This is a genomic window from Streptomyces sp. bgisy130, assembly GCF_057708345.1.
In genome coordinates this window covers 1-57,671 of record NZ_JBYISA010000025.1, presented here as the reverse complement: position 1 = coordinate 57,671, position 57,671 = coordinate 1, and the positions used below count along the sequence as shown (strand labels likewise).

Genomic DNA, 57,671 nt, shown 5'->3' with positions numbered 1-57,671 from the left:
GCCAGACCCGCGCCGCCGATCCACAGCTCGCCGGTGACTCCGGGGCCGGCCTCCCGCCCGCCCTCGTCGACGACGTGCAGCCGGGTGTTGGACAGGGCCGTGCCGACCGTGACCCGGTCGGCCACGGCGTCGATGCGGGCGGCGGTGGCCCACACCGTCGCCTCGGTCGGCCCGTACAGGTTCCACAGGGTGCCGCCGGTGGCGAGCAGGTCGCGGGCCAGCTGCGGATCGAGCGGCTCACCGCCCGACAGCAGTACCCGGCCGTGCCCGTCCGTCCAGCCGGACGCCAGCAGCATCCGCCAGGTGGTGGGGGTCGCCTGGACGACGCTCACCCCCGCCTCGGCGAGAGTGGCGGCCAGCAGCTCGGGGTCGGTGTTGGCGGCGCGCGGGGCCATCACCACCGTCGCTCCCCGGGTCAGCGGCAGGAACAGCTCCAGTATCGAGATGTCGAACGACAGCGGGGTCAGCGCGAGGACCCGGTCGTCCGCCCCGAGGCCGGGGCGTTCGGCCACACTCCGCAGGAACGAGGCGAGCGCCGCGTGGTCGACGGCCACGCCCTTGGGCAGGCCGGTCGAACCGGAGGTGTAGATGACGTAAGCCAGGTGGTGCGGGCGTACCACCGGGGCCACCGGTGCGGCAGGTTCCGCGGGGAGGTCCTCGACCAGCAGGACCTCGGCCACGCCGGACGCCAGGGCCTGCGCGCGGTGGTCCGCGTCGCACACCCACAGCCCGGCCCCCGAGCCGGTGGTCATGTGCCGCAGCCGGTCGGCCGGGTAGCTCGGGTCGAGGGGCAGGTACGCGGCGCCCGACTTCAGGATGCCGAGCAGGGCCACGACCATCTCGACCGAGCGGCCGAGACAGACGCCGACCAGTCTCTCCGGTCCGATGCCGCGCGCCTGTAGCTCGGCGGCGAGTGCCGTGGCTCGGCGGTCCACCTCGGCGTAGGTGACGCGGTGTGCTCCCGCGACGACGGCGACCGCGTCGGGTGTCGCGGCCGCCTGCTGCTCCCACAGTGCGACGAGGGTGGTCGGCGCCATGAACGATCCTTTCTCAGCCCCGTGCGGGCAAGGTGCGCGTGATCGTCTCTGCCAGCTGTCGTTCCGCGCCGCGCACATACAGGTGGGGGGCGTCCGGAAACAGGTGCAGTGCGAAGTCGGCCGAGGTGTGCTTGCGCCAGCCGGCCAGCTCCGTCCCGTCGACGCTGTCGTCGTCCGAGCCGGCAAGAACGGTCAGGGGACAGGGCAGGGGCGCCTCGGCCCGATGCGTGTACGTCTCGCACAGCGTCAGGTCCGCGCGCAGCAGCGGCAGCAGCAGTTCCTGCAACTCGGCCTCCATGCCGTCGAATTCGGCGGTGGCGAGCAGCTTGTCGTCCGGCAGCGTGTGCCGCGGTTCGCGGTCCGGCAGGTCGGGGGCGCGCATGCCCGACAGGAACAGCCGGCCCGGCAGGGGCGCGCCGAGTGCCCGGAGCCGCCGGGCCGTCTCGAAGGCGATCAGGGAGCCCATGCTGTGCCCGAAGAAGGCGTACGGCAGGTCCGTGTGGTCCGCGAGGATCGGCGCGAGCGCGACCACGGCCTCGTCCAGGGACGTCAGGGCCGGTTCGGCGAACCGGGTCTCCCGGCCGGGCAACTGGACCGTACAGACTTCGACGGTGTCCGGCAGGTACTCCGCCAGCCGGTAGGCGGAGGCACCGGCTCCGGCGTGCGGGAAGACGAACAGCCGCCGCTGAGCGGTGCGTTCACGGCTGCCGAGCCCGCGCAGCCAGACCGCTGCCAGGTCAGCGGCCGTCGTCGTGCCGCCTCGCACGGAGCGCGGGGTCAGGTCGGTCCACACCTGCTCGATGTGGTCCAGGCACTCCTGGCGGGTGCCCTGCGCGCCGGTGGCAGTCCAGCCGGCGGGCAGGGCACGATCAGCGAACCAGACCGAGTACTGCTCCTCGTGGTTCACCACGACGACGTACCGGTCCCCGGTGGAGCGCGGGGTGGGTGAGGCGCTCATGCGTCAGCCCCCCACCCCGGTGAAGAAGTCGCTCTCGCGGCGGCCCCGGCCCGCGGCGACGACCCGGTCGTGCACCCACTTGCCGACGGCGAGGTCGAGCACGCCGAGTCCGAACGGCGAGAAGACCGCCGGGCGTCCGTGGTCCCGGCGCAGCCGCTCGCGCAGCAGGTCGCCGAGGGTGCCGTCGACGAAGTCCCGGTTGCCGGTGCGCTGTTCGGTCAGGTGCAGCGAGGTGCGCTCGCGTACGGCGTGGTCGATGTCGTCGGTGAAGTTCTGGGCGGCGAGGATCATTTCGGGAGCGAGGTCGCGCAGGGACAGGTGCAGGACCACCGGGTTGTGGGCCAGCAGCCGGGGGTCGTGCAGGTGCGGTTCGCCGGCCACAGTGGTCAGCACCACCAGGTCGCAGTCGGTGAACGCGTCCTCCACCGTGCCGGCGACCACGATCCCGGCGTCGGTGTCCTCGGCCATGACGGCGCCGAAGCGGCCCGCCGCCGCCGGGTCGAGGTCGAAGAGCCGGAAGCCGTCGATCTCCCAGTCGAGATCACGCAGGAACCGCCATACGTGCTGGGCGATCAGCCCCGTGCCCACGATGCCGACCCGGCGGGCACGGCGCGCGCCGAGCAGCGTCTGCGCGCCGAGCACCGCGGAGGCCGCGGTCCGCGTCGCCGAGAGGATCGAGGACTCCATGCAGGCGAACGGATAGCCGGTGACGCAGTCGTTGAGGATCAGCGTGGCCGAGGCGCGCGGGATTCCGTGCCGCGTGTTGTCCGGAAAACTGGCGATCCACTTGTTGCCGGCGACCTCGAACTCGCCTCCCAGATAGGCGGGCAGGGAGATGATGCGCGACCGGTCCTGGTGCGGGAAGCGCAGGAACGAGCTGTGCGGGTTCGAGCTCTGTCCGGCGTCGTGTGCGAGGTAGGCGGCACGGACGACCTCGACGAGCTCCGGACGGTGACGGTCCGTCTCGGCGGCGATGTCGCCCGCGCCGATCACGGTCATCGGCGGTGGGGCCAGGGTGGACACGGGGTGGTTCTCCTTCAGTTGACGGCCAGGGCTTCGACGCCGGCGGGCGCTACCGCTTCCGCGCGCAGCTGCTGGACCCACGTGGGGTCGTAGACGGTCCGGGCGTAGGCATGGCCGCGGTCGGCGGCGAGGAAGGCGACCCGGGGACGGTGTGCGCCGGGACGGTGACGGGCGAAGTAGTCCTGGACGGCGGCATAGGTGCTGCCGGTCGAACCTCCCGCGTACAAGCCGTACTTGGCGACCAGGGCGGCGCAGGCCTCGGCGGCGCGCACCTCGGAGACGATCTCGACCTGGTCGATCAGCGCCTGACCGCACAGCGGCGGCACGATGCTGGAGCCGATGCCGGGTATCCGCCGCTTCTTCGGCGGGCCTCCGAAGATCACCGAGCCTTCGGTGTCGACCGCGACGACCACGCAGCCCGGGTATGTTTCCTTGATCCGGTGGGAGAGCCCGGCGATCGTGCCGCCCGTGCCCACGCCGACGAAGAGGTAGTCGAGCGGGCCGGCCTGCTCGATCAACTCGCCCGCGGTGAAGCGGTAATGCGCGTCGCGGGCATCCGGATTGGCGTACTGGTTGGGCCAATAGGCCGAGTCGAGTTCGACCAGCAGTTCCTGCACGCGGGACAGCCGGGTCTTCAGGTAGCTCCCCGCCGCATCACGGAGGGAGACCTTCTCCACCCGCTTGCACAGCATGCGGAGTTGGGCCTCGGTGGCCTCGTTGCAGTTCGGATCGATGACCGGGACGAACGAGATGCCGAGCATACGGCAGTAAAAAGCCAGGGCCAGCGCGAAATTGCCGGACGACGACTCGACCACCGTGGTGTCGTGCGCTATCTCCCCGCGACGGATCGCCTGTTCCAGAATCCACAGCGCCGAACGGTCCTTGGTACTTCCGGCGGGATTGCAGAATTCCAGCTTGGCGACGATGTCGTATTGCTCGTCCGCCAGGGGAATCAGCGGGGTTCCCGTGAGGCCCCTGCGGATTTGCTTTGTCCGTTCGATCAGAAATTGATCAGCACGCCTGTGGAGCATGGGCCGAGTGTGGCACGGGGCCGATCGAGACGGCTCAACCGCGACTCAAGTGCGGTGCGACAAAAGGCTGTCGGGGGTAAGGGGCTGTCCGCCGGTGAGGTCGCGCTTCCGTGGGGAAAGGGCGCGATCCTGCTCCCCGCGCGCTCCCCAGCGCCGCCCAGACTCCCCAGATTCTCCCCAGATAGGCCACGTGCAGCGGGATGAGAGCGCCGTCGGCAGCGAGATCATATGCGGTGCTGTGAGCTACGTTGCGTAACTGCCGTAGGCACCTCCGCCTGCGCGGAGAGGACACCCGTGGGGAGTGGTGTGGGGTGGGGAGTGGGGTGGTCCGGTTCACCTCCGCCTGTGCGGGAAGCAGAGTGATACGCCGAGGAGCCGCTCTTCCTCCGCGGGACCATCCCAGCGCCCGCGGGGATGGTCCCGATGCTGCCCACGCCGTGGCCCGACCTGACTCAACTCGCAGTGCGGGAGCCGCGAAGCAAAGGTCGGGTTGTCTGGCGGGGGATGCCCGCCAGACAACCGGTGGGTGTCAGAACTCAGCGGCACGGGCACGACGTCGCCGCCCTCGATGTGACCCTCACTCCCAGGGAAGCCGCCAAGGCTGCGCCAAGGTGCTGCTGTGGGGCGCCGAGCAGAGGCCGGATGGCTCCTTGTGACCGCTCTCTTGCCGCCGCTGGGGATCAGAACCGGCCACTGTCCCACGTCGAACGGACCGGTCACGGTATTGGGAGCAGCCAGTTGGTTAAGCTACGAAGGGGAGCGTAACCAGCTGATGGGGAGGGGAAGATGGCGGTGGAGTCGGCTGAGCCGATTGCGTTCCGCGATTCAGCGGAAGAGGCGATAAAGAGAGAGAAGGGCCACCTCACCGGCGAGGCGAGCGTTGGGACCGGTGGCTACGGAATCCCTAATCCTGGTAGTCCTGGGTCTGCCGAGATGGTCATCACCGCCGTGGGTACGGCGGCAGTACTCCCCTTCATGCAGGCACTCGCGACCCAAGCCGGCAACCGCGCCTTCGAGGCCGCCCGACGGCTGGTGGCTCGCTGGGTTCGGGATCCCGGATCGGGTACGCCGCCGGTGGTGGACGAGGGAGAGTCCCTAACGGTCATCGACGAGGGTGACGGGCGACTGACATTTGAGGTCCCTTCGGCGCTTCCTGACGCGGCATTGGAAGCGCTGACCCGTGTCGATCTGGAGGCCCTGGCCGCACCTTCCCGCGGCGGTGGGAAGGTACTGATCCGGTGGGATGCTGAAGGTTGTGAGTGGCGGAGGGCCGTCATCTAGTAGGGCTTTGTTACATGCTCTTGTCACGGTGGGTGCGTGGTAGTTCGCTGGCTGTATGAGGGCTGGGGAACTTTTCGCGTTTCGGGGCCGGTTGGAGGAGTTTGCTGGGGAGGTGTTCGCGCCGCTTGTGCGGCGGGATCAGCGTGAGAAGGGCGCCTTGTATCTGCGGGGGCTGTTGCTGGACGGCCGACGCAAGTCGATGCAGCCGATGGCTGGCCGTCTGGGGGTGGACCACCAGCAGTTTCAGCAGTTCATCACCTCCTCCACCTGGCCCCGGTCAGCGGCAGCGCGCCGAGCACTCCGCAGATGGCGTTGCCCACGCCCTGGGCCATCAGTTCCTTGTCGAAGTCGGTTCGCGGTCCGTTGTGCATACGGTCGACGGCGGCGGCGCTGAAGAGGCTCTCGGCCGAGGCGATGAGGGCGAAGGCGAGGACCGTACCGAGGGCGGCGAGGCTGCCCAGCGAGGCGAAGTCGGACATCCCCGGCGGCTGTATCGCCGAGAGGAGCCCTTGGACCTCGACGCGGGGTACGGACCAGCCGGCCACCAGGGTTGCCGTGGTGGCCAGGGCGACCGCGGCAAGCGGTGCGGGGAGCAGCTGGGCCTGGGCCGGGAGCTTCTTCCACAGCACGAGGACGGCGATGGTGCCCGCCCCGATGGCGAACGCGGTCAGGGCCTGGCCGGAGGTGGCGATCTCGGTGACCAGGTTTGGCACTCCCAGGATCTTGTCGATCCCGGAGCGGGGCTGTTTGACCCCGGCCATGGTGTAGAGCTGGCCGAAGATCAGAACGAGTCCGATGCCGGCCAGCATGCCCTGGACGACCGCGACCGTGATCGCGCGGAAGAATCGCCCGAACCGCAGTGCACCCAGGGCGAGTTGGATCAGTCCGGAGAGCAGGACGATGGCCCCGAGCACGCCGAGGCCGAATTCCTGGACGGCCTCGAAGACCAGGACGGTCAGGCCGGCGGCCGGGCCGCTGACCTGGAGGCTGCTGCCGGGAAGGAAGCCGACGACCAGGCCGCCGACTATGCCGGTGATCAGGCCGAGTTCTGCCGGCACACCGGAGGCTACGGCTACCCCCACGCAAAGGGGCAGGGCGACCAGGAAGACGACGAGGGAGGCTAGGACATCACGCCGCAGATGGGCGGGTTGTTTGAGAGGGGAGAGCATCAGTGGACTTCCTCGCACAGCGGAAGCGGAAGGGTGGAAGTACTGGGTGGCCCGTGGGGCGGGCGGATGCGGGTCACAGCGACAGGAAGGCCTTCTCGTCCGGCCCGTATGCCTTGACTGTTCCGGTGTGCACCTCGTAGTACCAGGCGTGCACGTTCAACGTGCCTTCCTTGACGCGTTCGGCGATGCAGGGGTGAGTGTGCAGTCGCTCCAACTGGGCGACCGCGTGGAGCTGGACCGCCTCTGCGACGTCGGGGGAGAGGGGTGTGGTCGTCTCGGGCTGGACGGCCGCGTGCTCCAGCCAGCCCTGTACGGCGGGCAGGCTGGAGAGATCACCCCCGCTGACCAGCGCGTTGACCGCGCCGCAGTGGGAGTGGCCGCATACGATGATGTCGCGGACGCCGAGTACCCGCACCGCGTACTCGATGGTGGCTGTCTCCGCGGCGGGGTGGTCGCTGCTGTACTCGGGCACGATGTTGCCCGCCGTCCGCAGCTCGAACAGTTCACCTGGGCGTGCACCGGTGATCAGTGACGGCACCACCCGCGAGTCGGAGCAGGTGATGAACAGCACCTCGGGGCTCTGGCCGGCCTCGAGGGCGCTGAACTCCGCAGCACGCTCTGCCACATGCGTCGTGAAGGATCGCGCGTTGTCAACCAGGGACTTCATGGTGGCCTTTCTCCTGCGCTCACGAGCGTGCTCGCGAACGCGGTGTGTTCAGGTCATCAGTGGAAGGAACATGTTCCGGTCCGCCTAAAGGCGGCAGCCGGTGATTCCGCGTCATCGTCGACGCGAAACGAAGAGGTGATCCGAGACGGGACGGCGCCCACGCCTAAAGGGCGGAGCGCCTCGCCACCGTATGGCGGCGGGAGCGGGGACGTCTGCGGTCCGGGAGCAACCATGCCGACCAGCGGTCGCACACGCAGGGGGTCCGCCGCCACTCCATCAGCGCATCTCCCCCAAAGGTCACGGCCATTGGCCAAAGCACACACGCGCCACTGCGTCAGCACGCCAGGTGGTCCGCTTGGCCATCACGTGAACACTTCTTTGCGTGGATATTACCTCATGGTCGGGGGGCAAGTCACGCTCAAATCACGGTAACGCGCCGTCTCCCACGGCCAATTGGTGCATTTCCTATTGCGATGCGCAAAGGTGTACGCCCCTGGGTGGAGCGAGAGCCGGAGAGCGCTCCCACCATCGCCACGACTGATCGTGGCTCCTCAGTGCTCCAGACCGGTGCGGGAGTCGATGAGGAACGGCCGCTTGTCGACCAGGGGTTCGTTGATCGGGGGGCGATGTAGCCCGGGGCGATGGTGGTCACGATGATGCTGTTCTTCCACAGCCCTCCACGAAGCGACTGAAGGTATCTCGTGAGCCCCGCCTTGGAGGCGCTGTAGAGCGACCCGCCCGGCACGCCGAAGGCCGCCGCAACGGGGGCGATGCCCACCACCTGCCCGCCGCGCTGACGGCGGGAGTGGGTGACGGCAGCATCTATAGTCGCCGTCGCGCCCAGCAGATAGACGTCGACCGCCGCGCGGTGCGCCTCGAAGCGGCCCTCACTGGTGTCGCCCCGGTGTCGGCCCCGGCGTTGGCTATACCGGTCCCAGCCTGCCGAATCGCGAGGTCGCCTCGTCGACCGCGCGAGCCACTGCCTCGTGGTCGGTGACGCCGAGGGCTGCCACGGACACCGAACGCCGGGGGTATGCACTGTCACCGGGACGGGCAGCGCCGAGATGGGGCATGCCCCGGAGCTGTCGGCCGTGGTCCTCGTGTGGTGCTCGGCGTCAGAGGTTGCCGCGTCGCTCCTGCTCGCGCTCAATCGACTCGAACAGGGCCTTGAAGTTGCCGTTGCCGAAGCCGAAGGAGCCGTGCCGCTCGATCAGTTCGAAGAAGACCGTCGGCCGGTCGCCGAGGGGCCTGGTGAAGATCTGTAGCAGGTAGCCGTCCTCGTCGTGGTCTACGAGAATGCCCCGCTTCTGCAGCTCCTCGATCGGCACGCGCACCTTGCCGATCCGCTCCCGCAGCTCCGGGTCCTCGTAATAGGCGTCCGGGGGCGACAGGAACTCCATGCCCTCCTTGCGGAGCTCGTCGACCGTCCGCAGGATGTCGTTGGTCGCCAGGGCGAGGTGTTGGGCGCCCGGTCCGCGGTGGCGCTCCAGGTACGCGTCACTCTGCGCTGTGCGCTTGGCGATGGCCGGATCGTTGCGCGGGAACTTCACGCGGTGATTGCCGTTGGCGATGACCTTCGACATCAGGGCCACGTAGTCGGTCGACATAACATCACTGATGAACGCAGCCATGTTCACGAAGCCCATGACACGGTGGTATGGGCCGACCCACTCGTCCATCTTGCCGAGTTCGACGTTGCTGACGATGTGGTCCAGAGCATGGAACAGCCGCTTGGGAGCACCGTCGCGTTTGACATAGCTGCTCGTGGCCGGCTTATAGCCCGGCAGGTACGGGCCGGCGTAGCGGGCCCCGTTCACCAACCGCTGGACGAGCGTGTGGCGCGTCTCTCCGTACGTGGCGATGGTGGCGACGCGCACCACCCCGTGCTCGTCGCTCAAGTCGTACGGACCCTCAAGAACCGAGGTGCCGGTGCGGCGGGCCCGGGCGATGTACTTGTCCACGTCCGGGACTTCGAGGGAAATGTCGATCACGCTGTCGCCGTGGGCGGCGTGATGGTCGGCCAGAAGACTGTCCGGGCCGACGGCGCCCTTGAGGACGAAGCGGATCGAGCCCGACTGCAGGACGAACGCCTTGTGGTCCCAGTTGCCGTTCTCCGGGCCGGAAGAGGCCACCAGCTCCATGCCCCACGTGGACTGGTAGTAGTGAGCCGCCTGGGTGGCGTTGCCGACGACGAACACGATCGCGTCCCACCCGTTCACGGGGATCAGGTCGGTGCTCTCGTCGTACTCGACCAGGTCCACCAGCTGTTGGAACTGGTCGAGGTCGAGACCGGCTGGCTGCTCCTGGTCGGTCAGGGGGTCCCTGCTCATGCTGTTGACTACTCCGTTTCGAGAGGGGGTTGCGGACGTGCGGTGGGCGGGAGGCGACAGCGGTTCGGCGAGCCACGGGGCGGGCCACACGACGCTGTCGCAGCGGGCTCATGTCACCCGGGCGACTGTCGATGCAGTCGATGGTCAGGAGGTGTAACCTTCGCTCCTTACCCTGCTGGCTTCCCGACAACTCGGTCATGGGAGGTACTCACCTTCTTGGTGGCTCGTGGGGCGCCGCCGGGCGCTTACGCAGAGGTTCGGCGCTCCGGGGGCGGCTCAGTTGAGGGCAATTTGCTTGGTCTCCGGCATCCGCCAGACAGCGAACGAGCTGATCAGTAGGAGGGCGGTGACGTATCCGAGGAAGAGTGCCGCATGACCGGAACGGTTGAGCCGGGTCTGTAGATACGGGGTGGTGCCGCCGAAGAGCGCTGCGCCGACGGCGGCCGCGAATCCGGCCCCCTGCGGTGTGTACGCCGGGGGAAGATCTCCGCGTACGCGACGGGGGAGACTGCCGCCCCCGGTGCGTTGAAGACCATCGCCCCGATCAGGGCAACGGCTAGCGTGTGTCGGTTTCGGGCTGGTGGTCACCGGCCCCCTACCGGCACATCCAGCTCATGGAGTGGGCCCGACCGGCTTCGGCACCTGTCTGGTGCTCCATGTCAGCCCGCGGCTTCACCACGGACGCCAGCATGTGTGGTCCGCGATCGTCACGCGCCGCCTGTACCGCGTGCCGCGCCGGATGTGCACCACCAAGAGTGCTCTACGCTCTGAGATCCGGGAAGCGTATGACTACTCGCTTCTGTACGCTTCTTGCGCCAGACCGTGGATCGGCGTTCTCCAGCGCTTGAGGGACCTGGGCCGTGGCCCAGGTGGGCTGTCTTCGGGTGGAGACGCCGAGTCTGGCCAGGGTGCGGTGGCCGTGTCCTTCGGCAGTGCACGAGGAGATCGCCAGCTTGACGGCGATCTCCATGTCGGTCAGGCCGCGGGCGAGCAGAGCGGCGATTTGGACGCCCTCGCGCACAGCAGCGGTGCGCAGGCGTGGACCTCCAGTGCTTGATCGAGCAGGACACGGGACTCGGTCGGGCATCGATTGTGAGCCAAGCTCCGCAGCGTCGCCGCACACATGTGCCTCACTCAGTGGCCGCGCCTCGCGAGAGCAACGGGCCGCTTCCAGCAGCAGATCCGCGTCATGGGCACGCAGCCCCTGGCGCCGGTGGTGCCAGAGGAGAGGTGGTACCCGAGCAGGACGACACCCCCGCTGCGTTCCGTCGCCTCATGGACGGCCACGAAAGTAGCCTCTGCCCCGTCATTGCGATTGAGCTCGATGCAGCAGTTGGCCAGGGCGAGTGCCGCTCGATCCGCTGGGCCGGGTGGCTTGTTCCGGCGCGAACCGAGATGCCTGCCGCGCCAGTTCCAGGTCCTTGGTATCGGGAGATTTCAGGAACCGCCTGGCCGGCAGGGGGCGTCGCCGACGCCGTACGCCTGGGCTGCGCGCCGGGGGATCACCGCGACAGATCCGACCTCCGGCAGCTCACCCCGGTCGAACGGCACACCGGGCTGAACGCAGTGAACCGGAGCGCCTCGGTCATGGGCACATCAGCGCTCTTGGCTGCAGCTTGCGCTTCCGTGAGTGTCAGGTCGAATCGGTCGCGCGCAGGCGATCTGAACGATGATCCAGCGCAGCGGGCTCGCCAACTCCGGATCCGGGCTCCTCCGGCTGGGCCAAGCGCCCGGATGAGAGATGCCCGATCGCTCGGGACAGCTGCAAGGTGGGGGCAGCGCCGATCGTCGGGGCAGAGAAGCTCCAGCGCTTTGTCAAGCAGGCGTAGGGCCACCGTCGCTGCTCGCGCGGCGAGCTGTGGAGCGAAGTCCGTGCAGCGGCCTCTGTGCTGTCGCACCGCACGGTGCTGCCTCGAGCTCTTCCACGCATGGCGTGTGAATGGTCGAGATCCATTTCCGTGCGGGGGGGAGAGAGAGGTGGCAATCAGGTAATTCTACGATTGTGCGCGGAGCGCTGCAGCGCTACGTTCTCAGTCATCTGACCAGCGGGCATGTCGATTTCCGGAGACTTTGGAAAGACCTTACAGCCACCGGCGCAGCGGTGCCTCCGCAGCGCCTAGGGCGGAAACGTCTCAGTCGACTTCCGCATCAGCTCATTCTTCCACCTCACGAGACAGGGGAAGGAACATGTCCGCACTCAGCCAACACAGTCTTCCGGCGAGGGTGGCCACCAAAGTACTGGCCGCACTTATCGCCGCTTTGGGGATCGTCATCGCCCCGCTCCCTACCGCCATCGCTCACGCAGACAGTGGAAGTAGTGACATCTACGTTTCCATCAGTCCAAGGAATGACAGCGGACTGAGCTTTAAGCACATCCCGCCAATGGTGTGCAAAGATCCTGAACATGTGGCCCCATGGGAAGACGGTGGGATTCCAGATGGAAATGCATTTCCGCCGTGTCGCCAAGTTGGGCCGAATTCCCTCCAGCTTGCACCTGCCGCAACGGAACAGTTGGGGCCGTCGAACACGAAGTCGAATCAACAGTTCACCATTGTCCCGGCCTCCGACGGATGGTTCAATCTGCAGCTCACCGATCAAGGGTCTGTCGTCTGTCTCGCGGAACCGTCCAGTGGGCTTTTCAACGAGCAGCCATGTCCGACGTCCGGAACTTGGACTCTGCAGCCGGCGAGCGACGCAACGAACTACTTTCTGATCCGCCATGTCGGAGACAACATGTGCATCGCTCCCAGCGGAGACGTGAGTAGCGGGACCCTGGTGGGAGTGAGTGCCTGCGACGGTGGCAACACGAAGCAGCAATGGTCCATCACCACTTCTGACAACTCCACGCCGCCCGCGCCCAGCAATGGTGCTGCGATCAGCTTGGGCGAAAACAAGATCGAGGTGTGCAACTGGGGAGGCTACGCCGCCAGGGCGGTCATCGACTACAAGGTCAAGGCGGATGCGTCGAGCGACACAGAGACTTCGGGCCATTACGCGATCGAATCGTTCCCAGTCGATCAGTGCCGGACTGCAACGCTGCCAGCGGGGAAGGTCTCGGCAACGATAACCCTCCGCCGATACACGGGCTACAAGCTGGGTGATTACGCGTTCGCCGATGGCGCCGCTGGTTCATTTGCCGGCGCCGGTGAGAACGACAAGATCACGGCAGTCTGGACCCTTGGCGGGCCACACGCGAACGCCACGTATCACATGTACGGCGCGACGTGTGATTCGTCTTCGGGTTTCGAGCAGAAGAGCGACAGTCAGGTGTTTTCAAAGCAGGAGAGCGGCCAGCAGGGCTGCACATCAAACATCTCTGCCGCCGATGTGGGCGCAATTGTCAACACTGCTTGGGGAGTCCTGGCATCGCTCATGAAATTCTTCTAGGCGGAATGTTTACGCCCAGTACGTCCACGACGCGATCCCTGATATTCGGTAGCCTTCGACAGGGGATACTTGGAGGCCAGGAATTCCCTCGTGCGCCCGAACGCTAGCCTGATCAAGCTAGGAGCATTGGCCCGGCAGGACTCCCTGCCGGGCTCTTCCTGCAAGGTCCGACATCCGTGGATGCTGCCGTGGAGCAGCCAGCCAGCCCGGCGGATGCTGCGTGAAGCGACTGACCAGCCAGGTGACGAAGCACGGGACGAGTGCCCCCGCCCCCGCCCCCGCCTTCGCCGACGCTACGCGGCTGTCTCGCGCTGCTCGCCCCGGCCGTCGTCGCGATCTTGATAGCGGTCCCCACCGCCATCTTCAACCTGGTCATCCACCGCCAGCTGGGCCGCCGGATCACCGTCGGGAGCCTGTCAACTTGCGGCGCGGACCGTTCCGTGGGCTACCGACGCTCAACACTCCGGCAGCGCCTGGCCCGGTTCGTCCCCTCTCAGAAGCAGACCCGATGCGGCGCGGATGATCATTCCCTTGGCCCGGCCGACGATGTGGTAGTAGCCGTCGGCATCCCTGCGGGTGGGGGCGCCAGTACAGATCCAGCCGTTGTTGATCGCCTCGGCGGAGACCTCGGGGCGGTTGTACCGAGTGTCCCTTGATCGCGATCTCGCCGACCGTATCGGGGCCGTCGGGGAGTGCGCTCCAGTCACGGTTGATGAGCTTCATGTCCACGCCCCACATCGGCTTGCCGATGGAGCCAGGCCGGTTCTCGTCCGTGCCTGGGGTGAAGCGCAATGCGGGGGAGGTCTCCGAGAGCCCGCATCCCTCACCTCAGGTCCCCGCGAAGCGATGATGCTACGGGTCGGAAACTTCACCCTGACCCACCTCTTCAGGCCCAAGGTCAGACCTGAGGATGACGGCCGGGATGCGGGTGCCACTAGCGGCTGGTCCGGCTATACGTCTATCGGGCGAAGACCGGCCCGATCCGGCGCTTTAAGAATGAGTCATGTCTTCCGTCTCGTTCCCCAGGAGTCTCAATGATGAAGTCAAGCCTCCTGCGTGACCGGCGGGGCGGAGGTGAACGTCCTGCTGTCGCGCACAAGCGCCCACAGAACGTCGGCCCGCCGCCGGGCCGGGGAGAGAACGGACTGGACGTGCTTGCATCCCTCGCCGCGCTTCTTGAGGTAGAAGTCCCGGTTCGGTCCCTCGCGGATGACACCGGTCTGGGCGGACATGGAGAACACCCTGCGCAGGCAGCGACAGTAGCGCTTGGGCCGGTGGAGGTTGCCGGTCCGTCGTCCGGAGTCGCGCGGGACGGGCACCAGGCCGGCCGCCGAGGCCAGGTGGCCGGCGTCCATGTAGGAGGACAGATCTCCAGCAGCGACGACGAACTCGGCTCCCCGTATCGGACCCATGACAGGCCGGGACTCGATGAGCTCCGCCTGCGGATCGCCTCGAAAAGCGTCGCGGATCTGCCGGTCGATCCGCCTCAAGCGGTCGTCCAGGGCCAGGACCTGTGCCGTCAGGTCAGCGACGACCTGGGCGGCAACGTCCTCGCCGGACAGCGCGGTATGCTGCGTCTGAGCCGCCTCCAGGGCGGTGGCCGCGACCGCGTCGGCGCCGCGGACGCTGCGGTTGGCCAGCCACGCCGTGAGCCGGACCCGGGCTGCGGCGCCGGATGGCGGCCGGGGTCTAGTAGCCGGTCAGCGGGACGAGCGCACCCTTGTGGCTGCTGTCGTCGAAGGCCCAGCCCAGTGGTGCCCCTTACTTGCGTCGATCACGGCCCAGACCTGGGCCTGGGGCTTGCTCACTCGCCCCTCCTCGTTCCGCACAGCATGCCGTCGGCCCGAGGAACACCCCACCGTCATCACCGTAGACAGCGGCCGTACAAAGCGCGCAGATTTCAATCAGCAGTGAGGGCGCCCCGGAGTACCGGACAGCCACTCCTTGGGAGCCGCTGAAGGCACGCACCCATAAGCCACGTCCGGCCCTCCCGGGCCACCCAACAAACTACGGAGTGCCATGTCACACGCGGCTGCCGCCCCGGAGCGGCCCGGCTCGCCCGCGGGCCGACCCAGCGCGTCCGACAGCCGCACCCGCCAGGACAACCGCACCTCCACCCACGCGTTCAGGGAGGACACCGTCTATCGCCGCGCATGCGTCGTCGGCCGACGGACAGCGGTCCGGTTCTCGTTGACAGTCCCCAGCGGAATCGTGGCTCCGACACCCACCGCAATAGGGGAAGTAAGGAAAGCCCTCCGCAGGCTCGCTGGTCCCCGTACGTCGGGACTCGGGTGGGACTTACGCGGTGCACTCCTGTCCGACGGCGGTGGTCCAGCGTGGAACTCGTCGTAAGTCCGATTGCCGCAACGAGTTCATTGAGGAAGACGGGGCGAGTCCCATGGCAGGTTCAAGACGGGATGCTGGATGGATACCAGCGGAAGTCAACACCTTCGTCGGGCGACAGCGCGAGATGTCGCAGGCACGGACGTTGCTCACTCGAAGCAGGCTGTTGACGTTGACGGGTGCTGGCGGAATCGGCAAGACCCGTCTGGCGCTACGGGTAGCTCGCGATGTTCGACGCTCGTTTCCCGACGGAGCGTGGGTGGTGGACCTGGGGCCGGTGGAGGACGGCGCGCTGCTCGCACAGACGGTGCTGGCCGCGCTGGGCCTTGACCACAAATCGGCGTTGCCGGCAGTCACGGTGCTGGTCGATCACCTCGCGGACAAGCAGCTGCTGCTGGTGCTGGACAATTGTGAGCATGTGCTCGAAGCCAGCGCGGTCCTCGTTCGCACGCTGCTTGCCGCAGCGCCCGGTTTGAAGGTGCTGGTGACCAGCCGACAGTCACTCGGAATTGACGCCGAGTCCCTGCTGACCGTACCGCCGCTGGCGACACCGAATCCTGACCGGCCGCCGCCGCCGAGGGCCATGATGCGGTATGCGGCGGTGCAGCTGTTCGTGGAGCAGGCCTCGGCCGTACTCGGCGAATTCACACTCAGTGAGGAGGATCGTCTGGCCGTCGCGGGTATCTGCCACCGGTTGGACGGCCTCCCGCTCGCCATCGAACTGGCGGCGGCCCGGCTGCGGGTGCTGTGTCCGCAACAGCTCCTGGGCGCTCTGGATGACCGCTTGGCCTTGCTGAACGAGGGGAGCCGCGCCGCGCCGGCGCGGCAGCAAACGCTGCGCGCGGCGATCGACTGCAGCTTCGTCCTGTGCACCCCTCAGGAGCAGTGGGGGTGGGCACGCCTTTCCGTCTTCTGCGGTGGCTTCGACCTGGAAGCGGCCGAAGCGGTCTGCGCAGGGGAAGGGCTAGCCCGCGAGCAAGTCCTTGGTGTCATCTTGGAGTTGGTGGACAAATCCGTGCTGACGATGGAGAGCCGGCGCGGGCTGGGGCGCTACCGCATGCTGGAGACGATCCGCCAATACGGCCGCGACCTGCTGCGCCTTGGAGGGGAGGAGACGGCCGTACGGCGCCGGCACCGTGACCACTACCGGGAGCTGGCCGCCCGTGCGGAAGCCGATTGGTTCAGCGCACGCCAGGAGGCCTGGTCCACCCGTCTGTATCTGGAGCGCACCAACATCCGCGCGGCCCTGGAGTTCTGCCTGAACACGCCGCACGAAGTGGACGCCGGGCTCGTCTTGGCCACCTCCTTGTGGGGCAACGCGCTGGGTGCGGGCAGTCTGGATGAGCAACGCCGTTGGTTCGGCCAGGCCCTTGCACGGGATGCCGAGCCGACCCCGGCCAGAGCCAGAGCACTGTGGGTCGACGGCTGGCTGGCCCTCCTGCTCGGCGATATCTCTACCGCGCAGGCCCGGCTGGATGCATGCCAGGACCTTGCGAAACGGCTGGGTGATGCGGAATCCCTGGCCCACGCTGTGCAGTTCGCCGGACTGACCGCACTCTTTCGAGAAGACTTTCCCGCAGCGGTGTGCCTGTTGGAGGAGGCCTTCGACCGCCACCGCGCCACCGCGGACCTGTGGGCTGAGTGGACGGCCCTGTTCCTCCTCGCTGTTGCTTACTGTCTGACCGGCGACCCGCGCGCCTCCGCGATGGCGGAACAGTGTCTGGCCCTGTGCGACGCCCACGATGCGCGATGGTCCCGCTCCTACGCGCTGTGGCTCCTCGGGCTCCAGCACTGGCTCTGTGGGGACACCCGGCGCGCGATCCCCTTGCTCCAGGACGGGCTGCGCATCGTCCGATCCGGCCGCAACCTCCTCGGCGCGGCCCAGTGCCTTGAGGTCCTGGCCTGGGCGACAGCGCAGGACGGACGCAGCGAACAGGCCGCCACCCTCCTAGGTGCCGCCCAAACGGCCTGGCTGTCGGTCGGCATCGCACTGCCCGGCCTCGGCCGCCTCCTCCATTACCACAGCGAATGTGAGGCCCGGCTGCGTGGCTTCCTCGGAGATTCCGCCTATGCCGCCGCCGCGAAGAGGGGAACCAAGCTCACACTGGACCAGGCAACCGACTACGCACTCGGCGAGCCGCCCACCACACCCACCACACCCACCACACCCACAGCCCCCATCCCTGAAGCCCCCCCAACGCCCCTGACTCGACGACAACGGCAGGTGATCGAGCTGCTTGCCCAAGGTCTGACCGACAAGCAGATCGCCGCCAAGCTGGTGTTGTCCCCACGCACGGTGGAAGGACACGTATATCGCCTGCTCGCCGTACTCGGCTTCGACTCACGCACCCAGATCGCCACCTGGGCGGTGGAGAACTTCGCGCCGTGCCAGGGGGAGCCTGATGAATCAGGCTCTGTCCGACCCGGCGCAGCATGGTGAAGGCGTTTGCCACGGTCAGACAGATCAGGCGCAGCAGCATGATCGGTCATCGTACTGCTGCGACGTCGACCGCCGTGGCACCCAACGCCATCTGTCTCCTGACTTGCGTGGAAGGACTTCTCGGCACCACAGCGTCCGCTTCGAGGAGAGACCCTCGTGCTTGTCGTGCCGCAGCTTCGCGGCGAAAGTGTCTGCTGGAATCTTCGTCTCGAAGCTCTGCCGGCGTTCGGAGCTCCTCCGTAAGGTCCAGGTGTGGTCAGTTGGTTGGTTGCCGCCGTGCGGCTTCATGATGCGGGGCGCCTGGCCGGAGCGGAGGCATGTGGCGGTGGCGATCACGAGCGCTGCGGCTCCGTAGGCGCATGCCTGGAGGGGGAATCCGGGGAAGAGCCGGCCGGCCTGGTAGAGGGTGGTGCCGGCGAGGGTGACGGTCAGCCACTCCCAGCGGCCGTTCCATGGCTACGAGGGCGACCACGAGCAGGGAGTACCAGGGGTGGTTCGGGGAGAGCAGGAGCAGGGTCGCGCCGGTGGGCAACAGGGCGCCGCGCCAGGAGCGTGTGGGGTCACCGCGCCGCCACACGTACAGCCCGGTCAGCGTGAGCAGTACTGCCGCGGGCGCACTGGCGGCGGCGTCCGCCAGCGCCAGTCGCAGCAGGGCGAAGCGGTGTACGTGCCCGGGTTGGTAGCCCTCCTCGTGGAGATACCGGGGCAGGTAGCCCAGGGCGCCCGCGCCGGAGGCGAGGACGTGGGGCAGGCAGGCGAACGCGACTGCGGTTATGGCGCCCGCGACGACGCGCGCTGGTCCGCGTTCCGGACAACAGGGCAGGGCCAGGCAGGACTTTGACGGCGATCGCGGCGCCGAGCAGCCCACCGCGGAGGATTCCTGCGATGGCGGTGTCGAGCGTGAGCACGACGAACAGGAGACCGAGAGTGTCCTGTGGGCCTGTTGACCGCTTCAAGGGCTACCGGCGGGCACCAGGCCCACAGCGCGGCCGGCCGTCGTCCGGCCGCAGGTCACCACGACGACGCGGGACGCGGAGCGGCGCGAGGGTCGTGCCGAAAGCTAGGACGGCGCCGTCGACATGGAGGGGCTCGTGGAGGCTGTTCGGCAGGGACAGCGCGTGAACGGCGAGGTACCAGGTGGGAACGGTGGGCCGGTTGCTGCGGAGGAAGAGGCCGTCGCTGGTGCGAGCGAATCCCCAGCCACTGCAAGTCTTGTTGGGGAAGAGCCAGTCGTCGCGCAGGCGGGTCAGCTATGGCTCGGCGGGCGGGTACGCGTAGGGGGAGATTCCGGCGGCTGGACGCGGCCGTCCCAGGCGTAGCCGTACATGTCGGTGCTGGTGCGCGGCTGCGCGGTGAGTTCGGCTAGGGCGACCGCGGCCGATCCTGTCAGTACGAGGACGGACGTGGCGCGGGCCGGGGGATTGCCCACGGTTCACACGGCAGCGGCGAACAGAGCCAGGCTACGGCGTATCCCGCCAGAAGCCGGCCGGGCGCGCTGTGGCCGTGGCCGATCCCCCCGCAGGGCGTCGGCCACGGCCTCCCCGTCGCGGACGTGGGCGTGCCGGCAGTCCACCCCGTCGGGGATGGGCGGTGCAGTGCGGTGGGCGGCGGGCAGCAACGAGTCGATGACGCGCACCTCGTGCCCCGTGGTGAGGGGGCGGTGACGATGGTGCGAGCCGATGAAGCCCGCACCTCCAGTGACCAGGATCAACATGCCACCAAACGTAGGGAGACGCACGCCGGTGGCGGGGCACTCGGTGCGAGGTCGGGTTCGTAGGGCCATCGTGCTCCCGCGCGTCCTCGCCGGGTGCCGACGCCACCGGCAGCAGGGCGAGCGCCACCCGAAGCCGGCGTCGTGAACACGCAGGCGGGCTGCCCGGGCGCTCCGGCGCCCGCTCGCAACGCATCCGGTGCCGGTAGGACGGCTCGTCCCACGGGAGAGAAGGCACGAAAAGAGTCACGCATTGGGCTGCCGATGAGCAGGCCCGAACCCCCTCACGGCCAGCCAAACCGCCGTCACCGCGGCCACGGCCACTATCGCGATCAGCCAATTGTGCGGATGATCCAGCGGCAGCACCGAGGCATTGGCCGTCTTCCCCGACCGCAGCAGCACCGGCAGTGTCACCGTCGTCAATACGCCCGCAATCAGCAGCGCCCCGCGGACCGGACTGCGCCCACCGCCGCGTACCAGCACCCATCCGACCAGCAGCACGAACGGGGCGATCACCACGTCGTGTAGGAGGACCGCTCCGCCGAGCCACATCAGAACATCTATCGGGTCGCGGACGTCCACCCCCGCGGCCATGTGCACCACACCGGCCGCACCCAGGACCACGCCCAATGCCTTCGGCCGATCCGGGGCGATGAACCGCGCTGGGTATCCGTGGTCGGGGTGCAGTTCCTCGCCGTTCGAGCCCAGGGCGAGCAGGGTAAGAGGATCGCGGGCGTGCTCAGGCCCGAGCTCCCGGTAGCCGCCTCTCGGCTCCAATGACTCCACCCGTACGCGCGCATGCGCCGACGCCCCCGCACGCGCCAGCAGCTCCACCTGGTGTTGCGGGAGGGCGCGCAGCTCGTCCAGGCTCAGGGCGTACGGCTGCACGCTGGTCACCACCACCAGGCAGTACTCCTCGGCAGCGTTCCCGCCTACCCCCGCCGCGGCGGGGGGCCGGTAGACCGGAAGCCCCTTCGGGCCCCGGTCCGGGTGGCGGGGCGCGAACAGGGCCACAGTCCTGGGCGACCGGCCAGTCCCATGTGCCTTGACCGCGTAGTGCACGGATGCGAACGAAAACGGCCACGCATACCACTGACCGTGTTCAACAGCCCGGTCGCCCATGCGAACTGGGCGTCGGCCATCAGCACCGCGACCGGCAGCCGTACCAGGGCGTGCTTGACCGACCGCAACGGCGGCCCCCCGAACAACCGCAGATACACCGCCTACAGCTTCGTCAGCAGCAAACGGGACCGCAGCGGTGCCAGAGACGACGTGAAGGCCCTGACTGAGCCGACAACCCCACGTCGGGCGGCTTGGGATGCTGTTGGGCAGCAAGCCCGGCGGATGCTGCATGAAGTGACTGACCAGCCCGGCGATGAAGCACAGGACAAGCACCACCCCTAGCCATCTGCCGATCGAGGGCGCCGTGCGGGCATCATGCAGTCTGCCCTTGAACACCGGCGAAAGGGCTTCCAGTTTCATCTTTCCATTCCAACTCGGCGCGTACCGGTCACGGAACAACTGAACTCTGAGGGAACAGGGGCATCCCGTCGGCACGACGTTCGCCGCCGCTCAGGACGTGTCCGGGCGATCATGCGGGGAGCCCGAGAATCAGAGTTGCGGCGGTGGCCGTTCCAAAGCTGTGTGATGTCCCACCCGACAAACAGGCCATGGCCTCGTCACCTGGAGTGGTGAAGCTGCTGCGTCCTCGCCCTCAGCCAGGTCTGAGCTCGCATCTGGAGGTCGTATACCCGGACACGACTGGCCAGCCGCGAGTTGCCCAAGCCTGCACGCGGACCGGCCCGCTGTCGCGGTGCCGGTCCTGACGCGCCCGGAGGGGCCGACGGGTGAGAGCGGTGCGATGCCGGCAGATCTACCCAGACCGGCAGAATGGCGCTGGTGAGTGGGCAGGCACGGACTTCCGTTGGGATGGTCAGGGGACTCGACTCCTCCTGATCGCCGAAACCCGTACCTGCCTCCGTCTCACCGCCGGGCAGTCAGCTGCGAAGCAGGCCAGACACCCGATCACCATCAATCGAGAGCGACGTAGCCCTGTGGGTCACGGCTGCTGAGCATTACCGCCAGGCAGGTCGGTGGACGGTGCCGGTGACGTGGTCGACGTGGAAGCGTCTTCCGTCGCGGGAATCTTGAGCTGATTCCACGATGTGGCACCGGGGATGCCGTCCGCATCTGGGCCCTGGTATCCCAGACTTTCCTGCCACTTCTGGTAGGTGCTCTGTAGCGCCTCGCCCCACTTGGAGCTCACTTGATCGGGCGCCAGGTATCCGATTTCGGCGAGGCGCTTGGCCAGGGCGAGGATGACCGGACTGTCCTTCCCTTCAACGAAGTACCCCTTACCCGGGAACGGCTCGAGAGCGTTGCCGTCAGGTGGTGTGGTCGGCGTGGAAGCGTCACCCGTTGCGGGAACCTTGAGCTCATTCCACGATGTGGCACCGGGGATGCCGTCCGCACCTGCACCCCGACCTCCCAGATTCTCCTGCCACTTCTGGTAGGTGCTCTGTAGCGCCTCGCCCCACTTGGAGCTCACTTGATCGGGCGCCAGGTATCCGATTTCGGCGAGGCGCTTGGCCAGAGCGAGGATGACCGGACTGTCCTTCCCTTCAACGAAGTACCCCTTACCCGGGAACGGCTCGAGAGCGTTGCCGTCAGGTGGTGTGGTCGGCGTGGAAGCGTCACCCGTTGCGGGAACCTTGAGCTCATTCCACGATGTGGCACCGGGGATGCCGTCCGCACCTGCACCCCGACCTCCCAGATTCTCCTGCCACTTCTGGTAGGCGCTCTGTAGCGCCTCGCCCCACTTGGAGCTCACTTGATCGGGCGCCAGGTATCCGATTTCGGCGAGGCGCTTGGCCAGAGCGAGGATGACCGGACTGTCCTTCCCCTCAACGAAGAATCCATCACCCGGATAGACCTCGTACGTGCCCTGGTCAGTGCTCTGGTCAGCGCCGCCCCCCGGCGTGGCCCGAGCCGGAGAGGCCTGGGTGGCTGCGCTCGATGCGGACGAACTCGTGAGCGTCTGACGGTGCGCCGACGTGCTGGAGTGCGGGAACTCGTCAGAGGTCGACAGGGGACTTTCGAGCCCGCCCGGCTTGCTGTCGGCCAAGGCGGCTGTCTCTGATGCAACCAACGCGGCGGTGAAGGCTCCGGCAACAGTTGCTGCGGATACCCATTTACGCGTTCGGCTGACACGTATTTTGCGATGCATGCCCATGCTTTAGATTCCCTGATCCTTATTCATTGTTTTTCGGTGAAGCGCTTTCCGGTGAAGTCGTCAGACTATTCCTGGAAACTGTCGTCGCGGGACGAGGTCGCCGAACGGCGAATGCGAACCACTTCCCCGCAATCGCAATATTTGTCGAGCAGGACGACGCTGATTGCTGCACCCAATAGGGTAGTGACGGTGCGATGGGCAGTTCCCAGAATTTGAACTGTGCGACTGACGATAGGGGACGTTATGTCGGGTCTCACCTCCTCGGCCGTCTAGACGGAAACGACGTGCAATCGCCATTCGTGCTATAGCATCCGAGCCGACGGAAGGGCTGTGCCACTCCGCTATCCCTTGGACGCTGCTACGGGTGAGTGCTCGAATCCGGAGGGACACCTTGCAGGACCCTAGAAGTCTCGGCCCCTTGAGGGCCGGGTAGTCATGGGTGACCTTGCGGATGGGTCGCCGCGCCGACGATCGAGCTCAGCACGTGCGACGAATTCAGCCGACTGGCCATCATCTTTCCTGTCCACCCCGGCGTCGGAAAGCGTAGAAGTACGCTCTTTGCTACTTGACCATGTCCAGCTAGTGAGGCGGAGGGTTTGGCTTGCCTGCTCGTGGCGGGCGATGCTGGAGTTGGCGATCGGGAAGTGTGCGCACATAGCGGCTGCTGACCTCGGTGCGGTGCCGGTAGATCTTCCCAGACCGGCAGAATGGCGATGGTGAGTGGGCAGGCACGACTTCCGTTGTGATGGTCAGGGGACTTCTCCTGGTCATCGAAACTCGTGCCTGCCTCCCGTCTCACCGCCAGGCAATCAGCTGCGAAGTAGGTCAGCCACCCGATCACCCATCAATAGAGCGACGTAGTCCTGTGGGCCAAGGCTGCCGAGCGTTACTTCAGGCTGGCCGGTGGACGGTGCCGGTGGCGTGGTCGACGTGGAAGCGTCATCCGTCGCGGGAATCTTGAGTTCAGCCCAAGATGCGGGATCGGGCATGCCGTTCGCATCTGCACCCTGGTATCCCAGATGCTCCTGCCATTTCTGATAGGCGCTCTGTAGCGTCCCGCCCCATGTGGAACTCACCTGATCGGGCGCCAGGTAGCCAATATCGGCGAGACGCTTGGCCAGAGCGAGGATGACCGGACCGGTCTTCCCCTCAACGAAGTATCCAACAGGCCCCGGATAGTCCTCGTACGGGCCGTCGCCAGCGTACTTGCCAGATGTGTCGGAAGAGGCCGACAGGGGACTCTCGATCGCGTCCGGCTTACTGTCGGCCAAGGCGGCCGTCTCTGATGCAGCAAATGCGGCAGTGAAAGCTCCGGCAACAGCTGCTGCAGAGACCCATTTACGCGTTCGGCTGACACGTATTTTGCGATGCATGCCCATGCTTTAGATTCCCTGATCCTTTTTGTTGTTTTTCGGTGAAACGCTTTCCGGTGAAGTCGTTAGGCTATTCCTGGAACTGTCGCCGCAGATCGACGTTGCTGAACGGCGAATGCGAGCCAATTTTCCGAAATCGCGATATTCGTCGAGCAAGGCGACGCTAATTGCTGCACCTGAGAGGGTATGACGGCGCGATGGGCAGTTCCCGGAATTTGAACTGTGCGGCCGGCGATAAGGGACTTCATGACGGGCCTCCCCCCTCGACCGTCCAGATGGAAACGATGTGCAATCGCCATTCGTGCTATGACACGTCTGAGTCGACGGAAAGGCTGTGCCACTCCACTATCCCTTGGACACTGCTACGGGTGAGTGCGCGAATCCGGAGGGACGCCTTGCAGGACACTCAGAAGTCCCGGCCCTTTGAGGGCCGGGCTATCATGGGCGCCCTTGCGAATAGGTCGCCGTGCTGACGTTCGAGCTCAGCCCATGCGACGAACTCCGCCGACTGGCCACCATCTTGTCTGTCTGTCCGGGCGTCGGAAAGCGTAGAAATACGCGCCTTGCTACTTGATCAGTGCAGATATTGAGACCGAAGGGTTGGGTTGCCTGCTCTCGGCGCGATCGCCGGCATCTGCACCCGCACTCTGGGGGCGGCCTGGCGATCCTCATCTAGGGGGGAGCGCGCCGCCGGGCGTACCTCCAGGGTCTGACCCGGAAGTCGCCCTGCGGGCCGATGCTCCGTTGACTGGCGTCGGGAAGTATTCCTTGCTGTCTGCTGAGAACCGCGCCAAGGACAAGGAACCGACTGTGCGAAGCAAATGGATAGGTGCCTTTCTGGGCGGGACCGCGATCGTTGTGGCAGCAGCGAGCGTGTCTCCTGCGAGTGCTTCTGCTGCATCCCCCCTGGGCCAATATGCCCGGCAGAAGCCAGCGTGGCAGCGATGCGATCCCCGCGCGCCGGCGGACTTGGTGTGCGCGAAGATCAAGGTGCCGCTCGACTACGGGCGTCCTGGCGAGGAGACCATCGAGCTGGCGGTCTCCCGAATGAAGGCACGGGAGTCAGGAAAACGGCACGGTGTGCTGCTGATGAACCCTGGTGGGCCCGGCGACTCGGGCAGATTCATGCCCTTCACTTTGAAGCTGCCCGATTCGGTACGTGACCGGTTCGACCTGATCGGGTTCGATCCCCGCGGCATGTGGAGCAGCGCACCCGTGCGCTGCGGGCTGACCGAGGCGGAGGACGAACGAAGACACCCTTATGATCCTCGGACGTTCGCCCAGAATGTCGCATGGGCGCGCACGGTGGCGGAGGAGTGCCGGACCAAACACGGCGCCAGGCTTCCTCACATCACCACCCGCAACACTGCCCGCGACATGGATGTGATCCGCTCCGTGCTCGGAGAGAAGAAGATCTCCTACTTGGGTGTCTCCTACGGAACCTATCTCGGTGCCGTTTACACGCAGATGTTCCCGGACCGCACCGACCGGTTCATCCTCGACAGCGCGATCGACCCGAACCGTGTCTGGCGGGAATACATTCGCGGCGAAGCGCACCACGCTGAACGCGCGTTCCGGCGATGGAGTGAATGGACCGCACAGCGTAATGCGGCCTATCGCCTCGGTGACACCCCGGCCAAGGTCCGCAAGGCCTTCTGGGACCTGGTGGCCCAGGCCGACCGCACACCCATCAAGGACGACGGGGAAACCTATACAGGCGCCGACATCCGCAATTTCGCCGGGTTCTCCATGGTCCGTGAGGCGGCCGAGAACATTGTCCGGTGGAAGAAGGCCGCCAGCACACCCCTGCCCGCCACGGACAGCCCGGCACTGGTCGACGACTTGGTGGCCGGCTATTGGTCCATCGTGTGCGGCGATGCGGACACGTGGCCTCGTGACCCTGCGCAGTACCGCCGTGATGCGGCGCGGGACAAAGCCCGGTATCCGCTCGTGGGTGATCTGACCGCCGGTATCACGCCCTGCGCTTTTTGGACCAAGGGCAGTGAACCGCGCACCGTGGTCGACAACGACACACCTGCGCTCATCCTCCAGTACGAGTGGGACGACTCCACCCCGCTGCCCGGTGCCATGGGCCTGCGCAAGGCCATGAAAGGCGCGCGGATGGTGACAGTCGCCGGAGGCGAGGGGCACGGCGTCTACGCCAACCCGCACCCGCCGTGCGTGGACCAGGCAGTCACCACCTACCTCACCACCGGCCGACTCCCCACCGGCGACGTGACATGCCAGGCATCGGACACCCCGCCACAACCCACGGCTGACCACGCCGACCAGCATGCCGCCGGCGGTGCCGGTCGGCCGGCGGTCACGCCGACCGCTTCGCGGACCGAGACCGGCAAGAACGCCGAGAACCACAGCACCGGCGGTAATCTCGCGACGACCGGCGACAACGGCAGCATCCCGTACGCCGCAGCCGGCGCCGCCGCACTCACACTCGGCATCATGGCCATGACAGCAACCGGTCGACGGAAGGCCCGAGCAAAGGCGGCCACGGAAAGCTCCCCATAGCTGGTCTTGGGAGGGGATACGTGGGGCGTTAGCTTGAAGGCAAGGGCAGTCACAGCGATGCCATGGGCTCCGGCCGGACCAGCCCCCATGGCGTCACGGCTGTCGCCGGTACAAAGGGGCAAGGTCATGGAACACGGCGCCCGCGGTCTTCTCGGTCGTGAGGACGAGACGGCGGAATTGCGAAGGTTGGCGGTCTCCGCGGCGGCAGGTGAGGGGCAGACGGCATTCGTCATCGGGGAGACGGGGCTGGGCAAGACGTCCGTAATGGAGGCGGCTGTCGCGACCGCCCAGCGGCTCGGGCTGCGAACCTTGACCACGGCAGCACAGGAGATGGCGCAAAAGCGCCCCTTTGCCACGATTGCGGCCTGTCTGGGGGTGGACAGCCCATCCGGCGACGTCCTTCGCTCCCGTGTCGCCGAGATCCTGCAAGGGCACGGGCGCTTCGGGATGCCGGGTGCGATGGCAGGCGGGGGTGAGGCGGATTTCGCTAGCGTCGAGGCGCTGCTGGGCCTGGTGGATGACCTGTGTACGCGAGAGCCGTTGGCGCTGTTCCTCGACGATCTGCAGTGGGCCGACGCGGCGAGCCTGCACGTGGTGCACCGGCTGATGCGGTCGGTGCACCAGCTCCCGCTCCTCCTGGTCGGGGCCTACCGGCCGGGTCCCGGGTGCGCGGTCGACCGGCTCGTACGGGGTGCGGCTCTCGGCCGGCCCACCGTGCTGGAGCTGGTGCCGCTGAGTCCGCCCGATGTGTCGGCTGTGCTGGCCGGGATGTGCGGCGCTGCACCCGGCCCACGGCTACGGGCCATGGCCGGGGAAGCGGCGGGAAACCCCCTGTACGTCATGGAGCTGGCCGCAGCCCTGCTGCGCGAAAAGGCGATCGAGCTCCACGACGAGATGGCGGAATCCACCGCCGGCTACCCCGTACCGTCGCTGACGGCACTGATCACGCATCGGTTGAGTCCTCTGCGCGACGAGGTGCTGCAGGCGCTCCGTGTCGCCTCGGTGCTGGGAGCCCCTTGCACGGTCACCGAACTCGCGGCAGTACTGGACAGGCCGACCCACGAACTGCTCAGCATCGTCACTGAGGCCGAAGAGTCCGGCATTCTGCATGATGCCGGCAACCATCTGGACTTCCGCCATGACCTGATACGGCGTTCCTTGTACGACGCCCTGGCGGGCTCGACCCGCGCCATGTTGCATCTGAAGTCCGCGCACGCCCTTGACGACGCCGGGGCGGCACCCGAACGGGTCGCCGAGCATCTGCTCGCCGCGGCTCCGGCAGCGGGCGCCTTCCTTGTCTCCTGGCTCAGAGGATCCGCTGCCGCCCTCGCTACCCGGGCCCCGGCCATGGCGATCCAGCTGCTCGATACAGCCCTGACGCTGACCGGCCCCGACGATCCGCACCAGGGCGAGCTCCAATTGCACCGTGCCCTCGCACACCTCTCCCTGGGAGAACTCGCCGAAGCCGAGGAAAGCGCACGCTGCGCACTGCTCAGACCGGCGGCGCCGGAATGGGAGTGGGGCTCGCGCTGGATCATCGTGCAGGCAACGTTCGGCCGCGGCCGGGCGGACCTGGCGCTGGCCGAGACCCGCGCCGCGTGCCGCAGCGAGAGTGTGCCGTCGACGGAGGCCACACGGTTCCGGGCATTCAGCGCGGTGTGTCTGTTCGCACTGGGCAGGCTCGCGGAGGCCGATGCGGTGGCGGCGTCCGCCCGGTGCGAAGCCGATGGTGACGGCCCTGCGTTGGCCAACGCTCTGAACGTACTATCCGCCAAGCGCTTCCTCGAAGCGCCCGGAACCGAGGCACTGCAACTGGCTCTGCAAGCCACCCGGTTCGCAGCACAGTCTCCCCATCCTGCACAGCGGATCAGTCTCCAACTCACCCTGGCAAACAGCTACATCGAGCTTGACCGCGGCGCCGACGCACAGCGCACCCTGGCCACCGTCCACAAGGCCGCGGAGCGAACCGGAGGCGTCTTCCTGCCGTGGTACCACCTGTCCTGCGCCCTTCTCGCCTTCCACACCGGCCGCTGGGACGATGCCCTCACTGAGGTCGAGGCCGGGCTCGATCCGGGCGAGCACTTCGCCATGAGCCGGGCCCTGCGCGCCGTGGCGGCGCTGATCGCCGTACACCGCGGCCAGCGGAGCGATGCCGCAGCGCACCTCACAGCCGTGGACGCCGCCTCCGACAGGGGGACGATCGCCTGGTTCTACGAGTACCTGCCCCTGTGTGCCCGAGCCCTCGCAGAGGAGGCCCACGGTGAATCCGAGCACGCCTACAGCAGGCTGGCGCATGCCTTCGACCACGGCATCGGCCACTTGCCCAGCCGCCTCATCCTCGGCTTTCTGACCCCCGATCTCGTTCGGCTCGCCCTGGCCCGGGGCAATACGGCGCACGCTCAGCGCTACGCCGCCGCAGCCAAGGCGCGGGCCGACCACAGCGGCGGGCCGTACCACCTCGGTGACGCCTACCGCTGCCAGGGGCTGCTGGAGAAGGACCCGGACCTGCTCCTGGAGGCGGCACGCTGCTATCACGAGGCGCCGAGACCCCTGAGTGAGGCACACGTCCTCACCGATGCGGCCGAACTGCTCGCCAGCCGCCGGCGACCGGCGCAGGCCCGTGCTCTGCTCGACCAGGCACTGGAGATCTACGCCCGCCTGGACGCCGGCTGGGACGCGGCACGCGCCGCGTCCCGCTTGCGCACCATGGACGTACGCCGCGGTACACGGGGTCCGCGCAGCAGCATCCGCCACGGCTGGAACGCACTCACCGACACCGAACGCATCGTCGCCGACCACGTTGCGGGCGGCCACTCCAACCCCGAGATCGCTGACCTCATGTGCATTTCACGACGCACCGTCAGCACGCATGTGTCCCGCATTCTCCACAAGCTCGGGATGGCGTCACGTGTGGAACTAGCGACTGAAACCATCCGTCGCATGAACGAGGAACGGTGATGGTGGCGCCCCGGGAATTCTGGTGCCCATCGACCGACGCGCGAACCTAAGGCCCTCGGGGTGTCTTCGCCAAAACGCGGCGTGCCCCTTGGCCGGACAACATGAGGGCGGAGAAGAACACCGTCGCGCGAACTCAACATTCATGTACGTCACTTGACGGATGATTCGCCGCTCTGCGCATGACACTCTCAGCGGGCCACGGCGAACCGAATACGCGAAAAGGTCAACGGCGAAGAAATGCGCCCGAGGCTGCAAGGAATCGCTGACGGACTCCCTCCCGTAAGGCTCCCAACCTTGAGGGCGCAAAGCCCAAGTGAAAGTAAGGTGAATGAAGATGAACGCCAGCATACGCAGTGCTCGTCTGTCGGGAAGGGGTCGGCAGATGAAGGCCGTCGTGGTGGGCGCGTTGGCCGTTTCGGCGACGTCGCTCCTGGGTGTCACCCCGGCGCAGGCAGACTCGGGCCTCGGCGGTTGGATCGCGCCCGCGCCCGCGCCCGATCTGGCCCCTGGTCCCGACCCGCTGGAGGATCCTGAGAAGCGGGCCGATTTCCTCTCGCGTTGCGGTGAGTGGTGCACCATCGTGAACGGCGAGTTCACCGGTGATGCCCGTGAGGGCGCACCGGAGAGGGTGTCGCAGATTCACGACAACTGCACCTCGCAGCCGGGCAGCTTCACCTACAAGGAGGAGGAAACTCAGGGCAATGGCATCGTCATCGGACTGCAGCTGAGCAGCAAAAACGTCCCGGTGCTGCCGAAGATCGAGTACAGCTCGGTGAACACGAGGACGGAAGGCGTGACCGACACCGTCAATCAGCCGCCTTACACACGTTCCTGGCTTGACAAGGTTCCCGTTGCCCAGAAGCTGCGGGGAACGTGGAAGGTTGCAGGATTCGACCCATCGAATGCCGATGTCAACGAGTTCACCATGAGGGGGCCACGCGAATTCACCGACGTCGAGGCCGATGCGACCTACACCGTCCTCAGAAAGCAGTCCCGCCCCATGACCGAGGAAGAGAAGGTCACCCTCTGCGGCAACCACAGCCCCAGCTAGGGTCGGTTGCGACCGTGCTGGCCACAGTCACTCGTTGAGCAGGAATGCATTCGCGCCAGCCTCAATCACGTGGTCGAGTGCAACCGAACATCAAGTCCAGCGCGAAGGTCGCCAGTACGCACGGTTCGATCCGTGTAAGGGATTCCGTGCTGTCGCCACGGCTGTACGACGTGTAAAGCAACTATTCAGGATTTTTAGGAAGGCATAAGGCGGAGATGACCCAACAGCCTGTGTTTGATCAAGGCGGTGACCGGTGCGTGGACGAGGAGTTCATCGACGATGTCACCAACGCCGGGGAGCGGGAGGCCGCCTACCGTGAGCGCGGCACCTCGCGGCCGATCACGGTCGTCGGCAACCCGGTGCTCCACAAGGAGTGCAAGGACGTCACGGAGTTCGGCGACGAGCTGGCGCAGCTGATCGACGACATGTTCGCCAGCCAGCGCACCGCCGAGGGAGTGGGTCTGGCCGCCAACCAGATCGGCGTGGACCGGAAGGTCTTCGTCTACGACTGCCCGGACGCCGAGGGCGTCCGGCACGTCGGCGTGGTCTGCAACCCCGTCCTGGACGAGCTGCCCGCCGAGCGCCGGGTGCTGGACGACTCCAACGAGGGCTGTCTGTCCGTGCCCGGCGCCTACGCCGAGCTGGCCCGCCCCGACTACGCCGTGGTCCGCGGCCAGGACGCCAAGGGCGACCCGATCGCCGTGCGGGGCACCGGCTACTTCGCGCGCTGCCTCCAGCACGAGACCGATCACCTCTACGGCTACCTCTACATCGACCGGCTCAGCAAGCAGGGCCGCAAGGACGCCCTGAAGCAGATGGCTGAGCGGGAGCCCCGCTACCCCGTCGTCGCCAACGACTGAGGCGCGCGGGCGCCCGGCCGCGTCAGGACCCGTTCTGCCCATACGCGGGCAACGGCCTGAGAACCCGCTCAAAAGATCATTACAGAAGCCCATCGGTGGACTGGTTTGCTACGTCACTTGACGGATGTAAACGTTCCATTCCAGGGGCACTCTCGACCGATGGGAACACTCGGCAGCCCGCCTTCGCCTGACTGCTGTTCCTCACCACCCTGAGCGTGGCGATGACCCTGTGTGACGGAGACTTCACCCGCGCCCAGGCACAAGGCATATACGACCGACCAAGATAAAGAATTTCCAACCCGTGGCCTGTAAAGGGCGCAGTTGGCATCTTCGCTGGAATGCAAGGGGAGCCGATGAGCAACTCGGCGTCGTACCTTCTGGACCGAAATGCTGAGCTGGCTCGCGTGGAGAATCTCCTGGACGATACCGCTCGCGGAGTCTCCGGTCTGCTCGTCGTCCGGGGGCTCGCCGGTACCGGGCGGACCACCATGCTGAGCAGGGGCTGCCAATCGGCACATGATCGAGGTTTTGTGGTCCTGTCGGCGTGCGCCACCCCGTGCGATCGTGACTTCACTCTCGGTGTCGTCCGGCAGCTCTTGGAACCGGTGTGCTACGCCCCCTCGGGGCCGGACCGGGACGCGCTGCTGGGAGGAACGGTCGCCGAGGCGATACGGGTGCTCGGGGCAGAGGGCCTGGATGGCAGGGGAGACGCGAGCAGTGGCGGGTTGCAGACGTTGCTTCGCCTGATGGCCACGGTCGCTGTGCGCCGGCCTGTGCTCGTCGCGGTCGATGATCTGCAATGGGCCGACGCGCCGTCGTTGCATTGGCTGAATCGGTTGCTCCGTCCGGGCAGGGGCCTGCCTGTCGCCGGGCTGATCAGTACCAGCGAAAGTGAACGGAGCGCCGATACCTCTGTGACCGACGAGATCCAGAGCCGCGCCCAGCAGCTGCGGCTGGGTCCGTTGACCGAGGTGAGTACGGGGTTCCTGGCGGAAGCGTTCCTGGGCGCTGCCCCTGACGAGGAGTTCGTGCAGGCCTGTCACGTGGCAACGGGCGGCAACCCGGCCACCCTCCGCACGCTGCTCGCCGCGCTGGCTGATGACGGGGTCAAGCCGACGGCCGCGGTGGCGCCCGCCCTTCGGGATCTTGATGTACCCCAGTTGCTTCCTTCGCTGTACTCCGGAATGCGCCGGGTATCGCCGTATGCCCTGAGTCTGGCCAGGGCGGTGGCGGTGCTGGGTGATCAAGCCCGGCTCGATTGGGCTGCGGCGATAGCAGGGGTGGAGAGCGCCGTCGCGGCAGAGGTGGTGTCTTCGCTGACCCGGACGGGTGTGCTCAGTGGCACAAGCGATGCACTGACCTTCACCTGCGCGTTGGCGAGAACGGCACTGCTGGGTGACTTCGCGGAAGTCGACAGGGCCGTTGCCCACTCCCGTGCGGCTTGCCTGCTGTACCAGGGCGCGGCACCGGCGGAGAGTGTCGCCTCTCACCTCCTGCAGAGCCCGGCACTGGATGCCCCCTGGGTCTGCGATGTCCTCCATGCCGCGGCCCGGACGGCAATGATCGGGGGCAGGCAGAGGATCGCCGTCTTGTACCTTCGCCGGTTGCTCCGTGGTTCGCTCGACAACCGTCGTCGTGCGACCGCCCTGATCTCGCTCGGCCGTACGGAGCTGGGCGTCGAGGTTCCCTCAGCTGTGGAGCACCTCGTGAGCGGTCTGGAAAAGCTGGACGACCCGCGTATGTGGGTCGAGACCGCCCGCACGGCTGCCCAGGCGCTGGGGCTGACCGCCGGATACGACACGGGTATCGCTCTGCTGAAAGAAGCAAGGGCCAAGATCGGGTATGAATACCCGAGCCAAGCCGTCGATTGTGAGAGCGACCTCGTCGCCCTGGAGGTCGCTCAGATCTCCAGTGCCGGCGACGGCTGTGCACGGCTGGCCAACCTTGAGTCGGTGGACCGTGCCGGGGATCCTGCACAGGGTGTCACTGCCTTGCGCAGCTATCAGGCAAGCCAGCTCGGTGAGTCGGCTGAGACGACGGTGCACCTTGCTGAACTAGCCCTGACCGGTGGGGTCTTGGGCGAAGGAGCCTTGCCGCCTGTTCTCGCGTTGCTCGCGCTGATCCGCGCGGACGCGCTGGGGTCAGCTCTGCGCCATTGCGACGACGGTCTTCGGGACGCTCAGGTCGGGGCGTTTCCCCCGATGCTCGCCGTGATGCGGTCCCTGCGTGCGCAGGTCGCGCTGCGGCTCGGGCGGGTAACGGAGGCATGGGCCGACGCTCAAGCGGCCCTGGAGTGCTTCGACGGCTTGGGGCTGGGACTCGTGCCCGGCGCGGTCAGCTGGGCCGTTGCTCCCCTCGTGGAAGCTCTTGCCGAACGAGGTGAGTTCTCCAACGCCCTCGCACTGCTCAAGGCCAGAGGGCTCGCCGGCCCCCTGCCCGAATCGTTGTCGTCCACCTACGTGCTCTACAGCCGGGGCCGGGTGTATGCGGGCCTGGGAGACGTTCGGCGGGGCCGCGAAGATCTGCTGCTGTGCGGGAGGCGGTGGCAGGCGTTGGGGGCATGCAGTCCCTCGGCCGGCCCCTGGCGTTCGGAGGCGGCCCTGGCTGTCGCGGCGCTTGGTGACGGCCCGGAAGCCTGTCGCCTGGCTGAGGAGGAACTGGAGCTTGCGCGGCGATGGGGGACACCCGGAGTGGTCGGCAGGGCCATGCGTGCCGTCGGCACCCTGACCGGTGGACGCATGGGCATGGAATTGCTGACGGCGTCGGTGGACGTGCTGGAGGGCTCTCCTGCCCGGCTCGACCTGGCCCGGGCACTCGGCGACCTCGGCGCAGCCCTCCGCCATTCGGGAAGGAACTCACACGCTCGCGAGCGGCTCCACTCTGCGCTTGACCTCGCCCGCTGCTGCGGTGCCGACGCACTCAGCGATCGACTCCGCGACGAGCTACGCGCCGCCGGCGGCCGTAGCCGTTGCGCCCAGGGAGCACTCGCGGCCGGGCTGACCCCGGCCGAGACCCGCGTCGCCATGCTGGCGGCGCGGGGACATACCAACCGGGACATCGCCAAAGCCCTCCACATCACCCAGCGAGCCGTTGAGTTCCATCTCACCAACGTCTACCGGAAGATGCGTATCGGCGGGCGCTCCGAACTTGGCGCGCTGGGCCTATTGGAGCCTTCTCAGTAACGTCTCGTGACGGTTGGGGACTTGCGTTCGGTGGGCGACCAGCCCTTTTGTCGGTCAGCCTGAGTTCGGTAGGGCTTGCAGTCGCTCGCATGCGCTGGTGATCAAGACTGTCCGGAGTCAGTGCCGGGACAGGCGAAGACGGCGGGCGAAAAGTGCGAGGTTAAGTCTTCGGTGCCGTCCGTAGGGAAGTTCCGGCGCCGCGGGGACATCCTCGCTGAAAGTCCTGCTGATGCCGCACACGGCCGCCGAGGACTCCGCGCCACAGGCCATACCCGTACCCATCCTTCTCTCCACGAAAGCCTTGTGGCGCGCCCAACCCGAACAAGAGTGAAGGAGAACAACGTGAAGACGGACGACATGCTCGACCTGGTCGCCTCCGAGACTGCCGACGAGGAGCTGTGGGCCAGCGAGCTTCCCGAACAGGCAGCCGGGTGCTGCAAGGGCACCGCCAGTACGGAAAGCACGCTCAGCTGCCCGCTCTCGAGCTTCGTCTGCGTGGCCTCCCTCGGTTCCGCCTGCTGACCCAGGCTGGCTGATCCGCGCCACGCGGCCGGGGAAACGACCGGAGGGCTCATGGGAGCCCTCCGGTTCCGGCGGCCGACAGGTATGCCGACCACCTCCCACACAATGACCACCCATCAGGAAACACGAGAAATGTCCCATATGATGGCAGTCGAGCCCACAAGCCCCTCGGGGGACGCCGAGCATCAGGACCGCGCCGGCGGCATTGGCCCAGCGACTCCGCTCCGGCTTGTTGCGGACGTCCAGCTACTGGAGGGGCCGGACAGTAGGCCCATGCTGTTCAACGGGGAGAACCAGAGCTACGTGCTGCTCGGCCGCGGTACCGCGGCGCTGATCCCCGCTCTGCGCAGGGGGACGACGCTCGCCGAACTGGTCGACCTGGTGGGGCAGACGTCCAGCCTGCCGGATCAGCAACTCGAACGGCGGCTGCGCGCCGTACTGGAGGAGATGCGGCACGCGAGCCTCTTCGACGGGCTCACGGCTCCGCAGATGGACAGGGGATCACGGCTCGCGCGCAGCCAGCTGAAGGTTCCCCAGTTCCGTGTGCGCCTGGCGAGGCGAAGTGCGGACGAGCTGTTCGAGCTGCTCGCCCGGCCGATACACGCCGCTCCCGTCCGCCGGTACCTGCTGCCCGTGCTGTGGACCGGCGGCCCCTTGGCCTATCTGTTCGCCACCTTGACCCTGCTCGGGGGCGGACTGATCGCACCGCCTTCGGGGCTCACCCTGCTGGTGATCTTCCTGGTGACCATTCTGCAGCTGTTCTTCCACGAGACGGCCCATGGAGTGTGCTGCCGGTACTACGGCGTTCCTGTACGCGAGGTCGGCGTATCGCTGTGGTACTACATCATGCCGGTCACCTATGTCGACCACAGCGACACCTACCGGCTGCCCCGACGCTGGCCCAGAGTGGCGATCAGCCTCGCAGGGCCGCTTGTCGACATGTACACCTGCGGCGTGATCGCGCTCTTCGTACATCAGGCCCAGAGCGGCATCACCGAGCAGGTGTGGCGAGCGGTACTACTGGTGCAGTGCCTCACTCTGTTGGTGAACTTCAACCCACTCCTGCCCACTGACGCGGTTCACGCGGTGGAAGCGGCGACGGGCCAGGTGAACCTGCGGGGCCGGTCGATCTCGTACGTCGTGCACCGGATGCTGCGCCGGCCGCTGCCTTCCGGTCTCAGTCCGACGGGCGTCCGCAGCGTGCGCTGGCTGGCCTGGTGCTACGGGGTGGCCTGTCTGCTGTATCTCCTGGTCATGATCGCTGCGACCGGCTATCTGCTGTCGATAGCCGTCCGGATGGTTGCAGGATCATGACTGCGACACTTCCCCCGCTGCGAGGTCCGGTATCGGCCGACGAAACCGACCCTCGCGCAGCCGGATGCCCTCGGGAGGCTGACTTCGGCCCCGTTGAGGTCCTGACTCCCATGGTGGTCCGCCGCTGCGCCATCCCCGTCGAGGAGCTGGACCTGCTCGCCGCTCCCCACACCACCGAGGCGCTCGCCGCCGCGCAGCGGGCGCACGAGTCCGCACTGTCCGCTGCGGATCTGGTGACCACCCTTCTCTATGAACTCATCCCCCGGCTCCGGGAGGACCGAGTGCGACGCTCGGCGATCCGTCTGAGGCGGGATGTGTTCAACGACCGGTTCGCCGACCGCACCCACGCCGACGCAGAGCGGCTCATTCCGGAGCTGCCGGCTGACACCGTCGGCTCACTGCACCGATGGATCCGGCTGCAGCAGACGTACCGGAGCCGTATGACGCTGGCCGAGGACCGGCTGCGCGCGGAAGCCGAGGTGTCAGGGGCGTGTCTGGTTGCCGTGTTCGCCAGGCCGGACCGGCTGCCCGGTCTGGCGGTCGCCTCGCCCGTGCTGGCAGGGAGACTCGCCGACGGCAAGGTGGGAGACCTGGCGCTGGGCGGCCGTTCCGCCCGCTCCCTCGCTTCCTACCTGTCCAGAGCAGCGGTGAAGACCAGTCCCTTTGGTCAGCTCGCCACGCTGACGACCGCCCGGTTCGGGCCCCGGCCCGCGGACAGGCGCATGAACCGGGCCGCAGAACAGCCGTCGGCAACCATCGCGCTGTCCCGTGCCGTGGCCGTACTCGTCCTGCACGCGCTGGCCGTGAATCCCGCGACCGCGGGGCTCCTGGGTGATCCGGTGCCGGTCCGGGTGACCCACACGGGGGACGGTGCATTGGCCATCCGCCGGGCGTGGACGGTCGAGGACGCGATGCTGTTCACCTACGTGTGGGTGGATGTGCGCCGGGATATCGGCCTGCTCACCGATGCCGATGCGTTGCGGCGGCTGCGCGAGAAGGATCCTGCGGCTCTGCGGAGGCTGCTGGACCTGGGGCTGGCCGCGATGCGCACACCGTGGTGCCACGACGGCACGCGGCACTTTGCCGCGCTGGCGGATGCGCTGAACGCCGGGGCTGATGGCGGTCCGGCGGCGGGCGCCTGCCGTCGGCTGGCCGAGCTGGAAGCAGGTTTCGCCGGGGCCGGGGCCGCTCAGCGCGCCCGAATCGACCGACAAGTCCGTGCTGAAGTACGGGAGTTGGTGGAGGAGGCCGGCACGCCCGCACCGGCGTGGCTGGACACCGTGCACCTGTGGCATGAGGCGGCCGAGTCACCCGGTGGGGAAGTTCGGCTGCCGCAGAGTGTGCAGGACGACCTGGTGGCCGTGTCCCACCAGCGGTTCCAACAGGCGCATCTATCCGTGCTGTACCGCCGCATGGCAGAGGCGTTTGAGCAGCGGTACGGGAGCGGGGGCCGCTGCGACGACGTGCTGGGGTTTCTCGCGCAGTTTCTCCGAGGCCCCCGCGCGGCAGCCCACCTGTCACAGGCGCCGCTGGACGACGCGCGTACCGGGGCCGCCGACCAGGAACTGCACGGGGGCCACGGCACCCTGGGCCCGGTCACCGCTGTGGTGTACGCCCAGATTGCCGCGCGACAGGAGCCCGACCTGGCCGCGGGGAACTACCGGCTCGTGGTCAACCAAATCAACGGTGGCGGCTGGGGAGTCAACGCGCGCTGGCTCAGCCTGGGTTCCCTGGGCCGGGAGCTGACCGACAGCCTCCCGCGGTGGCTGGCCACCGCTCACCCCGGTTGTCGTCTGATGCAGCTGTCCGTGGGCAGTGAGATCTGCGACCTGCAACGCGCGTCCACCTCGCTGCTGCCCGCCCTCGACTGGAACGGACAGCCGGCTGATGCCGTGGCCGAGCCGATCGCGTCGTTCACCCTCCACCATGACCCGTACACGCGTACCTTGCAGCTCGCGGACCGCAATGGCGCACCCGTGGCCCTGTGCTATCTAGGTGTCGTTCCGGCTCATCTGCTGTCGCCGCTGCCACGCCTGTTGATCATGCTGGGCGACCCCTGGTCGATCCCACCGGTCAGCCCACACTCTGGCGGTGAGGGGTGGGCGGCAGCCGCCGGGCATTCCTCGGCCTCCCGCGGAGCGGCCGACGTGCGGCACCGCCCACGGGCCGAGACGGGGCGGATCGTGCTGCACCGGGCCGAGTGGGAGATGGACTCCGCCCAGGTGCCCCGGCCGGAGCCGGGTCAGCGGCTCCAGGCGGCGCATCTGCTGCGGCTTCGCGACTGGTTCATGGCCAGAGGCATTCCGTGCGAGGGCTTCGCCCGGCCCCAAGGCGGTGTGTTCGGCGCGTCCGGGAAACCGGTCTGGTTCAGCCTCGACCATCCGCACAGCGTGGCCGCGGGGTTGCTGCCGTTGCTGTCCCGTCAGCCGGTGATACGTGTCGTCGAGGCGCTGCCATCCCGTGAGCAGCACTGGGCCACGGGGCCGGACGGCCGTCACCACGCCGTGGAACTGACCGCCATGACCAGGGTCAGACCGAACGCGGGGGGCAGACGTTGACCAGGCACTGGCTGTACTACCGGGTAGCAGCTTCCGCCCCCGACCCGACCGCGCCCGTGGTCGCCGGCCTGCTGCCCGGGTTGGTGGCGCGGCTGCACGGAACCGATCCCCAGGGGCAGTGGTTCTTCCTGCGCTTCACCGACGGGCTGGGTCCCCATGTGCGCATCCGATTTCTTTCCACGCCCGCCGTGAACGACGCCATCGAGCGGGAGATCACAGAAGCATCCAGGGCGCAGAAGCTTTTCACCGTCCTCGACTACTACGAACCCGAGACCGCCAAGTACCCCGGACCGGTCGGAGTGGCGCAAGCGGAGAAGGTCTTCCATGCCTCGAGCGAATGTGTGCTCATCCTGCTCGACGGCGCCGGCACGGTCACCCCCCGCACCCTCCTTCCGCTGGTGACACGGCACCTGGGACAGGTGGCGCACATGCTGCCGCCCGAGCAACGGGTGTCGTTCCTCTTCCACTACTGGTGCTACTGGACGGCTGGTCTGGGCACCGCGCAGCGCACAGCACTCGGCGAGCGTGCCGTCCGCAGCGCCGCCGCGGTGTGGGCGACGGCGAACACCCTGAGTCTCCCCGAGCGGGCCCGCGATCCGTGGCAGCACTACCTGTCCGCGCTGCGCACGACCGTGACCGACCAGCGAGGGAACGGTTCCGCACCGATCAACCACCTGGTGTTCCACCACGCACATCTCATGCACAACCGGCTGGGGGCCTGGCCCGTCATGGAAGCCCTCGCGGCGAGGATCCTGCATCTTCAGCTCGTGGGCCGCCCCCCTGGGAGCGGGAGGACCGATGACGACCACGGCTGGTGAACGGACCGTCCCTTCGGCGGAGCAGCCGGAGGTCGCGGCGCGCCTGGAAGACATGGTGTCTCCGTTCGGGGGCCTGTTCGGCGCAGTGAAGCGGCTGGCCGACATGCCCGGGGAGCCGGCGATGCCGATCTTCACGGCAAGCCTCGGGGATCCCGCCGAAGTCGTTGACGGGGTCGCGCTGTGGCAGCGCCGGCTGCGGCAGCCCACGGCGAACAGCATGGACGGGGCAGGCGGCGACCTCGATCCCCGGACCGGTCGCTGGCTGTCGATCGCCGAGGCGCTCGAGCGGTACTGCGCCCTCGTCTGGCGACCGGAGCAAATCATCACGGCCACCGCCGAGGAACTGGGCCACGAGGCCGTCGATCTGGCGGAACTGCCGCAGCTGTCGGAGCGCGAGCTGGCCATGGCAGGCCAGACGCTGGTCCCGCCGGACCCGGCCGCCCCAAGGCGCTGGGTGCGCGGAATCCGGCTCCGGGACGCGAAGCTGACATGGCTCCCGGCGATGTATGTATGGCTGTGCCTCCACGCCGAGTCCCGTGCCGAGACGATCACGCATGGGATCTCCACCGGTTGCGCCGGGCACACCGATGCACGGACCGCACTGGTGAAGGGCTTGTGCGAAGCGGTGGAACGGGACGCCGTCGCGTTGGTGTGGCTGCAGATGCTGTCCTTGCCCCGGCTGGACTGCACGGACGCGGCGCCTGAGCTCCGAGAGCTTCTGGAGCGTCACGAAGAGCACCCCGGTATCCGGATGCACCTGTTCGACGCGACCACCGATATCGGTCTGCCCACGGTCTACGCGGTGCGGGTGGCCCAGCACAGCACATGCACCCACACGGTCGTGGCGGCCTCGACAGAATTCGACCCGACCCGTGCAGCCGTCAAGGCGATCCGGGAGACGATCTCATGCCGTCTGGCGTTCGAGATGCTGCCGGAGGATTCCTCCGACGTCGCCGACTTCCAGAGCGCGTCCGCCGGCGGGCAGTACATGGCGCACGCAAGCCGGGCCCACGCCTTCGACTTCCTCCTCAACTCGCCGCACAGCAGGCCGATCGCACATCTGCCCCGTATACCGGCCGCTGATCCGGCCCAGCAGCTCGCGGCGGTGCTCGACCGGCTGGAGGCCGCGGGGTTCGACGCGTACGCGGTCGACCTGACCACCGACGAGGCGCGGGAGGCCGGGGTGACCGTGGTGCGGACCCTGGTGCCCGGACTGCAGCCGCTGTCCTTCGTCCAACGCAGCCGATACCTCGGCCATCCGCGACTGTACGACGCTCCGCGACGTATGGGCTTCCCGGTGCGATCCGAGGGTGACATCAATCCCTGGCCCCAGCCCTTCGCATAAGGGGGAATGACATGTCTGCCATACCGTCTTGGGTCGTGGTGCACACCGGTGACTTCGGCGCTGCGGTGGCTACCGAGGTACGCCGTCGGCTTCCCGATGCCGACGCGGTCCACACCGGTGCGCTCCCCGGGCTCCAGTGCCCCCCGGGCGGGCTGATTCTCCTCGCGACCAACCGGCCCTGCGTCGATGTGGAACTGACCGTGGACCGGTGGGCGATGGACCAGCAGTGCTTTCTGATTCCGGTGGCACTCGAGCATCCGTTTCTGCGCATCGGCCCCGTCCTCGGGCCGCGCGCCCACGCCACCCTGGACTGCTATCGGCGGCGGTTGCACCAGCACCACCGCGACCGCGAGGTGCGCCGGATGGCGGAGGAGCAGTATGCCGCCGAGGCCGCCCTCCAGCCTCAGGGCTACCTTCCGACGCTGGTCACGCTCGCGGTGAGCACGGTGCTCGAGCTCGGCAGGCGGCTGGCGGACGGTGTGGACGACGAGCTGCAGCAGGTGCGGCTGCTGGATGTCTACACCTTGAGCACCCGCTGCAGCCGCCTGGTCGGACGGCACGGCAACGCCCGCTCGGCTCCGGTGTACGCGGAGGCGGAGCGGTCCTACCGCGCGCTCCTACCCGTCGTGCGGGACGTCGCGAAGATGAGAGGAGCGCAGTGATCATGACACCTGACACGGCCGCCGACACCCGCGAACCGCCCGCCGTCCACGGGATGCTGCCCACCCACGCACCAGCGGTGCCACGGCTGCCCAGGCTGCTACCGGGCCTGGCCAAGCTCACGTTGGCAGACGCATATCTGGTCGAGGGGGCGGCCCAGAACCAGGTGTTCCGCGGCCGTGCCGCCACAGTTCTGCTTCCCCGCCTGGTGGAGGCACTGGACGGCACGCGTGACGTGGCCCGGCTCGCCGAGCACCTCCAGGTGCCGGAAGGGCACATCCGGACCGCGGTGGCACTGCTGCACACCCGGGGACTGCTGGAAGAGGGGGCGGACCCGCCGGCACCTGCCGACCCCGTTGCCTGGTGGCTGGGCCGGGCCCTGGGAACCACCCGTCAGCACCGCAGCACGGCTGCGGTGCTCGCACGGCTGGCCGACGCCAGGGTCGGCATCCTGGGCGACCCCGGCCTCGGTACGCGGCTGTTGCACCACCTCCACGGACTCGGGGTGCAGGCCGAGCTGTCACCGTCGGAGTCCGTGCCGGACGGCAACAGGATGGCGCTGGTCGTCGCGGTTGCCGCCGCGCCGGAGCCGGTGCCGTGGTTCGCCTCGGTCGACGCGCAGTGGCGACGGCGCGCGCCGTGGTTGCGGGTCCTGCTCGACGGCTCCGTGATCGAGATCGGGCCGCGCTTCGATGCGCGGGTGAGCCCCGAGTACCGGCTGTGGCAGGAGACCAGGCTGCCGAACCCCTCCGGTGGCGAGGGCTCACCTTTCACCGACGCGGCGCTGTCCGTGGCCGCAACCGAAGTCCTGCATCTGGTGGCGGGAATCGGCAGCCCGCAGACACTGCACAGCAGACTGCGATTCGACCTGGCACGGTGGGAGACACAGCAGCTGCCCGTCACCCTTCCGCCGTGTCCGGTCGGAACCGGCAAGGCCGGGACCCCTCAGCGCGTTTCCGCGGCCGGCGCGTTCGAGCATCTGGCGCGGCCCTGGCCCGACGAACTCGACCCAGGGGCCGCAAGAGCCCAGAAACGAGCCTCCGGAGAACGGCAATGGAAGAAGGGATACTTCGCGCACCACCGTGAGGCGCTGCCCGATTCCGTCCCCGCGTGCCCCCCGGCCCTGAACGAGCCGGTCCCGGACACCTACCGTCTGTCCGCTGTGCTGCGCTCCGTTCGGGGGCGGGCTGAGGCCGACGGACCGGTACCCCGCGCCTCGACTGAGAATGTCGCTGCATCACCTCACTGCTATCTCATCACCCTTGGAGCATCGAGCCGGTCTGCGGGCGTCCGCTACTACGACGCGGACGAGCACACACTGGTCACGTTGAGAGAGTTCACCCCCGAGAAGGTGTGCCGGGCACGTCAGGCGCTCGGCACGGCAGAAGACGTGTTGGTCGTCCTGACCGGGGAAATATCCCACGTCAGACCCGGCGTGCTCGCGCCCGCCCTCCGCACGGGCATGATCGATGCGGGGGCGGCGGTGCACCGCATCGCACGGACGGCCACCTCCGTGGGGTGGCGGGCTGCACTCAGTGAGCAAGCTCCCTTCCTCAGAGTGAGCCGACTGCTGGGGATGGACCCTGCCCGCGAACCGGTCCTGGCGGTCGTGGGCCTGGCCGGTACCGAGCAGCCGTCAGTGTCGATGGCGCCCGGCGGCAGCACCAGGGATCTCAGCGGCGGTGCCGATGCGGCAGACGGTGCGGACGAGTGGGCCGAACGCCCGGTGGAGCCGGATCCGCAGAGTCTCAGTGCACTGGTCACCGGTCTCCTGACCGAGCTGCATGAGCACGCACCCGCACCGACGCCGGAAGCTCCCGGGCCATTCCTCGGCATGCCTCTCCTACCCCGCGAGGTGACCGTCGGGGGGCTGCGACACCCCGCCCGTCACCGAACCGGCTCGGTTGCCCTGACGGGCGAGGTGCTTGCGGGCCTGCTGGCGAGGGCCTCTCAGGCGTCCAGCCAGGGCTGGCCGGACGCCGAACAGGTCCCGTTGTCCTTCGTCGTGCAGGTACACCGCGTCGCCGGGCTCGCATCCGGGGTCTACCGTTACGGCCCCTTCCCCACCGAGCGACCTCTGCGGGTGCCCGGTTCTCTCCCTCCCACCACCCTGGCGCCGTGGACCGGCCGTGCCGACACGTCCGCGCTCGTGACGGTTTTGGGGACGTTGCCCCGAGCCGTCGGCCGGGACGGCGCACACGGATACCGGCGATTGCTGCTGCGCAGCTCGGCAGCTGTCGCAGAGGCGTCACTCGCTGCGGCTGAACAAGGTCTGACGGCATATCGCGTGGCCGGCGCGCCGCCCGAGTACATCCGGCAGTGGACAGGAATCGACCCGAGCACGGCCGTCCCGCTGACCGCCCTGGCGGTCGGCCCTCCGTTGCCGAACGGGGAGAGCGCACCGTGAAACGGCAGAAGACGGCAACTGACCATGGACAACTGGACGAAAGGGGCATCTGATGAAGACCAACTCCGCCGCCACGCAGGTAGCCACGGGGAAGTCCGCCACGGGGCTGTCCCGATTGCTGGCCCTACGGAACGGTGTCGAGGTCGTCTCGGAGGAGAACGGGGTGAAGCTGGTCGGCGCAACCGAAGTCGTGCGGACGACGCAGGCCGGTACGGCGCTCCGCACGGTCCTCCGAGCCCTCGCTGCCGGACCGGTGGCGATCAGCGAGCTGACAGACACGCTCCGCACCCGCGAGGGGAAGGGCGACGACAGCCAGAACGACGAGATCCGGTTCGCCTCGTTGCTGAGGCGGCATGCCCATCTGTTCGCCTGGTCAGTGACCTGCGACGCAGCCCCATTGGTCATGGTCGAGCCGATCAGCAGATGGAGCCGCTTCGACCTGCTGTTGCCGGATGACACCTTTCCCCTTCGGCTGTCCCGGTTCGCCTACGCGCGGCGCCAAGGCAACGAGTTGGTCGTGGAATCGCCGCTGTCGCTCTTCCGGGTGCGGCTGCAGTCACCGCTGGCACGAGAGGTGTTGTCGGCTCTGGGGCAGGTCACCTCGGTGGCAAGGCTCGCCGCTGGGCAGGAAACCGGTCCGGGACTCGAAGCCGTGCGCATGGTGGTGGGGCACCTCGTTGCCGCGAAGGTGGTCGATGTCGGCACGAAGTCCGGCGCCGAGGGTGCCGGTGGGGAAGTCTGTGAGCACGAGGCCAGATTCGTGGAGGACCGGGACGACGTTCTGCGCCAGTGGTCGTTCCATGATCTGCTGTTCCATGCTCGGAGCCGCTTCGGGCGACACGACGAGCCGTTCGGCGCCACCTTCTCCTTCACCGGCGACATCGAGCATGAACCTCCGGTGAAGCAGCGCCCCGTCGGTCCCACGACGCCGCTGTACCGACCGGATCTGGACGAGATCCTCGCGCACGACCCTCGGTTCACCGCAGTCCTGGAGTCACGGCGATCCATCCGGGCCTACGACGAGCAGCCGATGACGGCGCGGCAACTCGGGGAATTCTTGTACCGAGTTCAGCGAGTGCGCGCAATCTTTGGGCCGGACGCGCTATCGGGAGTTCCCTACCAAGGTGTGGACCGGCCCTATCCGACCGGCGGCGCCACAGGTGACCTCGATGCCTACGTCACCGTCAACCGGTGTGCGGACCTTCCTCGCGGGGTCTACTACTACGACTCGGCCGCTCATCAGCTCGTTCTGATCAACAAGGAAGAGAAGGCGCTGCAGACGATGCTGGGGATGGCGTACCGGGCCTGCGGGGGCGCGGTCGTCCCGGACGTCCTCCTGACGATCACTGCCCGGTTCCAGCGCATGGCGTGGAAGTACAGCGGCATCGCCTATGCGAGCACTCTGAAACACGTCGGGGTTCTCTATCAGACGCTGTACCTGGTCGCCACGGCCATGCAGCTGGCTCCGTGCGGTCTGGGCTCCGGTGACATCCAGACTTCTGCCAACATCTTCGGTCTGGACTGGCGCCGTGAGTCCTCGGTCGGCGAATTCATGCTCGGCAGCCGTCCTGCCGAGTACGGCCCTCGCGGCGCGAGGCACGTTGGGCTCGCTGGATGGCAGCACATGAACGATCCCCAGTGGGCGATCGAGGCCCTGCGATACGTCTGAATCGGCAACCGACGAGACGGACTTCTGCGCGGTGTACCAGCCGGCCACTTGTGTCCTGAAGTGTCCCGCCATGGCGCACGCGTCCGGGCTCGGACGGGTGCCGTCGATCAGCTACCGTCGGCTCCAGACCGCCACCGCGGGCACCATGCTGACCTACGCAACCGGGCCCTTTGCACGCCGTGTCCTCGCGTACGACGTGACCGCCCCCGGCGGCTGCGGTCCTGGCCGGGGGCGGTCACTTGAGCATCATCGACGGGCAGTTCCCGAGGCGTCAGCTGGTCGGGCAGTCAGCGGGGGGCTTGGGCGACGAGTGCGGCGTGATGACGCTCTGCGCCCCGTCCGTGCCCTCCTCGGCCGGCACGGTGGAGGTCCCGGTAGCGCTCCACGTCGCGTCGCCCTTCGAGAAGGTCCAGGTGCCGGTGACCTGCTTCATCAGCTGCGCACGCGTCAGCCAGCCCCACTCGCCCTTCCGCACGGTGAAGGGGTAGGTCTTGGTCACGGTGTTCTGCCCTATCCACTGGTGTGAGTAATTGACCGAGACCGAGGTGGTGACCTTCGACACGATGAATTCCTCGATGCCGACCTCGGCACTCACCGTCACAGAGCCGCCCACGGAATTTGACCACCCCGTGGTGTCAGCAAAGGCAACGGTCGGCTTCTCGTTGTCGGCCCCCTGGGTGTTGTTGTACAGGGCAGACACGCACTTTTCCGGCCCGACGGCCGCGGTGGAGGCGCGGTCCTGCGTGTACGTGCACTTGAGGTCGCTTTCACCGGCCGCGCACCGCTTCAGGGAGTACAGGGTGAGGAGGTTCCGCATGGAGTCGTCGATGTAGCCGGGAACCCAGTTCTGGTTCGGATTGCCGTTGCAGGCGTAAGCCCCGACCTCCGATCAGTCGCTGTTACTTGCCTCTAGGTCTAAAACTGGTGGACGTTGTTGACAGATGGGTCTCTGCCGTACTCGGGCAAGGCGATCACCGCTGCACTCGTGCAGGGTGCTGCCGCCCGGCGTGGTGACCTGGAGGGTGGCGGTGCCGGTGCCCGCCGGGGTGGTGCCGGTCAGAGAGGTTCCTGCTTCGTTGAGCGGCCAAGGCCCGGTGCCACAGATGCCCCCGGGAGAGTCGGCGGGCCAATCAGTCGTTTACCCGCTCCCCGGTGTCCACGCGCCAGCAGGAAGTGGGTGGAGCCGTCCGCCTCTGAACACCGGTCAGGGCCACGCTGCGTGATGGCTGCGAGGCCCTGACCGGTCACGTGGGGACGTGGTGCTGTTCAACGAGGCGCCGGGCCACTGGGTTACCCAAGAGCCCCGTGTCGGACTCAGTCAATACGCCTGACCCACGCGCTCACCGGAGTCTATCCAGAGGTCAGAGTATCTACCGGTTGGTGTTCGCTCTCTCTCGGCGTGAGGTGTCGGACCGCCCGGGACAAGCAGGTCACCGGCCGACGGCGCGGCGCAGTTCATCCTTGCTCATGGTGGAGCGGCCTTCGAGGTTCTTCGTCTGGGCCTCTTTGTAGAGCTGCTCATTGGCGGGCTGCCGGTCCCGCGGCGGGCGGCGATCTCCTTGGTCCGCTGTGCGAGGTACCACGCTCCTAGGTGTATTGACCTGGAGCGTTGTTCACACGGCTGACGGGTGGCTTGCCGCCGAGTGCGGTGTGGCTGCGGTGGTGGGTGTAGGTGTGGAGGAAGCCTGCCAGGGCTTCGGTGCGTTCGCTGTTGCTGGTGTAGGGCCGGATGTGCTTGTGGGTGATGCTGGCTGCGGTGAGCGTCCGGGTGAACAGCTTGGACTTGTAGCAGGAGCCGTTGTCGGTCAGGACGCGTTCGACGGTTATCCCGTGCGAGGCGAAGAAGGCTTGGGCCCGGCGCCAGAAGGCGATCGCGGTTTCCTTGCGTTCGTCGATGAGGACTTCGCTGTAGGCCAGATGGGAGTGGTCGTCGACGGCGGAGTGGATGTAGCTGTAGCCGATCACCGGCTTGCAGCTCTTGCGCTGGCCGGTAGTGGCCTGCTTGTTGTGGGCGCCCGCGGTCCTGCCGACCGTGCGCCAGCCGCCTCCGTCGGGGATGCTGCCGAGTTTCTTGATGGCGACGTGGACCATCTCGCCGGGCGGGCTCGTTCGTAGCGACGGATCGGCTCGCCGGTCGGCCGGTCGAGCCAGGCCAGCCGGTGCAGGCCACGGCGGGTCAGGACCCGGTGCACGGTCGAGGCCGGTAGGCCCAGGACCGGGCCGATCCTGGCCGGTCCCCACTTGCGGGATTGTCACAGCGTGCAGATGCGGTCTTCGACGTCAGCGCAGTGCGGTGTGGGGTCCTGTGCGGTCGGCTGGAGCGGTCTTGCAGGCCGGCGTCGCCTTCTGCCCGCCACCGTCGCATCCACTTGTGGGCCGTAGCCGCGATATCCCCATTTCGGCTGCCACATGGGCCACGGGCCGTCTACAGCGGACACGTTCGACCAGCAGCCGCCTGCCGTGAACCGTCAGCCCGGCAATTACAGTGGGACACGAAGACCTCCGTTGTGCGGTGAAGCCTAGACACCTCCACCACACCGGAGGTCTTCGCCATTGATCAAACCGAGCCGACTATTAACAACGCTCGTGATCAATACACCTAGGGAGCGTTGAACCCGCTGTGACGTTCCGGCGGCGCACTCTGCCTGCGAGCTGGTCGGTGCGTTCGGGGACCGTCGCCTTGATCCCGCGCCGGCGGAGGTAGGTGCGGAAGGTGCGGGCCGAGTAGCCCTTGTTCGCGACGACGCGTTCGGGCCGGGTCCGGGGACTGCCTGGGCCCGGCCGGGGGACTCGAATGCGGCTGATGACGGCTTTGGACTGTGTGCAGTCGTTGCGGGTGCCGGCGGTGACCAGGAAAGCCAGCGGTCTGCCTCGTCCGTCGCAGGCCAGGTGATTTTTGCTGGTCAGTCCGCCGCGGGATCGTCCGAGTCCGCGTTCTTCGAGCCCCCTTTGGCCGCAGTGTGCTGGTGAGGCCGCGCGATCGTGGAATCGATCGCGACCAGTCAGTCCACTTCTGCCCGCGTCTGGGCGACTGCGAAGAGGCGGTCGAAGGTGCCGTCGGCGGCCCAGCGGGCGAAGCGTCCATGGACGGTCTGCCAAGGGCCGAAGCGTTCGGGCAGGTCTCTCCAGGGCAGACCGGTGCGGAACTTGAATACGATGCCTTCGAGGACCTGGCGGTGGTCCCGCCATCGGCCGCGAGCCCGTCCCGCGGGCAGCAGCAGCGGCCTTGGTTCAGTTCGTCGCGACGCTTCGGGGAGTTGGCCGGCCTGGAGGTCGAGGAGGCAGAGCGTGGGCGGCATCGCCAGTGCCACCATGCGACGGGGGTGTCATGCCGATGGGGCGGGATACACCCAGGCACTGAACACCCTGGCCGACACCCTCGCCGTCGGCCGTCCGCCGGAACCGCCGTTGAGCCGCATCCACCGGTGGATCTGGTGGCGCGTCGGAGGAGTCCGTGCGCGATGCCCGGTGCTCTCGCGGGGTGGTGCGCACGAGCCGCCTGCGGCCGCGGGCGGTAGTTGACTTGGAGCTGGCCGGACGCGAGGAGGCGGTCAGGCCGCCTGGTACTGAGCGTCGTTCGCCGGGAGGCGTTCCTCTGCCCAGACGATCTTGCCGTCGGCCGTGTATCGGGTGCCCCAGCGGCGGGCCAGCTGCGCGATGAGGAATAGGCCGCGGCCGCCTTCGTCGGTGGTGCGTGCGTGGCGCATGCGTGGTGCGCTGCTGCTGGGGTCGGAGACTTCGCAGATGAGCGCATCCTGCCGGATCAGGCGCAGCCGGATGCGTCCGTTGCCGTAGCGGATGGCGTTGGTGACGAGTTCGCTGACGATGAGCTCGAAGGTGAAGACCAGGCTGCCCAGCCCCCAGGCGGTGAGGCGGTCCGCGGTCAGGGAGCGGGCGTCTGCGACGACTGTCGGGTCGGAAGTCAGTTCCCAGGTGGCCACTTGGTCCTCGGACAGAGCGTGGGTGCGGGCGAGGAGCAGTGCGACGTCGTCGTCGGGGCCGCCGGTGAGCACGTCGTCCAGGACGGTTCCGCAGAGTTCGTCGAGCCGCGTCCGGGGGGAGGCCAGTGCGGTGCGCAGCAGGGTAAGGCCCCGGTCCATGTCCTGGTCGCGGGTCTGTATCAGGCCGTCGGTGTACAGGGCGAGGACACTGCTGTCGGCGATGTCGACTTCGGCGGATTCGAAGGGGAGGGTGCCCAGGCCGAGCGGAGGCCCGGCGGGCAGGTCGGGGAAGGCCACCGAGCCGTCCGGGGTGACGACTGCGGCAGGGGGGTGGCCGGCGCGGGACATGGTGCACTTGCTTGTGGCCGGGTCGTAGACGACGTACAGGCAGGTGGCGCCGAGCGCGGCGGGGGTCAGGGACGGGTCGGCGGTCTGCTCCTCGTCGATCAGGCGGAGTACCTGGTCGTCCAGGTGGGCCAGCAACTCGTCCGGTGGGAGGTCTATGTCCGCCAGGGTGCGAACGGTGGTGCGCAGTCGTCCCATCGTGGCTGCGGCGTCGATCCCGTGCCCCACGACGTCTCCGACGACCAAGGCCACCCGGGCCCCGGACAGGGGAATCACGTCGAACCAGTCGCCGCCCGCGCCCTCGGAGCCATGGGCGGGCAAGTAGCGCCAGGCTGCCAGAGGTATCCATGTGCCTGCACCCTCGTCCGTGAGAGGCAATACGTGTCCGGCGCACTGAGGCTTCCAGACGCGTCAGAGACTCCTGATCCAAGGATCGCACCAGCCTCCGAAGTCATCGAACTGTGTTCGGTCGCTCACCTCGCCACATGGCGCGGCACTGCTAGCCGGCGAGCACCTGACCACGACCATCGAGCGAAGGCTTACGTGACGGTCGGTATGGGTTGGTAGCACCGTTCGTCACGGAGGAGAGCCCGGAGGGCCTTGCCTCGTCGCCGTGCGAGGGCTACGAGGGCTTGCCTGTGTCGTTTGCCCTCGGCGCGCTTGCGGTCGTAGAAGCGGCGGGACTCGTCGCAACAGCGGATGCTGAGCAGCGCGGAGGTGTAGAAGACGCACTGGAGGTGTCGGTTGTAGTGGGTGGGGCGGTGGAGGTTGCCGCCGCGTCCCTCGGCTCGGTGGCCTCGGGGGCGAGCGCCAACACGGCCCGTACCCGCGGTTCGCTCCGGCGGGCCGGTCAGCAGCACGCCGGTCCCGTCGACGCCGTTCAGCGCCTCGATTCGGCCGTGAGGGCGGCCTCCAGCGCCCGGCCGCGCAGCTGGGCGCCCTCGGTCGCCGCTGTCGACGAGGATCGCGTGCAGCCGGTGGCGGCGGAGCTGGGCCAGCAGTTGCGATGACGACCGGCCACCACCAGCCCTGGTCCGTCCAGCGGGTGTGCTGCTGCGCGGGGAGCAGCACCTGGTCGGGGCGCGACCAGGGCCAGCCGGTGGGCAGCCCGAGAGGCCCTCTTCGCAGGCAGGCCGCCCGCCCCGAGCAGCACCACGGTCAGGCCGAGCAGCACCCGGTTGACCGTTCCGCGGCCTCTGCGCATCGCTCGCTCACCTCTTCTTCGGGCGTCGGACGTCCACAGTCAGGCGAAGTTCGCGGCCAGGCCCAGCTGCCGCAGGCCCTCGTCGAGCGCCGACCTGCGGGGCACGTGGTGAGAAAGGGCTCGCCGGGGAACGATGCAGGACCAGTCACCATCATCGACGACCCGGGGTGCAGGAGATAGGGCAGCCCGACGACGGAGCCGTCGGCGAACAGCCCCTAGGCCGGCCCGCTGCCGATCAACACCGCCGCCGCAGGCAGGGGCCGGACCGCCTTCCTGCTGCTGGCCCTCTTAGCCGAGATGGAGCGCACATTCACCGCCGAGCGGGCCGCTCAGTGGTCGAAGCCGCCGGTCGTCGCATCGGACACCCTGTTGCCTACCCCGCAGACTGGCTGCACCCACGCCCGGCTCGCCGCGCGGGTCGACGACTCGCCGACCGGCAGCAGATCACCACCCGGACACCAAGGCCTCCGTGACTTGCTGGATCCAGGACCGACCATGAGGTTTCTTCTGGCTGGCCGCACTCGGTGGGCTCGCCGTCGTCATGGCGGTGTCCACGTTGTACGTGCTGCGCCACGAATCCGTCGGGCAGTCGATCGGACGGTTGGTCATGTTCGTCGGCACGATCGGCGTGATCGCCGTGCTGGTCCGGGCTGAGCGGCTGGTCAGTTCTTGAGCGCTTCCGCAATGATCAGCTCAACAGCCTCGGCCACCCGGTCGCTGTGCGTGCGATGGATGACGATGCACATCCGAATGGTCTGGCGGCCCTCCACCACGGTGCTGGACAGCAGCACACGCCCTGTTGCGTTGACCCGGTCGAGCAGTCGGCGGGTCGCCTCGTCCGCCTCGGCCACGGCGGTAGCACTGTTGTCGCGTGGCCGGATCCGGAATACCACCGTACTGAGATCCGGACGCCAGGGCAGTTCAAGTGACGGGACGCAGGCCAGCTTGTCGTAGACCTGTTCGGCGAGGTCGAGCTTCTCATTCAAAGCGCAACGGAAGGCAGACACACCGTGCAGGTGCAGAGGTAGCCAGACACGTAGCCCGCGGACCTCATGAGTGAGTTCAGGACCCAGGTGCGCGTAATTGGGCAGCCCACCGGAAGAGCCAACGTCTTGGAGATAGTCGCCCGTTCCCTCGTGAGCGGCGAAGAGTTTGGCCGGATCCCGGACGACGAGGGCGCCCGTACCGAAGGGCAGGAACAGCGTCTTGTGGGGGTCCAGGGCCACCGAGTCGGCCTGTTCCATTCCCGCCAGTCGCCGCCGTCCACGCTCGGTGAGTCCGAAGAACCCGCCGTACGCCGCATCCACGTGGAACCAGAGATTCTCCTGCTGAGCCAGGCTTGCCATGGCAGAAAGCGGATCGATGGTGCCGGTGTGGGTGGTGCCGGCTGAACCGATCAACAGGAAGGGGCGGAGTCCCGTGGCACGATCACTTCGGATCATGGCTGCCGCAGCCTCGACATCCATCCGGAGGTCGTCGGTGCACGGCACGACGCGGATGTTCCGCTCCCGGATTCCGGCCAGCCGTGCCGCCTTTGTCAGCGAGTGGTTTGCGAACGGGGTGACATAGACCGTTCCGGCCCCGAAGTCCTCACCGAGATGGGTGTGGCGGGCGGTCACCAGGGCGGAGAAGTTGGCCATGGACCCGCCGGTGGTGAGCAGGCCGCTGCTCCCGGGCGGAAGGCCGCTGACGTCCTGGGCTATCCACCGCAGCACGCTCTCTTCCAGCGCAACCAACGCTGGTGCGGTGAAGGCCATGCTGCCGTAGCGGTTGACCCCCAGGGTGTAGAACTCGGCGAGCGCTGAGGTGTAGAGACCACCGCCTGGAACATAGGCAAGGTAGCCGGGACCTGCGGTCTCCAGCGCGCAATCGGCAGCAAGACCGAGCCGGCCGAGTAGCTCTTCCAGGTTGCCTGCCTGCTCCGGCGGTGCTGCGAGCAAGTCCGCTACGAGACCGGCCGTTGCCGCCGGCCCAACGGGATTGTTTGTCGGACGGTCCGTCAGTTCCGTTATGAAATCCATGACGTGATCCAGAACGAGATCGCCCATCTTTGCCATGGTTGCGCGGTCCGGCTCCAGAGGGAAGTGGTGGCTCACGAAAAACACCCTACGGGACTTCTCCCGAAAACGGCAGTTAGTCCAGAAGTTTGTTCAGAGTCCGAGTTCCCCCCCTCTGCGCAAATGTCGCCGTGTCGAGTACATTCATTCCGGCGCCAACGGTCACACCTGTTGGAGGCATCACGCCTGTCCATGCGGTGACCGAGAGGTCAATTGGCCTAGACATCAAGAGCCGTTGACTCTCGGCAGCCGCGCGGTCACCCTCAGCCCAATTGCCGTGACGTTAGACCCCTTCGGATCGGATCGCGCCCTGCGCGAATCCCCGACGAGCGCAGACGGAGAGCGAATGATGACAGAACCCACTGACTACCTGGTGATTGGCGCTGGGCCCGCGGGCCTTCAACTCGGCTATTTCCTCGAGAAGTCCGGTCGCGACTACCTCATACTTGAGGCCGAAGAGGTGCCCGGATCCTACTTCCGGAGGTTTCCCCGGCACCGCCAGTTGATCTCCATCAACAAGCCGCACACGGGCTGGAGCGACCCCGAACTCAACCTGCGCATGGACTGGAATTCACTGCTCAGTGACGACCCCGAGCTGCGCTTCACCCGGTACAGCGAGGACTACTTCCCGAACGCGGACCTGCTCGTCGACTACTTCGCCGACTTCGCGGCGCAGACCGGGGTCCGGATCCAGTACGGCACCCGCGTCACCGGGATCACTCGTGACGGCTGCTTCCACGTGTCCACGCAGGACGGCACAACGTTCCAGGCCAGACGGGTCGTGGTCGCGACCGGGCTCGCCCTGCCGTATGTGCCGGACATCCCCGGCATCGAATTGGCGGAGTCCTACAACGATGTGTCCGTGGACCCGCATCAATTCAACGACCAGCGCGTCCTCATCATCGGCAAGGGGAATTCAGCCTTCGAGACTGCCGACAACCTCATCGCGCACGCCGCGGTCATCCACGTCCTCGGCCCCAAGCCGCTGACCTTCGCCTGGCGCACCCACTTCGCTGGCGACCTGCGAGCGGTGAACAACAACTTCCTCGACACCTACCAACTCAAGTCCCAGAACCTCGTGATGGACGCGACGATCGACCGGATCGAGCGGCATGGTTCCGAATACCATGTCACCCAGCGCTATCTCCGGCGGCCCAAGGTCATGACCCATGTCTACGACCGGGTCATCGTGTGCACCGGCTTTAAAATGGACACGACAATCTTCACCGACAGCGCCCGTCCCCGGCTTGCCCTCAACGACCGGTTTGCGGAGATAACACCCGGGTGGGAGTCGACGAATGTACCCGACCTGTTCTTGGCCGGGACCATCACCCAAGTACTCGACCGCAGGAAATACACGAGCAGTGTCCTGCACGGATTCCGCTACTCCACCCGCGCGCTGCACCGTTTCCTGGAGCAGCGCTACGAGGGCCGTACCTGGCCCGGCCAGGACCTGCCGGCAGACGCCAGCGCCGTGGCGGATGCCGTGCTCGCGCGGATAAACCGTAGCTCCGGGCTGTGGAACCAGTTCGGTTTCCTCGGCGACGTCCTTGTCCTGAACGACGACGGCACCTCGCGGCTACGGGAAGAGGTGCCCGTCGAGCTCGCGCGCCGCCCCGAATTCGGTGCGGGCCAGGACTACCTCATCGTCAATGTGGAGTACGGTTCCGGATACCCGGCGATCGACCCGTTCGACATCGCGACCGGCCGGGAGTGGGAGGCCGATCCGGCGAACGAGGCCCTCTATATGCATCCGGTCGTTCGCCGCTATCGCGCGGGCGAGTTGGTCTCGGTGACACACCTGCCGGAGCACCCCTACAACGAATGGACCGACCAGAAGACGTACCACGAGCCGGTGCGTGCCGTGGTCGCCGAGATGTTGCCGGCAGGTGCCCGGTGAAGAAGGGCTCAGCGTTCGCCGGTTCGCCGGGCAGACCGCCCGTGCGTCGCGCATCGACCGGCCGGGGGTTCGAACATCCGCTGGCATTCTGGGCGGGCGCGCTGGCCTGTACCGCCGGGGTACTGCTGCACTTTCCGATGTATCTGCACGCCGGTGACATGGGTTACAAGCTCGTCGGGATGCCGGCGGACCCGGCAATGATCACCGGCATGGTGCTGATCGTCGCCGGGTTGCTTGCCTCGCTGTACGGGCTCGTTCCCCGGCGCAGCAGGGAGATCCAGCGCTCCTCAGGCCGCATCCGGGTCCGGGCGATGGACGACGCGCCGATCCGGCCCGCGCATATCGCACTGGTCATTGTCCTGGTGTTCGCGGTGACGATCGACGTGATGAAGCCGACCTCGCTGGCCTTTGTGGCCCCGGGCTTCGCTGAGGAATACGGGCTGAAGTCGCCCGCCAATCCGCAAGGAACCATCCCGGTCTCCTGGTTGCCGCTGGCCGGCATCACCGGCACCGTCATCGGCTCGTGGATCTGGGGCGCGCTCGGCGACCGGATCGGACGCCGCGCCTCACTCATCTTCGCCGGGATGATCTTCGTCGCCACCAGCATCTGCGGCGCCATGCCCGGCTTCACCTGGAACCTGGTGATGTGCCTGTTCATGGGTATCGGCGCGGGCGGCATGCTGCCAATCACCTTTGCTCTGATAGCCGAGACCATCCCGGCCCGGCACCGGGGCTGGCTGATGGTGCTGATCGGCGGAAACATCGCCGGGGCGTACGTCATCACGAGTTGGCTGGCAGGATGGCTGATCCCCATCTACAGCTGGCGCATCCTGTGGCTGATCGGCCTGCCGACCGGGCTGATCTTCATCGCACTGAACCGTTGGATCCCCGAGTCGCCCCGCTTCCTGCTCGCCCGTGGGCGGACTGAGGAGGCCGAGGCCGTCATGGCCCGCTATGGCGCCGCGGTGCAGGAGGCCGAGCCGGAGGGGGGCGAGGTGCACGTGCCTCTCAAGCGAACTGGCTACCGCACGCTCTTCCGTCGTCCGCTGCTGGGATCAACCCTCGGGATCACCATCCTCGGCATCGGCGTCGGGCTGATGACCTACGGATTCCAGCAGTGGGTGCCGACCAACCTGCAACACCTCGGCTACTCAACGGTCAAATCAAACTACGTCGTACGCAATGCCGCCCTGCTGGGTCTGCCGTTCACCGTGCTGACGGCATGGATGTATGCAGTCTGGGGAAGCCGCAAGACCATCGTCACGGTGAGTGGGATCACCGTGGTCCCCCTGCTGGGTTTCGTGGTCGGCGGCGACGCACTGGCGGACCGGCAACTGCTGCTCTCGCTGCTGCTGGTGGTGCCGCTGGCCGGCGTCAGTTCGCTGGCGGCTGTGGTGACGGGATATGCGGCTGAGGTGTATCCGACCCTGCTGCGCTCGCGGGGGACCGGCCTGGCCGCCGCGATGACCAAAGCTGGCGGTGTCCTCATCCTCGCGCTCACCGTCGCCGCGGCCACCGTCCCCTCCATCGCCGCCACCGCGCTGATCGGCGCGGTTCCCCTGCTGCTGGCGGCGCTGGTGTTCGCCTGGGGATGCCCGGAGACCAAACAGCGCTCCCTTGAGGAGATCAGCCAGGACCTGACGGTCGCCCATTCATAGGCGAGGAGGAGAGGGAGAGCGGGCGGGGATGCGGCCGGGAGGGGAACGGGCGGTGACCGGAGTGCGGCGCTAGGCAAGTTGCGTCGGCGGTCGACGAGGTGCTCCTGGGGATGGGCGACGGCGTGAATCGCATCCAGCGCAAGCAGTACCGCGCGTACCAGCGTTGTGGAACTTCGCGTGCGTCTGCCCGTCGCAGAAGACCAAGTTGTTAGTCTACCTCAAGGCTGACCCCAAACAGGTCGACCTCGTGCCCGGCTTCACTCGCGATGTGACCGGGCTCGGTCACCACGGAACCGGCGACCTGGAGGTACAGCTGCGCACTCCCAGGGCTGTGGAGCGTGCGCAGGAGCTGTTCCGGGCGAGCTACGCGGCGGCGTGAAGGGACTACTACGGACGCCATGTCGTGTGGCTGACTGGCGCTGTGGTCAGGGCGTGGGCGAAGACGATCTCGTACTCGGCGCGCAGGGCCTCGTGTTCGGACTCCGGTAGGCCTAGGCGCTGTTTCTCGGATCATGTTCGGAGCCAGATCATGAGGGTCGCGACAGTGACGGTTCCGAGGTAGACGTAGGCGCGTTTCTCGTAGCGGGTGGCGACAGCCCGGAAGCCCTTGAGGCGGTTGATGGCTCGCTCGACAGTGTTGCGTTTCTTGTAGCGTTCGCTGTCGAATCCGGTGGGCCGGCCGCCGTCGGAGCCGCGGTTGTGCCGGTGTCGTTT

General features: G+C 67.5%; 38 protein-coding genes and 8 pseudogenes (1 of these 46 running past the window's edge). 22 read left to right on the top strand and 24 right to left on the bottom strand.

Translation table 11 applies throughout. From position 1 onward, the window contains the following. The 4 genes in view from AC3EUV_RS27125 to sbnA are tightly spaced (at most 38 nt apart) and all read right to left on the bottom strand, a layout consistent with a single transcriptional unit that may run on beyond the window. Window positions 1-1,037, bottom strand: partial view of an amino acid adenylation domain-containing protein gene (locus AC3EUV_RS27125; RefSeq protein WP_435604096.1) — the start only. Its footprint begins 3,898 nt before the window's first position; the window shows 1,037 of its 4,935 coding nt (coding positions 1-1,037); the start codon lies at window positions 1,035-1,037; its stop codon lies beyond the left edge, outside the window. A gap of 13 nt (window positions 1,038-1,050) precedes the next feature. Continuing rightward, window positions 1,051-1,995: an alpha/beta fold hydrolase gene (locus tag AC3EUV_RS27120; RefSeq protein ID WP_435604095.1), complete on the bottom strand. Its 945-nt coding sequence runs from the start codon at window positions 1,993-1,995 to the stop codon at window positions 1,051-1,053. A 3-nt stretch (window positions 1,996-1,998) separates the two neighbouring features. Then, window positions 1,999-2,994, bottom strand: a complete 996-nt coding sequence (gene sbnB / locus AC3EUV_RS27115) for a 2,3-diaminopropionate biosynthesis protein SbnB (protein WP_435604115.1) — start codon at window positions 2,992-2,994, stop codon at window positions 1,999-2,001. Between the two features lie 38 nt (window positions 2,995-3,032). Then, window positions 3,033-4,049, bottom strand: a complete 1,017-nt coding sequence (gene sbnA, locus AC3EUV_RS27110) for a 2,3-diaminopropionate biosynthesis protein SbnA (protein WP_432143649.1) — start codon at window positions 4,047-4,049, stop codon at window positions 3,033-3,035. 786 nt (window positions 4,050-4,835) lie between these two features. Here sbnA and AC3EUV_RS27105 point away from each other — a divergent pair. Further along, complete coding sequence (locus AC3EUV_RS27105) at window positions 4,836-5,330, top strand: hypothetical protein (protein WP_435604094.1); 495 nt, start codon at window positions 4,836-4,838, stop codon at window positions 5,328-5,330. 55 nt (window positions 5,331-5,385) lie between these two features. Continuing rightward, window positions 5,386-5,637, top strand: a pseudogene (locus AC3EUV_RS27100) (transposase); the annotation flags it as partial. Here the strand turns inward: AC3EUV_RS27100 and AC3EUV_RS27095 are convergent. From AC3EUV_RS27095 to hppD, 4 genes and pseudogenes are all read right to left on the bottom strand, one after another. Beyond that, window positions 5,606-6,499 (bottom strand): annotated as a pseudogene (locus AC3EUV_RS27095) (SulP family inorganic anion transporter); the annotation flags it as partial. The pseudogenes AC3EUV_RS27100 and AC3EUV_RS27095 overlap by 32 nt on opposite strands. A gap of 73 nt (window positions 6,500-6,572) precedes the next feature. Further along, window positions 6,573-7,166 (bottom strand): carbonic anhydrase, encoded by a 594-nt coding sequence (locus AC3EUV_RS27090; RefSeq protein WP_432143646.1) that lies wholly within the window; start codon window positions 7,164-7,166, stop codon window positions 6,573-6,575. Window positions 7,167-7,584: 418 nt separating this feature from the next. Then, entirely contained in the window at window positions 7,585-8,205 is a 621-nt protein-coding gene (locus AC3EUV_RS27085; protein WP_435604114.1) for an SDR family NAD(P)-dependent oxidoreductase, read from the bottom strand. Window positions 8,206-8,281: 76 nt separating this feature from the next. Then, complete coding sequence (hppD, locus tag AC3EUV_RS27080; protein WP_435604093.1) at window positions 8,282-9,496, bottom strand: 4-hydroxyphenylpyruvate dioxygenase; 1,215 nt, start codon at window positions 9,494-9,496, stop codon at window positions 8,282-8,284. 2,187 nt (window positions 9,497-11,683) lie between these two features. On the opposite strand from hppD, the gene AC3EUV_RS27075 reads away from it, so the two are divergent. Beyond that, window positions 11,684-12,883 carry an RICIN domain-containing protein gene (locus AC3EUV_RS27075; protein WP_435604092.1) on the top strand — a complete coding sequence of 400 codons (1,200 nt, stop codon included), beginning with the start codon at window positions 11,684-11,686 and terminating at the stop codon, window positions 12,881-12,883. A gap of 399 nt (window positions 12,884-13,282) precedes the next feature. On the opposite strand, the gene AC3EUV_RS27070 is transcribed toward AC3EUV_RS27075, so the two are convergent. Both AC3EUV_RS27070 and AC3EUV_RS27065 read right to left on the bottom strand, forming a co-directional pair. After that, window positions 13,283-13,675, bottom strand: a complete 393-nt coding sequence (locus tag AC3EUV_RS27070; protein WP_432143643.1) for a hypothetical protein — start codon at window positions 13,673-13,675, stop codon at window positions 13,283-13,285. Between the two features lie 251 nt (window positions 13,676-13,926). After that, window positions 13,927-14,626, bottom strand: a pseudogene (locus tag AC3EUV_RS27065) (transposase); the annotation flags it as partial. A gap of 655 nt (window positions 14,627-15,281) precedes the next feature. Between AC3EUV_RS27065 and AC3EUV_RS27060 the strand changes: the two are divergent. After that, window positions 15,282-17,666, top strand: a complete 2,385-nt coding sequence (locus AC3EUV_RS27060) for a LuxR C-terminal-related transcriptional regulator (protein ID WP_435604091.1) — start codon at window positions 15,282-15,284, stop codon at window positions 17,664-17,666. A 1,246-nt stretch (window positions 17,667-18,912) separates the two neighbouring features. Here the strand turns inward: AC3EUV_RS27060 and AC3EUV_RS27055 are convergent. From AC3EUV_RS27055 to AC3EUV_RS27045, 3 genes are all read right to left on the bottom strand, one after another. Next, window positions 18,913-19,095, bottom strand: a complete 183-nt coding sequence (locus AC3EUV_RS27055) for a hypothetical protein (RefSeq protein ID WP_432143641.1) — start codon at window positions 19,093-19,095, stop codon at window positions 18,913-18,915. Window positions 19,096-19,098: 3 nt separating this feature from the next. Then, window positions 19,099-19,380 carry an NAD-dependent epimerase/dehydratase family protein gene (locus AC3EUV_RS27050; protein ID WP_432143640.1) on the bottom strand — a complete coding sequence of 94 codons (282 nt, stop codon included), beginning with the start codon at window positions 19,378-19,380 and terminating at the stop codon, window positions 19,099-19,101. Window positions 19,381-19,623: 243 nt separating this feature from the next. Next, the gene (locus AC3EUV_RS27045; protein ID WP_435604090.1) at window positions 19,624-20,280 is read right to left on the bottom strand and encodes a molybdopterin-dependent oxidoreductase; all 657 of its coding nucleotides are present in this window, start codon (window positions 20,278-20,280) and stop codon (window positions 19,624-19,626) included. A 195-nt stretch (window positions 20,281-20,475) separates the two neighbouring features. Here AC3EUV_RS27045 and AC3EUV_RS27040 point away from each other — a divergent pair, with 195 nt between their 5' ends. Then, window positions 20,476-20,781 carry a hypothetical protein gene (locus tag AC3EUV_RS27040; RefSeq protein ID WP_432143638.1) on the top strand — a complete coding sequence of 102 codons (306 nt, stop codon included), beginning with the start codon at window positions 20,476-20,478 and terminating at the stop codon, window positions 20,779-20,781. A 655-nt stretch (window positions 20,782-21,436) separates the two neighbouring features. Here the strand turns inward: AC3EUV_RS27040 and AC3EUV_RS27035 are convergent. Both AC3EUV_RS27035 and AC3EUV_RS27030 read right to left on the bottom strand, forming a co-directional pair. After that, entirely contained in the window at window positions 21,437-22,609 is a 1,173-nt protein-coding gene (locus tag AC3EUV_RS27035) for a peptidoglycan-binding protein (protein ID WP_435604089.1), read from the bottom strand. A gap of 809 nt (window positions 22,610-23,418) precedes the next feature. Beyond that, window positions 23,419-23,988: a hypothetical protein gene (locus tag AC3EUV_RS27030; RefSeq protein WP_435604088.1), complete on the bottom strand. Its 570-nt coding sequence runs from the start codon at window positions 23,986-23,988 to the stop codon at window positions 23,419-23,421. A 966-nt stretch (window positions 23,989-24,954) separates the two neighbouring features. On the opposite strand from AC3EUV_RS27030, the gene AC3EUV_RS27025 reads away from it, so the two are divergent. From AC3EUV_RS27025 to AC3EUV_RS26965, 13 genes are all read left to right on the top strand, one after another. Further along, a complete protein-coding gene (locus tag AC3EUV_RS27025; RefSeq protein ID WP_435604087.1) occupies window positions 24,955-26,508 on the top strand; it encodes an alpha/beta hydrolase in 1,554 nt (517 codons plus the stop codon). 126 nt (window positions 26,509-26,634) lie between these two features. Continuing rightward, on the top strand, window positions 26,635-29,466 hold the full coding sequence (locus tag AC3EUV_RS27020; RefSeq protein WP_435604086.1) for a helix-turn-helix transcriptional regulator: 2,832 nt from the start codon (window positions 26,635-26,637) through the stop codon (window positions 29,464-29,466). A 334-nt stretch (window positions 29,467-29,800) separates the two neighbouring features. Then, entirely contained in the window at window positions 29,801-30,517 is a 717-nt protein-coding gene (locus AC3EUV_RS27015) for a hypothetical protein (RefSeq protein ID WP_432146591.1), read from the top strand. Window positions 30,518-30,732: 215 nt separating this feature from the next. Beyond that, window positions 30,733-31,377 (top strand): peptide deformylase, encoded by a 645-nt coding sequence (gene def, locus AC3EUV_RS27010; protein WP_432146592.1) that lies wholly within the window; start codon window positions 30,733-30,735, stop codon window positions 31,375-31,377. Between the two features lie 353 nt (window positions 31,378-31,730). Next, on the top strand, window positions 31,731-34,559 hold the full coding sequence (locus AC3EUV_RS27005; protein WP_432146593.1) for an AAA family ATPase: 2,829 nt from the start codon (window positions 31,731-31,733) through the stop codon (window positions 34,557-34,559). 342 nt (window positions 34,560-34,901) lie between these two features. Beyond that, window positions 34,902-35,081, top strand: a complete 180-nt coding sequence (locus AC3EUV_RS27000) for a thiocillin family RiPP (protein WP_432146594.1) — start codon at window positions 34,902-34,904, stop codon at window positions 35,079-35,081. Between the two features lie 273 nt (window positions 35,082-35,354). Then, a complete protein-coding gene (locus tag AC3EUV_RS26995) occupies window positions 35,355-36,395 on the top strand; it encodes a site-2 protease family protein (RefSeq protein ID WP_432146595.1) in 1,041 nt (346 codons plus the stop codon). A gap of 110 nt (window positions 36,396-36,505) precedes the next feature. After that, a complete protein-coding gene (locus AC3EUV_RS26990) occupies window positions 36,506-38,953 on the top strand; it encodes a lantibiotic dehydratase family protein (protein ID WP_432146596.1) in 2,448 nt (815 codons plus the stop codon). After that, window positions 38,950-39,771, top strand: a complete 822-nt coding sequence (locus AC3EUV_RS26985) for a thiopeptide-type bacteriocin biosynthesis protein (RefSeq protein ID WP_432146597.1) — start codon at window positions 38,950-38,952, stop codon at window positions 39,769-39,771. The genes AC3EUV_RS26990 and AC3EUV_RS26985 overlap by 4 nt, the downstream gene beginning before the upstream one ends. Further along, on the top strand, window positions 39,752-41,116 hold the full coding sequence (locus AC3EUV_RS26980; RefSeq protein ID WP_432146598.1) for a YcaO-like family protein: 1,365 nt from the start codon (window positions 39,752-39,754) through the stop codon (window positions 41,114-41,116). The genes AC3EUV_RS26985 and AC3EUV_RS26980 overlap by 20 nt, the downstream gene beginning before the upstream one ends. 11 nt (window positions 41,117-41,127) lie before the next feature. Next, window positions 41,128-41,778, top strand: coding sequence for a hypothetical protein (locus AC3EUV_RS26975; protein ID WP_432146599.1), 651 nt, complete (start codon window positions 41,128-41,130; stop codon window positions 41,776-41,778). Between the two features lie 2 nt (window positions 41,779-41,780). Beyond that, window positions 41,781-44,183: a nitroreductase family protein gene (locus AC3EUV_RS26970; protein ID WP_435604085.1), complete on the top strand. Its 2,403-nt coding sequence runs from the start codon at window positions 41,781-41,783 to the stop codon at window positions 44,181-44,183. A 52-nt stretch (window positions 44,184-44,235) separates the two neighbouring features. Further along, the gene (locus AC3EUV_RS26965) at window positions 44,236-45,852 is read left to right on the top strand and encodes a SagB family peptide dehydrogenase (protein ID WP_435604084.1); all 1,617 of its coding nucleotides are present in this window, start codon (window positions 44,236-44,238) and stop codon (window positions 45,850-45,852) included. A 271-nt stretch (window positions 45,853-46,123) separates the two neighbouring features. Here AC3EUV_RS26965 and AC3EUV_RS26960 read toward each other — a convergent pair whose 3' ends face one another. The 7 genes and pseudogenes from AC3EUV_RS26960 to AC3EUV_RS26930 form a co-directional block, all read right to left on the bottom strand. After that, the gene (locus AC3EUV_RS26960) at window positions 46,124-46,669 is read right to left on the bottom strand and encodes a hypothetical protein (RefSeq protein ID WP_435604083.1); all 546 of its coding nucleotides are present in this window, start codon (window positions 46,667-46,669) and stop codon (window positions 46,124-46,126) included. Window positions 46,670-47,282: 613 nt separating this feature from the next. Next, window positions 47,283-47,435 (bottom strand): hypothetical protein, encoded by a 153-nt coding sequence (locus AC3EUV_RS26955; RefSeq protein ID WP_435604082.1) that lies wholly within the window; start codon window positions 47,433-47,435, stop codon window positions 47,283-47,285. Between the two features lie 4 nt (window positions 47,436-47,439). Continuing rightward, window positions 47,440-48,333: pseudogene (locus AC3EUV_RS26950) on the bottom strand (IS481 family transposase). Window positions 48,334-48,483: 150 nt separating this feature from the next. Further along, window positions 48,484-49,076, bottom strand: a pseudogene (locus AC3EUV_RS26945) (IS5 family transposase); the annotation flags it as partial. 327 nt (window positions 49,077-49,403) lie between these two features. After that, on the bottom strand, window positions 49,404-50,459 hold the full coding sequence (locus AC3EUV_RS26940) for a SpoIIE family protein phosphatase (protein ID WP_435604081.1): 1,056 nt from the start codon (window positions 50,457-50,459) through the stop codon (window positions 49,404-49,406). 218 nt (window positions 50,460-50,677) lie between these two features. Further along, a pseudogene (locus AC3EUV_RS26935) lies at window positions 50,678-50,911 on the bottom strand (IS110 family transposase); the annotation flags it as partial. Between the two features lie 107 nt (window positions 50,912-51,018). After that, window positions 51,019-51,342, bottom strand: a complete 324-nt coding sequence (locus tag AC3EUV_RS26930; protein ID WP_435604080.1) for a hypothetical protein — start codon at window positions 51,340-51,342, stop codon at window positions 51,019-51,021. A gap of 541 nt (window positions 51,343-51,883) precedes the next feature. Between AC3EUV_RS26930 and AC3EUV_RS26925 the strand changes: the two genes are divergently transcribed. Continuing rightward, on the top strand, window positions 51,884-52,015 hold the full coding sequence (locus tag AC3EUV_RS26925) for a hypothetical protein (RefSeq protein ID WP_432146606.1): 132 nt from the start codon (window positions 51,884-51,886) through the stop codon (window positions 52,013-52,015). On the opposite strand, the gene AC3EUV_RS26920 is transcribed toward AC3EUV_RS26925, so the two are convergent. Further along, complete coding sequence (locus AC3EUV_RS26920; protein ID WP_435604079.1) at window positions 52,005-53,438, bottom strand: pyridoxal phosphate-dependent decarboxylase family protein; 1,434 nt, start codon at window positions 53,436-53,438, stop codon at window positions 52,005-52,007. The two genes, AC3EUV_RS26925 and AC3EUV_RS26920, sit on opposite strands and share 11 nt — an antisense overlap. Window positions 53,439-53,748: 310 nt before the next feature. Between AC3EUV_RS26920 and AC3EUV_RS26915 the strand changes: the two genes are divergently transcribed. The 3 genes and pseudogenes from AC3EUV_RS26915 to AC3EUV_RS26905 form a co-directional block, all read left to right on the top strand. Beyond that, on the top strand, window positions 53,749-55,299 hold the full coding sequence (locus AC3EUV_RS26915; RefSeq protein ID WP_435604078.1) for an FAD-dependent oxidoreductase: 1,551 nt from the start codon (window positions 53,749-53,751) through the stop codon (window positions 55,297-55,299). Then, window positions 55,296-56,957 (top strand): MFS transporter, encoded by a 1,662-nt coding sequence (locus AC3EUV_RS26910; protein WP_435604077.1) that lies wholly within the window; start codon window positions 55,296-55,298, stop codon window positions 56,955-56,957. The genes AC3EUV_RS26915 and AC3EUV_RS26910 overlap by 4 nt, the downstream gene beginning before the upstream one ends. A gap of 74 nt (window positions 56,958-57,031) precedes the next feature. After that, window positions 57,032-57,336, top strand: a pseudogene (locus AC3EUV_RS26905) (DUF5655 domain-containing protein); the annotation flags it as partial. Between the two features lie 131 nt (window positions 57,337-57,467). Here AC3EUV_RS26905 and AC3EUV_RS26900 read toward each other — a convergent pair. After that, window positions 57,468-57,671 (bottom strand): annotated as a pseudogene (locus AC3EUV_RS26900) (IS5/IS1182 family transposase); the annotation flags it as partial.

Coding starts and splice junctions, on each gene's coding strand:
- AC3EUV_RS27120 (WP_435604095.1), bottom strand. CDS start 1,995: ATGAGCGCCTCACCCACCCCGCGCTCCACCGGGGACCGGTACGTCGTC.
- sbnB (WP_435604115.1), bottom strand. CDS start 2,994: ATGACCGTGATCGGCGCGGGCGACATCGCCGCCGAGACGGACCGTCAC.
- sbnA (WP_432143649.1), bottom strand. CDS start 4,049: ATGCTCCACAGGCGTGCTGATCAATTTCTGATCGAACGGACAAAGCAA.
- AC3EUV_RS27105 (WP_435604094.1), top strand. CDS start 4,836: ATGGCGGTGGAGTCGGCTGAGCCGATTGCGTTCCGCGATTCAGCGGAA.
- AC3EUV_RS27090 (WP_432143646.1), bottom strand. CDS start 7,166: ATGAAGTCCCTGGTTGACAACGCGCGATCCTTCACGACGCATGTGGCA.
- hppD (WP_435604093.1), bottom strand. CDS start 9,496: ATGAGCAGGGACCCCCTGACCGACCAGGAGCAGCCAGCCGGTCTCGAC.
- AC3EUV_RS27075 (WP_435604092.1), top strand. CDS start 11,684: ATGTCCGCACTCAGCCAACACAGTCTTCCGGCGAGGGTGGCCACCAAA.
- AC3EUV_RS27060 (WP_435604091.1), top strand. CDS start 15,282: ATGGCAGGTTCAAGACGGGATGCTGGATGGATACCAGCGGAAGTCAAC.
- AC3EUV_RS27050 (WP_432143640.1), bottom strand. CDS start 19,380: ATGTTGATCCTGGTCACTGGAGGTGCGGGCTTCATCGGCTCGCACCAT.
- AC3EUV_RS27035 (WP_435604089.1), bottom strand. CDS start 22,609: ATGGGCATGCATCGCAAAATACGTGTCAGCCGAACGCGTAAATGGGTA.
- AC3EUV_RS27030 (WP_435604088.1), bottom strand. CDS start 23,988: ATGGGCATGCATCGCAAAATACGTGTCAGCCGAACGCGTAAATGGGTC.
- AC3EUV_RS27020 (WP_435604086.1), top strand. CDS start 26,635: ATGGAACACGGCGCCCGCGGTCTTCTCGGTCGTGAGGACGAGACGGCG.
- AC3EUV_RS27015 (WP_432146591.1), top strand. CDS start 29,801: ATGAACGCCAGCATACGCAGTGCTCGTCTGTCGGGAAGGGGTCGGCAG.
- def (WP_432146592.1), top strand. CDS start 30,733: ATGACCCAACAGCCTGTGTTTGATCAAGGCGGTGACCGGTGCGTGGAC.
- AC3EUV_RS27005 (WP_432146593.1), top strand. CDS start 31,731: ATGAGCAACTCGGCGTCGTACCTTCTGGACCGAAATGCTGAGCTGGCT.
- AC3EUV_RS26995 (WP_432146595.1), top strand. CDS start 35,355: ATGCTGTTCAACGGGGAGAACCAGAGCTACGTGCTGCTCGGCCGCGGT.
- AC3EUV_RS26990 (WP_432146596.1), top strand. CDS start 36,506: ATGGTGGTCCGCCGCTGCGCCATCCCCGTCGAGGAGCTGGACCTGCTC.
- AC3EUV_RS26980 (WP_432146598.1), top strand. CDS start 39,752: ATGACGACCACGGCTGGTGAACGGACCGTCCCTTCGGCGGAGCAGCCG.
- AC3EUV_RS26975 (WP_432146599.1), top strand. CDS start 41,128: ATGTCTGCCATACCGTCTTGGGTCGTGGTGCACACCGGTGACTTCGGC.
- AC3EUV_RS26970 (WP_435604085.1), top strand. CDS start 41,781: ATGACACCTGACACGGCCGCCGACACCCGCGAACCGCCCGCCGTCCAC.
- AC3EUV_RS26965 (WP_435604084.1), top strand. CDS start 44,236: ATGAAGACCAACTCCGCCGCCACGCAGGTAGCCACGGGGAAGTCCGCC.
- AC3EUV_RS26960 (WP_435604083.1), bottom strand. CDS start 46,669: ATGCGGAACCTCCTCACCCTGTACTCCCTGAAGCGGTGCGCGGCCGGT.
- AC3EUV_RS26930 (WP_435604080.1), bottom strand. CDS start 51,342: ATGCGCAGAGGCCGCGGAACGGTCAACCGGGTGCTGCTCGGCCTGACC.
- AC3EUV_RS26925 (WP_432146606.1), top strand. CDS start 51,884: ATGGCGGTGTCCACGTTGTACGTGCTGCGCCACGAATCCGTCGGGCAG.
- AC3EUV_RS26915 (WP_435604078.1), top strand. CDS start 53,749: ATGACAGAACCCACTGACTACCTGGTGATTGGCGCTGGGCCCGCGGGC.